This is a genomic window from Achromobacter veterisilvae (genome assembly GCF_037619525.1).
In the GTDB taxonomy this organism is placed as follows: domain Bacteria; phylum Pseudomonadota; class Gammaproteobacteria; order Burkholderiales; family Burkholderiaceae_B; genus Achromobacter; species Achromobacter veterisilvae.
The window spans coordinates 737,944-792,549 of sequence record NZ_CP148753.1; the positions used below are offsets into that span (position 1 = coordinate 737,944).

Sequence of the window (54,606 nt, forward strand, 5' to 3'; positions counted from 1 at the left end):
TCCTCGATCGAACGGGCGATCGCGTCTTCGTCGGCCAGTTCGCTCAGCGTATAGACGGTGTCGCGCATGATCAGCGGCGGCTCGGCCGGGTTCAGCACAATGATGGCCTTGCCCTTGGTGGCGCCGCCCACCGCTTCGATCGCCCGGGACGTGGTCTCGGTGAACTCGTCGATGTTGGCGCGCGTGCCGGGGCCCGCGCTCTTGCTGGAGATCGACGCCACGATTTCGCCATAGTGCACTTTGGCGACGCGCGACACGGCCGCCACCATCGGAATCGTCGCCTGGCCGCCGCACGTCACCATGTTCACGTTCAGCGCGTCCAGGTGCGCCTCGCCATTGACCACGGGAATGCAATACGGGCCGATCGCGGCAGGTGTGAGATCCACCATGCGGATTCCGGGCTTGAGGACGCGCAGGAATGCATCGTTCTTCACATGCGCGCCGGCGCTGGTGGCATCGAACACAAAGTCAATGTCTTGGAAGACCGGCAGCCGCGCCAGGCCTTCGACGCCCTCGTGCGTGGTGGCCACGCCCAGGCGCGCCGCGCGGGCCAGGCCGTCCGATTGCGGGTCGATGCCGACCATCGCCCCCATTTCGATGTGTTGCCCATGGCGCAGGATCTTGATCATCAGATCCGTGCCGATGTTGCCGCTGCCAATGATGGCGGCCTTGAGTTTGCGTTGAGCGTTTGACACGTGGCTCCTTCCTCTTTCCTGACATCGTTCTGTGCTTCGACGTGGGAGCGAGTGTAGGGAGGTTTTTTCAAATTATCAATATATAAGTATCAATCTCATATAGTGAGTAGAAAGGTCGGCGCCAGCGGGCGCTGGGCTGTGCGCGCGCGTCGCCGGAACCCGGCGCGCATCCGCGGCCCGGCTAAAATTCCCCGATTCTTCAAATAGCCGCTCCATGCAACGCCCCTCTCCCGCCAATCTCCCGCCTCTGGACCCCGCCGCCCAGGAACACAGCGCCGCCATGGCCGCCCACCTGCGCGATGCCATCGCGGCCAACGGCGGCTGGCTGCCGTTCGACCGCTGGATGGCCCTGGCCCTGTATGCGCCCGGCCTGGGCTACTACGCGGCGGGCAACATCAAGCTGGCGCGGGCCGATGACGGCGGCAAGAACCCCGAGGGCGACTTCGTCACGGCCCCCCAACTGACGCCGCTGTTCGCGCGCACGCTGGCCCGCCAGGCCGCCCAGGTGCTGCGCCAGACGCGGACGGACACCGTGCTGGAGTTCGGCGCCGGCACCGGCGCCCTGGCCGAGGGCGTGCTGGGCGAACTGGATGCGCTGGGGCTGGAGCAGACCCGCTACCTGATCCTGGAAGTGTCCGCCGACCTGTGCGCGCGCCAGGCGGAAAGGCTCGCCGCGTTCGGCAGCCGCGTGCAATGGCTGGACGCGCTGCCCGATGCCTTCTCGGGCTGCGTACTGGCCAACGAGGTCCTGGACGCGATGCCGGTGTCGATCTTCCGCTGGAGCGAGGACGGCACGGTGCTGGAACGCGGCGTGGCGCTGGACGCCGCCCGGGACTTCATCTGGGAAGACCGGCCGGCGGCGCCGGCGCTGGCGGCCGCCGTGGCCGGCCGCATGCCGGCGCTGCCCGGCTACGTTTCCGAAATCAATCCGCAGGCCGAAGCCTGGGTCGCCGCAATGGGCCGCTGGCTCGAACGCGGCGCGGCGCTGTTGGTGGACTATGGCTTTCCCCGCGGCGAGTACTACCATCCGCAGCGCGCGGGCGGCACGCTCATGTGCCATCTGCGCCATCGCGCGCACGGCGATCCGTTCACCGCGCCGGGCCTGCAGGACATCACCGCGCACGTCGATTTCACGGCAATGGCGGACGCCGCGCAGGACGCCGGCCTGCAGGTCCTGGGCTATACCTCGCAGGCCCGCTTCCTGATGAACGCCGGGCTGATGGACCTGCTGGCGCAACTGGATCCATCGGACGCGCAAGACTATGCGAAGACGGTCGCGCCCGTGCAGAAGCTGCTGTCCGAAGCGGAAATGGGAGAACTGTTCAAGGTGCTGGCGGTAGGGCGCGGCATGACGGAGCCGCTGACGGGCTTCGCGCGCGGCGACCGGCTGGGCAAGCTATAGCCTAGGCACCCGCCCGCAGGCGTTCCAGCCGGGCTTCGCGCACGCGCTCTTTGATGCGCACCGGATCCCCGGCGCAGGCTTTCGCGATCGCCCCCGCGTCCACCCCGCGCACCGCGGCCACGCGCAAGCGCCACGCCGCCCGGTCCACCGGCCGCAGCACCGACGCCGCCTCCAGCAGATCGAAAAAGCGTTCGGGCTTGCGCAAGGCGTCGGCGCGCTCCATCAGCGCCAGTTGCGCCTCGACGGCGTCCGCGTTGCGCTGCGAGGCGTCCAGGCCGGCCAGCACGTCGGGCAGCAGACGTGCGTAGTCGTTGCATTCGGTGGGCACGCGCAGCCGGCGGCCCAGCGCGTCGCGCTCGGGCGTCGAGCGGCACAGCAAGGCGTAGCGGCCCGGCAGGGACAGGCCCTGGGCGGCCGCGCGATCCACGTCCGCGCCCACCTCGTCCACGCCTTGCAGTTCCGGCATCACGCGCGCCAGCGCCCCGCAGGCCTGCATGACGCCCAGCATGCGCGAAGGCGCGGCCGCCATCAGGCCGCGCGACAGTTCCTTCCAGACCCGCTCGGCCACCAGCGCGTCGGCCTCGCCGGCCTCGACCATGCGCCGGCACAATTCCAGAGTTTCGGGCGCGACGGTGAAGTCGCCGAAGCGCGCCGCGAAGCGGCCCAGCCGCAGGATGCGCACGGGATCCTCTTCGAAGGCTTCGCCCACATGGCGCAAGACCCGGGCCTGCACGTCGGCCTCGCCGCCCAGGGGATCGACCAGGCCGCCCTCGGGCGTCTGAGCGATGGCGTTGACGGTCAGGTCGCGGCGGCGCAGGTCTTCTTCGAGCGTGACGTCGGCCCCGGTGTAGAACGTGAAACCCTTGTAGCCCCGCCCCGACTTGCGCTCGGTGCGCGCCAGCGCGTATTCCTCTTTGCTACGGGGATGCAGGAAGACGGGAAAATCGCCGCCCACCGGGATGAAGCCGCGGCGCGCCATGTCTTCCGGGGTGGCGCCCACGACGACCCAGTCGTGGTCGCCGGGCGGCAGGCCGAGCAGCGCGTCGCGCACCGCACCGCCCACGATGTAGACCCGCAGGCCCTCCGTGGCCGGATCCCGGCTCATGGGATCGAAGTGCTTTCGGCGCCCAGCGGCACGACGTTGCCCAGGCGCTCTTTCAGGGACTGGGGCTGGCCGCTGAACATGGCTGCGTAATACACCGAATTGGACATCACGTTCTTCACGTAGGTGCGCGTTTCGTTGAACGGGATGGTCTCGGCGAAGATGGCGCCTTCCACCGGATGCGAGAAGGTCGAGCGCCAGTTGTGCGGACGCCGCGGGCCGGCGTTGTAGCCCGCGCTGGCCAGCATCTGCGAACCGTTCAGGTCTCGCAGCACCATGTTCAGGTAGTTGGTGCCCAGCTCGGTGTTGGTGTCGAAGTCGTTGACGCTGTCGGGCGTGAAGTTGCTCATGCCGATCTTGCCCGCCACCCACTTGGCGGTGGCCGGCATCAACTGCATCAAGCCCGAGGCGCCCACGTGCGAACGCGCGTCCATGATGAAGCGGGATTCCTGGCGGATCAGGCCGTAGACCCAGGCCGGATCCAGCGCGATGGCGTTGGCCTTGGCGGTGACGCGGCCTTCGAAGGGCGCGATGAAGCGCTGGCTGAAGTCGAATTCCTTTTCGGTGCGGTCGGACGTGTTGACCACGCGGTCGTAGATGTTCTCGGCGCGGGCCAGTTCGGCGGCGGCCAGGAGCTGGCGGTCGCTCATGCCGCGCAGGCTGAAGTTCCATTCGGGCACGGCCTCGGCGCGCCAGCCCAGGCGGAAGAGCTGGACCGCGCGGCGCAAGCCGGGATTGGCGCGGGCTTCGGCGATTTCCTGGTCGCTGACGGGCGCGGGACGCGGCGGCACGTTGATGCGGCGGCCCAGTTCCTCGGCGGCCAATTGGCCGTAGAAGTCGAAGCGGTCGGCGATGCTGGCGTAGGCGGCCGCGGCCTGTTCCTTGTTGCCGCGGGCGGCTTGCCCGCGCGCCTTCCAGTACACCCAGGACGGTTCGGCCTGCTGCGCGGCGGGCATCTGCTCGATGGAATCGATGACCCACTTCCAGTCGATCCTGGGCTGACGCAAGGCGGCGCGCACCTTCCAGCCGGCGTTGTATTCCGTCATGCGGATGTGCCCGGCTTCCCGGTACCAGTCGTCCGCGCGGCTGTCCAGGTTCAGCGCGGCCACCAGCGCGTACTGCCCGCGCACCCAGGCCAGGTTCGACTTGGCCATGGACTTGGACCATTCCGCGGACTTGGCCCATTCGCGGCGCAGGTAGGAATCGGCCACGCTGACGTCGGAACGCGCCAGGCGGGCAAGCGCGATGGTCACCAGTTCTTTCTCGTTGCGGCCCACGGGCAGACGGTCCTGGCGCGTCAGCCACTTCATGGGATCCTTCATGAGAAGGTCATAGGTTTTCAGGTCGCGGGGCTCGAACATGTACTGCGCGAACTTGCGCGCATCGGCCGTCTTGTTGGCTTCGATGGCGTCGCGCAGTTGGGGCTCCAACTGTTCCCACCCCAGTACGCCGTCGGCGACGAGCTGGTCGTACAGCGCCCAGCAGGCGCCCCCCGGCGCGAACGCCGCCGTGGCCTGCGCGGCCGTGGCGCGCTGCCCGGTCATGTGCCTGGCGTCCAGGATGGCGCATTCGATCTGGGCGTTGCTGTTCTTCACCGGCGCCAGCTTGCGCACGGTTTCGAAGTCTCCGCTGCGGGCGGCCGCCAGCAGCCAGTCGCCGCGCAGGCGGTCGGCCAGGTAGGCGTCGGCGTTGCTGCCGATGAACTGTTGCAGCGCCGCGGTGGGCCGGCCGGTGGCGGGCGGGGTCCACAACTGGTAGCGCAGCAGCCAGTATTCGGGGTACATGCCCAGCGTGTCCGGCTTGGCCTGCGGCACCAGCGCGCCCAGGATGGACCATTGCTTACGGTTCATGGCCTCGCGCGCCGCGACCACGGCGGCCAGCGCGGGCGTTTCGGCGGTGGGCGGCAGACCCGCCAGCACCGCCGGCGGCACCGAGATGGCGGGCTGGGCGGCCTGGACGGCGGGCTGGGGCTGCGTGTTGAGCGCCGCGCTGCGCTGTTGCGCGTCCACCGGCGCACAGGCCGCGGTGAAGAGCGCCACCAGCGGCAGCCAGCGGCGCAGGCCGGACCCGGCCTGGGCGGCGGCACGCGCGGTTTTCTGATACCGTCCGGATTGCAGAGTCTGTGTCATGCCCCGTCCCTTATACACGGGCCCAGCAGCAAGCCCGCTTGCCGACCATCCGCATATCCGCCATCTTCGTCCACCCCCATCACAGCCACCGCATGACTACGCAAAATACTCCAGAGGATACCGCAGTCCAGCTACGCATGCGATTGCGGAAAATGCGCGCCGAACTGCCGGAAGACCAGCGCAGCCGCGGCGGCCTGCTGATGCGCGCGCGGCTGTTCACCTGGCTGAACGTGGCGCGCGACGAAGCCGTCCGCGCCGGCCGTCCGGCGCCCGCCACCGTGGCCGCCTTCTGGCCCATGGCGGACGAGCCCGATCTGCGTCCCCTGCTGCAGCAATGGACCGACGGCGGCGTGGCGGTGGCGCTGCCCGTGATGCGCGAACGCAACGCGCCGCTGGCCTTCCTGCCCTGGACGCCGGACGCCGAGCTGCGCGCGGGCCCCTACGGCATCCAGGAACCGGTCCATGGCCCGGAATTGCTTCCCGACGTGGTGCTGGTGCCCACGCTGGGCTATACCGAGCAGGGCGACCGCCTGGGCTACGGCGGCGGCTATTACGACCGCAGCCTGGCCGCCCTGCGCGACCGCGGCCATTCGTTCATCGCGATCGGCATCGCCTGGAGCTGCGGCGAACTGGACGCGGACTATGCCCCCGCCGCGCACGATTTCCGGCTGGACGCGGTGCTGACCCAGGACGGCTGGGTCCCCCAGGCGCCGCTGGAACAAGGCGGCGCAAGCGGCACGACGCTGCATAGCTACCGGATGAACTGACGCACCAGTATCGCCCCGACAGCTTGCACCAAAACGGTGCAAGCTGTAACATACAGGGCTTCGCCTCGGATCGAGGCGCCCCGCAGCACCCCCACCCCGCAACGCCCCGCCCGCGGCCTTCCCTTGGCAACGCCCGGCGGGATCCGCACCATTTCCGCACTTCGCCGCGCCCTTTCGCGGCCCCCCAGCAGCGCAGGCATGTCCGCGCCGCGCCCGGCCCCTGCGCCATCCACCCGCGCGTCGACCGCCATGGGGATGGCGTTCCAACGCCCTTGGGAGGATATTGTTCCCAAGGGGCCCGCCCGCCCCGGCAAAGCTGGCACGCGGGTTGCTTAATTCATCAGGGCCGCGCGCAAAGCCGGCCGCAAGCACCAGTACCGGAGGAGCCATGAAGGACAGAACATCCCGTCCCGCCGCCTATGACGAAATGCGCGACAGCGCCGGCGGCATACGCTCCCACTACCAGGCCTTCGAGCGCTGGCACGGCGAGCAATCGGCGGAAGCCATGGCCGTGCGCCGGCTGGAGGCGGACCTGAGCTTCCGCCGCGTCGGCATCACTTTCTCGGTCGCGGGCGACGCCGCCGGCACCGAGCGCCTGATTCCCTTCGACCTGATCCCGCGGATCATTCCCGCCGACGAATGGCGCCACCTGGAGGCGGGCCTGAAGCAGCGCGTGCGCGCGCTGAATATGTTCATCCACGACATCTACCACGGGCACGACATCGTGCGCGCCGGCGTGGTGCCCGCCGAACAGGTGTTCCTCAACGCCCAGTACCGCCCCGAGATGCAGGACGTGGACGTGGCCGAGGACATCTACTGCCACATCGCCGGCGTGGACATCGTGCGCGCCGGCGCGGGCGAATTCTATGTGCTGGAAGACAACCTGCGCGTGCCTTCCGGCGTGTCCTACATGCTGGAGAACCGCAAAATGTCGATGCGGCTGATGCCGGACGCCTTCGGCCGCATCAAGGTGGAGCCGGTGGCGCATTATCCCGACCTGCTGCTGGACAACCTGCGCGAGGTCGCCCCGCATGGCGGAGACGATCCCACCGTGGTGGTGCTGACCCCGGGCATGTACAACTCGGCCTACTTCGAACACGCCTTCCTGGCCCAGCAGATGGGCGTGGAGCTGGTCGAGGGCCAGGACCTGTTCGTCGAGCAGAACACCGTCTACATGCGCACCACGCAAGGGCCGCGGAAGGTGGACGTGATCTACCGCCGGCTGGACGACGACTTCCTGGACCCGCTGTCGTTCCGCGCCGATTCCGCGCTGGGCGTGCCCGGCCTGCTGTCGGTGTACCGCGCCGGCCGCGTCACGCTGGCCAACGCCATCGGCACCGGCATCGCGGACGACAAGTCCACCTACCTGCACGTGCCGGACATGATCCGCTTCTATCTCGGCGAGGAACCGGTGCTGTCCAACGTGCCGACCTGGCGCTGCGGCCGGCCGGACGAGCTGTCGCACGTGCTGGCCCACATGCACGAACTGGTGGTGAAGGAGGTCCACGGCTCGGGCGGCTACGGCATGCTCGTGGGCCCGTCCGCCTCCCGCGCGGAAGTCGACGCGTTCCGCGAGCGCGTGCGCGCCAACCCCGCCAACTACATCGCGCAGCCCACGCTGGCGCTGTCCACCGTGCCGACCTACGTCGAGTCCGGCGTGGCCCCCCGCCACGTGGACCTGCGCCCCTATGTGCTGTGCGGCAAGGATATCCGGACCGTGCCGGGCGGCCTGTGCCGCGTGGCGCTGACCGAGGGTTCGCTGGTGGTCAACAGCAGCCAGGGCGGCGGCACCAAGGACACGTGGGTGCTGGAGGAGAACTGAACATGCTGAGCCGAACCGCCGACAACCTGTTCTGGATGTGCCGCTACACCGAGCGCGCCGAGAACACCGCCCGCATGCTGGACGTGAACCTGCAGATGTCGCTGCTGCCGCAGGACGCGCAGACGCGCGAAGGCTCGTGGCTGGGCGTGCTGCGCATTTCCGAACTGCAGGGCCTGTACCAGCAGAAGTACGCGTCCATCTCGCCGCACGACGTGCTTCAGTACATGGTGCGGGATCCCGAGAATCCGTCGTCCATCTTTTCCTGCATGCGCGCCGCCCGCGAGAACGCGCGCGCCGTGCGCGGCAGCCTCACCACCGAGGTCTGGGAAACCTACAACACCACCTGGCTCGAATTGCTGAAGCACCTGCACACCGGCCTGCTGGAGCGCAACCCGGGCGAGTTCTTCGAATGGGTGAAGTTCCGCTCGCACCTGGCGCGCGGCGTCACCACCGGCACCATGCTGCAGGACGAGGCCCTGTACTTCCTGCGCATCGGCATGCACCTGGAACGCGCCGACAACACCGCGCGCATGCTGGACGTGAAGTTTCACGAACGCGAGGGCAACGGACAGGAGGGCCGCAGCGAGCCCGCCGGCGCCGCGGCACTGCAAAGCGAGTTCTACCGCTGGTCGGCGCTGCTCAGCTCGGTATCGGGACTGGAGATCTACCGCAAGGTGTACCGCGACGTCATCACCCCGGACCGCGTGGCCGAGCTGCTGATCCTGCACGGCGACATGCCGCGCTCGCTGCTGGCCACGATGCGGGCGGTGGCCGACGATCTGGCGCGCGTCTCCAACCAGCGCTCGACCGAGACCGAACGGCGCGCGGGCATGCTATGTGCGGAACTGCAATACGGCCGAGTCGAAGACATCCTGGCCAGCGGACTGCACCAGTACCTGGACCATTTCCTCGACCGCATCAACGACCTGGGCAACCGGATCAGCCAGGACTTCCTGGTGCCGCTGTCCTGACACGGAGACAGGAATGAAACAGATCATCACGCATCTCACGCACTACCGCTACACGGCGCCTGTCACCTACAGCATCCAGACCCTGCGCCTGACGCCGCGCGACGACGAACACCAGCGCGTCCTGCGCTGGCACATCGAGGCGCCCGGCGCGCTGGAAAAGCAGGTGGACGCCTATGGCAACATCACCCATACGCTGACGCTGAACCACCCGCACACCGACATCGAACTGCGCGTGACCGGACAGGTGGTGGTGGCGCCGCTGGCGCGCGGCCTGCTGGGCGGCGAAGACAGCCGGCTGCCGGTGCACGCCTATTGCGTGCAGACGCCGCTGACCCAGGCCGACGACACCGTCATGGCGTTCGCGCGCGCGGCGCTGCCCGGCGGCCTGAATACGCCGGACGACATCCTGGCCCTGGCCACCGCCATCAGCGACCGCGTCGCCTACGAACCCGGCACCACCGACGTCACCACGGCCGCGGCGCAGGTGCTGACCCTGGGCCACGGCGTCTGCCAGGACCACGCCCACCTGTTCCTGGCCTGCGTGCGCGGCCTGGGCGTGCCCGCCCGCTATGTCAGCGGCTATCTCTACACCACGGCCGAGCACGCGGCCAGCCACGCCTGGGCCGACGTCTGGCTGGACGGCGTCGGCTGGACCAGCGTGGACATCACCAACCGCCAGTTCGCCTCGGACTGCCATTGCCGGCTGGCGGTGGCGCGGGACTACGACTCGGCCTCGCCGGTGCGCGGCGTGCGCAGCGGCGGCGGCAAGGAATCCATGGAAGTCAGCGTGCAGGTCCAGACGAGCCCCCAGCAGTAACATTCGCGCGGCCGGGCCGCAATACAATGCGGCGTGGTTTTTCCAATTTCCGATCATGACCTACTGCGTAGCAGCCCGCCTTGATTCCGGCCTGGTCTTCCTGGCCGATTCCCGCACCAATGCCGGAGTCGACCAGATCAGCGTCTTCCGCAAAATGACCGTCTTCGAGCGCCCCGGCGAGCGCGTGATGGCGCTGATGACTTCCGGCAACCTGGCGGTCAGCCAGGCCGTGCTGAACGCGCTGACGCGCCAGCGCGGTGAAAGCGGCGACACGCTCTGGAACGCGCCCGACATGTTCGAGGCCGCGCACCGCGTCGGCGCGGCGGTGCGCGACGTCTTTCACCGCGAAGCCCCGGTCCTGCACGAACAGGGCGTGGACTTCAACGTCAACCTGATCTTCGGCGGCCAGATCGGCACCGAGCGCTGCCGGCTGTTCCAGGTGTACTCGGCCGGCAATTTCATCGAGGCGGGGCAGGAATGCCCGTACTTCCAGATCGGCGAAGCCAAGTACGGCAAGCCCATCCTGGACCGCGTGCTGCGCCCCGACACCTCGCTGGACGAAGCCGCGAAGTGCGCGCTGATCTCCATGGACTCCACGCTGCGCTCGAACATCTCGGTGGGCCTGCCGCTGGACCTGCTGGTCTACGACGCGGATGCGCTGCGCGTCACGCATTTCGCCAGCATCGACGAACACAACGAATACTTCCGCATGATCCGCGGCACCTGGGGCGAACGCCTGCGGCAGGTGTTCGCCGAAATCCCGGACCCGCTGTGGACCAGCCCGGAGGATCCCGTCTCGCTCGTGCCCTCCAGCCGCGTGCACCAGCCGCTGCGCGCCGAGCCCGTGGACGAGCCCAGGGCGAGCTACCCCTCGCCGCAGGTGCTGGCCGAAGATCCGGGCAAGGACCAGGCCAATTAGGGACGGATTTTGAGACCAGGATTCCCGCCGTTCTGAGCAGGGATTCCGTCTGATACGGAGTCTCGGTGCCGCCTAGCCCCTTACATCGAGGCTCGCTTCGCGTTAAAGTTTCTTCAACGCATATGCATGCCATATGCCCACCTTCCGAGGCCCGCCGCAATCCATCGCGGCGGGCCTTCGTGTTTTTTCCCGGCGGGATTCACTGCGTGGCGCGCGGCGTGACGTTTCCATGCACTCAGGGAAAATTCACCTTCCCCCGCCCCCTACACTGCATCGGATCGCATGCAAGCCACGTGTAGGGAAGGATTCCGCCATGCATTACGTCATGTATCTGGACGAGTTCGGCCACATCGGCCCTTTTGTCTCCCGTGATCATGGAAAGCACAAAACAAGTCCAGTCTTCGGATTTGGCGGGCTTGTCTTGCCGGTAGAAGCAGTACGCGAATTCGCAATCTACTTCTACAAGCTGAAATGCCGCCTCTTGAAGTTCGAACTGGAACGACAAGCTGAACCTGCGTACCGGTGGGAAAAGAAAGGCGCCCAACTCTATACCGTCGGAAATGTGGAGAAATACCGACAGCTACGGACCGCCACGGGCCGATTGCTCAATCAGATCAAACAGATCGGCGGGCATGTGATCTATAGCGGCGAATGGAAATCAGCGGACACGGCATCGCATCGGCCAGCGGAGGTTTTCAAGCATCATCTGCTGCGTATTGTTCGGCTCACGGATCGGTTTTTCTCGGCACGGCAGGCGACTTTCATGCTCTTGATCGACGAACAACAGGCGGGCAGCGGTTGGCGCGAGATGAACGTGGAGGCCTGCACGCTGGCGATGTTCGAAGATGCTGCCCACAGATGCAGAACGCTGATAGAGCCGCTGATTCAGGGCGAGAGCTATCTGTTTCAGACGCTTCAGTGCGCTGATTGGATCTGCGGCTTGGTCGGCCGACTGTGCGCCTACCAGGTAGCGTCCAGCCAATACCAGGATTGGGAGATATTTCACCGCTATTTTTACGACCGCCTGCAGGCGGCAGCGCTCCCATGCAGTGGACTGGAGCGGCGGAAACATTCCACGGATCCTTCTGCCACCCCGCCTTCCGTATAAACCCTCCTTTCCGTCAACCGAAACCCGGCTTGCAGAACGACGAATTCTCATTCCTGTCCCGACGGCCGACACTAAGGCCCTGGCCCGCGATGTCTCGTCGCGCGGGCCGCAATACAACCACAGGAGTGAGACATGCCCCTTATTTTCGCGCGCGCGGCGACGCGCGCCGCCTGGCCCGTGCTGGCCCTGTCGTGCCTTGCTTCGGGCAACGCGGCCGCGCAAGGCGCCTATCCCAACCATCCCATTTCGCTGGTCGTGCCCTTTGCGGCGGGCGGTCCCACCGACGTCGTGGCGCGCAGCCTGGGCGCTTCCATGTCGAAGACGCTGGGCCAGAGCATCGTCGTCGAGAACCGCACCGGCGCGGGCGGCACCCTGGCCTCCACGCACGTGGCGCGCGCCGCGCCCGACGGCTACACCTTCCTGATCCACCACAACGGGATGGCCACCGCGCCAGCGCTCTACCGCAAGCTGCCGTTCAATCCGCTTACCGATTTCGCCTACGTCGGCCAGGTGGCGGACGTGCCCATGACGCTGCTGGGCCGCAAGGACCTGCCGCCCGCGGACATGCCGGCCTTCATCAAGTACGCCCGCGAGAACGGCGACAAGGTCAACCTGGCCAACGCGGGCCTGGGCGCGGTGTCGCAGCTTTGCGGCATGCTGCTGCAGGAATCGCTGGGCACGCAGTTCACGACGGTGCCCTACGCGGGCACGGCGCCCGCGCTGACCGCGCTGCTGGGCGGACAGGTGGACGTGCTGTGCGACCAGACCACGCAGACCATTCCCCACATCAAGGCCGACCGCGTGAAGCTCTACGGCGTGACCACGCTGGACCGCATCAAGGCGCTGCCCGACGCGCCCACCCTGCAGGAAAACGGCCTGAAGGGCTTCGAGGTGAAGGTGTGGCACGGCGTCTACGCCCCCAAGGGCACGCCGCCCGAGGCCGTCGCCAAGTTCAACGCGGCCCTGCGCGCCGCGCTCAAGGACCCCGCCTTCACCCAGAAAATGGCGGAACTGGGCGCCGAGATCGTGCCGGAATCGAAGCAGACGCCCGAGGGCCTGCAAACCTGGCTGCAGACCGAAATCGACAAGTGGGGCGGCATTATCCGCAAGGCGGGGGTGTACGCGGACTGACGCACGGAGGGCGGCGGCGGTTGCCGCTGCCTGTTCATGAATATATATTCCCGTGCATGAGTACGAACGACGTAAAAAGCGCCAGGCGCGTGCTGGACATCCTGCAGTTCTTCGCGAATACGCGGGCTCCCGCCACCCTGTCGCAGATCTCGGCCGGGCTGGGCATCCCCAAGTCCAGTTGCCTGGCCTTGCTGGACACCCTGGAAGGCGACGGCTATGCCCACCAGACCGCCGGGCGGTATTACCTGACGCGGCGCTGGCTGAACGAAGCCCGCACCGTCGCCGAACATGACCAACTGACCACGCGCATCCGGCCCACGCTGGAGGCGCTGCGCGACGAGCTGGGCGAAACGCTGATCCTCGCGCAGCGGTCCGGCGACCACGTGGTCTACCTCGACGTGGCCGAACCCGACCGCATCGTGCGCTTCACGGCCCGCGTGGGCCAGACCAAGCCGCTGCACGCGTCCGCCTCCGGACGCGCGCTGCTGGGCGCCATGGCGCCCGCCGACCGGGAGGCGCTGGCCTCCCGCCTCAGCCTGGACCGCTACACCGGCCAGACCGTCAAGACCCACAAGCAACTGCTGCGGCTGATCGAGGCCGAGGCCAGCCGGGGCTGGCACGTGAACCTCGCCGAGCACCAGGCCGATACCCTGTCGGTCGCCGCGCCGCTGGTGCTGTACGGCACCGTGCTGGCGCTCGTCGTGGGCGCCCCGCTGGACCGTTCGGCCGCCAAGGCCGACGCCATCGGCCAGACCCTGCTGGCCGCCAGCCGCCAGTTGGCCCAACGCATCGACGGCCCCGCGGCCGCCACGCCCGCGAAGTAACCCCCCCCTCCCGGCCAGCGCGCCCAGGTCCGCTGGCCAGTTCCCCCCTTCCTTCCCCGCTCCGCCCGCCGGCGAGGCGGCGCCCCCGCGCGCGCCGTCCGTCCGGCCGCGGGCGCTTGCGGGTTTACGCCAAAGCAAAAATCATTGCCGAGTTTCGTTCATGAATATAAACTTTTGTTCAAGAGTGAGAACGCAATAGCAGTATTGGCCATCGCGGCCGCTCCCGGTCCGGGCTCCGCCCCGGGCGCTCTCCCCTGAAGGAAGGAACATGGCTGGCCTCTATTACGAACAGTTTTCCGCCGGGCAGGCTTTCGATCACGCCTGGACCCGCACCCTGACCGAGATGGACAACGTGCTGTTCAGCTCGCTGACGATGAACGTGCAGCCCCTGCACCTGGACGCGCATTTCGCCGCGCAGACCGAATTCGGCAAGCCCCTGGTCAACAGCCTGTTCACGCTGGGCCTGCTGATCGGCATGACGGTGAACGACACCACGCTGGGCACCACGGTAGCCAACCTGGGCATGACCGACGTGGCCTTCCCCAAGCCGGTGTTCGCCGGCGACACCCTGCACGTGCGCACGCGCGTGCTGTCGATGCGCGAAAGCAAGTCCCGGCCCGACGCGGGCATCGTCGAGTTCGAGCACACGGCGCTGAACCACCGCGACGAAGTGGTCGCCGTCTGCAAGCGCTCGGCCCTGATGCGCAAGCGGCCCGCCTAGGATTCCCGCCATGACCCGATCCCTGCTGTTCGTGCCCGGCGATTCCGGGCGCAAGTTCGACCACGCCGCCGCCAGCGACGCCGATGCGCTGATCCTGGACCTGGAGGATTCCGTCGCGCCCGACCAGAAACCCGCGGCCCGGGCACAGGTCCGCGCCATGCTGGAACGCGGCGCGCCCGGCAAGCAATTGTGGGTGCGCATCAATGCGCTGGACGGCGGCGACGCCCTGGCCGACCTGGCCGCCGCGATGCCGGCCGCCCCCTATGGCATCGTGCTGCCCAAGTGCGCTGGCCGCGAAGACATGCGGCAACTGGCGCACTACCTCGATGCCTTCGAAGCCGCGGCGGGCGCCGTCCCGGGCTCCACCCGCATCCTGGCCATCGTCACCGAAACGGCGCAGTCGCTGTTCGGGCTGCATGACTACCGCGATGCCACGCCCCGCCTGTGGGGCCTGTCCTGGGGCGGGGAGGACCTGGCCGCGGACGTCGGCGCGCTGCGCAACCGAGACGCGGGCCGCTATACCGAACCCTTCCGCCTGGCGCGCTCGCTGTGCCTGATGGCGGCGGCCGCCGCCGGCGTCCGCGCCATCGACACGGTCTGCGTCGACCTGGACGCCCCCGAGGCGCTGGCCGACGAGGCCCGCGAAGCGTATCGCGACGGATTCGTCGGCAAGATGGCGATCCACCCCCGCCACATCGGCGCCATCAACGCGGCGTTGAGCCCCGACGAGGGCCAGTTGCAATGGGCGCGGGCCGTCATCGCCGCGTTCGCCGCGCACCCCGGCGCGGGCACGCTGCGGCTGGACGGCAAGATGATCGACCGGCCGCACCTGCGCCTGGCGCGCCGGCTGCTGGGGGAGGACTGACCATGCCCGGACCGCTGCACGGCATACGCGTCATCGACATGACCAGCGTCGGCATGGGGCCCATGGCCACCCAGATGCTGGGCGACATGGGCGCGGACGTGATCAAGATCGAATCCGCGGAAGGCGACGTGTTCCGCCACGTCACCCCCCAGCGCCATGCCGCCATGAGCCACACCCACCTGAACCTGAACCGCAACAAGCGCAGCGCGGTGATCGACGCGAAGACCGCCGAGGGCCGGGCTCAGCTCGACGCGCTGATCGGCGGGGCCGACGTGTTCATCTCGAACATGCGCGCCCCGGCGATGCGCCGCCTGGGCCTGGACTACGCCACGCTGGCGGCGCGCTTTCCCGACCTGGTCTATTGCGCCTGCTACGGCTATTCGGAAGCCGGCCCCTACGCGGGCCGGGCGGCCATCGACGACACCATCCAGGCCGCCTCCGGCATGGCCTGGCTGCAAGGCGGCGCGGGCGCCGGCGCTCCCTGCTACGTCAATTCGGTGGTCGCCGACAAAGTGGTGGCCCTGTACGTGGCCAACGCCGTCACCAGCGCGCTGCTGGCGCGCGAACGCGGCGCCGGCGGCCAGGCGGTCGAAGTGCCGATGTTCGAATGCATGGTGGCCTTCCTGGCGCCGGAACACCTGGCCGGCCTGACCTTCGTGCCGCCGGAAGGCCCGGCGGGCTATGCGCGCCTGCTCAACGAATACCGCCGCCCGTTCCGCACGCGCGACGGCTACATGAGCGTGGTGCCCTACACCACGCCGCAATGGCAGCGGTTCTTCGCCCTGGCCGGCCATCCCGGCATGGCGCAGGATCCGCGCTACCAGACGCTCAACAGCCGCAGCCGGCATTTCCCGGAGCTGTACCGCTACGTGGAAACGGTGCTGGCCGAGCGCACCACCGCGCAATGGACCGAACTGCTGGCGACCGCCGACATTCCCTTCGCCCCGGTCAACGGCTTCGAGGAACTGCTGGCCGACCCCCACCTGCGGGCCACCGGCTTCTGGCACGAATCGGAACACCCCACGGAAGGACGCCTGGTCCAGGCCGGCCTGCCCGTCAGGTTCAGCCGCACGCCGGGCGACATCCGGCGGCATCCGCCGGGGCTGGGCGAACACACCGCCGAGATCCTGGCGGAAGCCGGCGCCGCAAAGACGGACTGACGCCACGAAACAAGCACGAGGAGACAACCCATGAACACAACGACCCGATCCGCCCTGATCGCCGCCGCGCTCTGCCTGCCCGCGCTGGCCTGCGCCGCCGGCTCCGGCTATCCGCAAGCGGACAAGCCCATCCACTTCGTCGTCGGCTTTCCCGCCGGCAGCACCATCGACAACGTCTCGCGCGTGGTGGTGGACGATATCCGCGCCCGCACCGGCGCGCAGATCATCGTCGAGAACAAGCCGGGCGCCCTCGGCGTGCTGGGCGTGGACACCGTGGCGCGGGCCGCGCCCGACGGCTACACCATGATGCCGAGTTCCAGCGCCACCAGTTCGTCCGGCCCCTACCTGTCCAAGGCGTTCCAGCGCTACGACGCCATCAAGGACTTCACCCAGGTGGGCCGCGTGGTCCGGTTCGACGTCGTGATCGTCACGCGCGCCGCCGGCAGGCACGGCGACGCCCGCCAACTGGTGGCGGCGGCGAAGGAAAAGCCGAACGCCGTGACGAGCGGCTACGGCTCGGGCACGGGGCAGGTCGTCGCGGCCGCTTTCAGCCGCGCCGCCGGCGCCGAAGTGCTGGGCGTGCCGTACAAGGGCCAGCCGGCCGCCGTGACGGACCTGCTGGGCGGCCGCATCGATTTCGTGGCGGCCGACCTGGGCGCGGTGCTGCCGCAGATCCGCGCGCAGAACCTGAACGCCGTGGCCCTGGTGTCCAGCAAGCGCTCGACCATCCTGCCGGCGGTGCCCACCGCCCAGGAGCTGGGCATGGGCAGCCTGGACCTGACCGGCTGGATCGGCGTGGCCGGCCCCGCGGGCCTGGCGCCCGAGGCCGCGAAGTGGTGGTCCGACCAACTGACGGCGACGATGCGCGATTCCGCCGTGCAAGACCGGCTGCGCGCCATGGGCATGGAGCCCGACCTGGCCGTCGGCGACCCCCTGCAGCAGTTCGTCAGGGCGCAATACGACGCCTGGGGCCAGCAGATCCGCCAGGCCGGCATCCAGCCGGAGTAGGCCGCCCGCCGGCGGACAGCAAAAAGCCCACCCGCGAGGGTGGGCTTCGGGCCGCGCGACAGGCCGGCGCTTGAGACCTAGTCCAGCAGCGACAGATCCTTCCACACCGCCAGCGGCGCTTCCGCATGGTTCAAGGTGTAGAAATGCAGGCCCGGCGCGCCGTTGTCCAGCAGCGTCTGGCACAGCTCGGTCACCACGTCCACGCCGAAGGCGCGGATGGAGGCCTTGTCGTCGCCGAACTCGGCCAGGCGCAAGCGGATCCAGCGCGGCACTTCCGCGCCGCACATTTCCGAGAAGCGCAGGAGCTGCGTGTGGTTCGTGATGGGCATGATGCCCGGCACGATGGGCACATCGACGCCCTTGGCCTGGGCCCGGTCGACGAAGTCGAAGTAGGCGTCGGCATTGAAGAAGTACTGCGTGATGGCCGCATCGGCGCCGGCCTTCACCTTGGCCACGAAATGATCCAGGTCGGCCGAGGGATTGGCCGCCTGGGGATGCATTTCGGGATAGGCGGCCACTTCGATGTGGAACCAGTCGCCCGTTTCCTCGCGGATGAACGACACCAGCTCGTTGGCGTAGCGCAGTTCGCCCGCGTCGCCGCCCATGCCCGAGGGCAGGTCGCCGCGCAGGGCGACCACGCGCCGCACGCCTTCGTTCTTGTAGGCCTGAAGAATTTCCCGCAAGTCCTGGCGGGTGGCGCCGACGCACGACAGGTGCGGCGCCGCATCGCAGCCCAGGTTGCGCAGCGTGCGCACGGCGTCGGCCGTGCCGGCGCGCGTGGAACCGCCCGCGCCGAACGTCACGCTGACGTATTTGGGCTGAATGGCCAGCATCTGCTTGGCCGCGCGCACCAGCCGTTCTTGACCGGCCAGGTCGCGCGGGGGAAAAAATTCCAGACTGAATGCGGGAGAAATCGAATCGGACATTAGGGGATCAGCTTGGTAAGCAGGCCGGAGATAATGCTGTACAGGATCGCACCGCCCACGGCCCACCAGAACCCGTTGACCTGGAAGCCCTTCAGCACGGAGCCGACGAACCAGAACAACAAGGCGTTGATGACGATGAGGAAGAGACCGAGAGTGACGATCGTGATGGGCAGCGTCAGCAGCACCAGCACCGGCTTGACCAGCATGTTCACCAGGCCCAGCACCAGCGCGGCGATGAGCGCCGATCCGAAACTGGCCACCGTGATGCCCGGCAGCAGGTAGGCAACGGCCAGCAAGGCCACCGCGTTCAGGATCCAGACGAGTATCAATGCCATGTTCGACCTCCTGTTTTGGGTCCGGCGGCCCCGCGGCCGCAAGGCGATCGCGAGGAAGCTCCGCGGACCGGAAAGCCCGCGCCGACATGGCGCGGCACTTTCCTATTTTGCTATCAACCGATCAATAGCGGTAGTGATTCGGCTTGTAGGGGCCCTCGACCGGCACGCTGATGTAGTCGGCCTGGTCCTTGCGAAGCGTGGTCAGCTTCACGCCCAGCTTCTTCAGGTGCAGGCGCGCGACCTTCTCGTCCAGGTGCTTGGGCAGCACGTAGACTTCGCCGGACTTGTAGGCTTCGTTGCGCGTGAACAGTTCGATCTGGGCGATCGTCTGGTTGGCGAACGAGGACGACATCACGAACGACGGGTGGCCGGTGGCGCAGCCCAGGTTCACCAGGCGGCCCTGGGCCAGCAGGATGATGCGCTTGCCGTCCGGGAAGATGACGTGGTCGACCTGCGGCTTGATCTCTTCCCACTGGCAGTCGGCCAGGCCGGCGACGTCGATTTCGTTGTCGAAGTGGCCGATGTTGCACACGATGGCCTGGTCCTTCATGGCGTTCATGTGCTCGCGCGTGATGACGTGGTAGTTGCCGGTGGCGGTGACGAAGATGTCGCCGTGGGCGGCGGCTTCTTCCATGGTCACGACCTTGAAGCCTTCCATGGCGGCCTGCAAGGCGCAGATCGGGTCGATTTCGGTGACCCAGACTTGCGCGCGCAGGGCGACCAGCGCCTGGGCGCAGCCCTTGCCCACGTCGCCGTAGCCGGCCACGACGGCGATCTTGCCGGCGACCATGACGTCGGTGGCGCGCTTGATGCCGTCGACCAGCGATTCGCGGCAGCCGTACAGGTTGTCGAACTTCGACTTGGTGACCGAGTCGTTGACGTTGATGGCGGCGAAGGCCAGTTCACCCTTCTGCGACATCTGGTACAGACGGTGCACGCCGGTGGTGGTTTCTTCCGTCACGCCCTTGATCAGGGCCAGGCGGGTCGAATACCACTTGGGATCGCGCTTGAGCGTTTCCTTGATGGCGGCGAACAGGATGCGCTCTTCGTCGCTGCCCGGGTTGGCCAGCACCGAGATGTCCTTCTCGGCCTTGGTGCCCAGGTGCAGCATCAAGGTGGCGTCGCCGCCGTCGTCGAGGATCATGTTGGCGTTTTCGCCATTGGGCCATTCGAAGATCTTGTGCGTGTACTGCCAGTATTCTTCCAGCGTCTCGCCCTTGACGGCGAAGACCGGCGTGCCGGACGCGGCGATCGCGGCGGCGGCGTGGTCCTGCGTGGAGAAGATGTTGCACGAGGCCCAGCGCACTTCGGCGCCCAGGGCCACCAGCGTCTCGATCAGGACGCCGGTCTGGATGGTCATGTGCAGGCTGCCGGCGATGCGCGCGCCCTTGAGCGGCTGCTTGGCGGCGAATTCCTCGCGGATGGCCATCAGGCCGGGCATTTCGGTTTCGGCGATGGCGAGCTCGCGGCGGCCCCAGCCGGCCAGCGACATGTCGGCGACGAGGTAGTCGGAAAAGGATTTGTCAGTCACAGCGTTCATGGTGTGTAGGCTCCACGTGAAATACGAACGGCGCGCAGAATGGCCGGACAACGCGAAAACACCACGACAGTCGAGTGCTCGCCTTTTCCGCCATATGCGATAAAGGTGAGCGCCGTTGCTGTAGCGCCGCGCAAGGCGCGCCGCTTGAACAAGGATTCCTGAGCCTGGCGAGCCGGGTTCCGCTTGTCGTCAACGCAGACGGGAACCGCAGGGTCGTCGCAACGCTCCTCAGGATTGCCGGGCATTGTACCCGGGAACCCGCCGGCGGGCAGCCCCCCCCGGGCGCCCTGGCGGCCATTACCGCGCCGCGCGGCCCGCCCCCTCCGGCACGCAGGACGCCTCGGCGTCGGGCGCGCCCAGGGCGCTCCCGTCCAGCGGCACCAGCGCCGCCAGCAAGTCGGATGCCACCGCGTCCCAGCCGCGGGTCAGCGCGTGCTCGCGCACCGCGTGGCGGTCCAGCGACAGCGCGGCGCGGCAGGCGTGGGCCAGGTCGTCGTCCAGGAAGCCGGTCACGCCCTGGGCCACCACCGCCAGCGGCGCCTCGCTGCGGAACGCGGCCACCGGCGTGCCGCAGGCCATGGCCTCCAGCATGACCAGGCCGAACGTGTCCGTCAGGCTGGGAAACACGAATACGTCGGCGCCGCCGTACAGCCCCGGCAGCGCGCCATCCTGCTGCATGCCGGTGAAGACCGCGCCGGGGAAGCGCTTCTTCAGGCGCGCCTCGTCCGGCCCCGCGCCGACGACCACCTTGCTGCCCGGCAGGTCCAGCGACAGGAAGGCGTCCAGGTTCTTTTCCCGCGCCACGCGTCCGACGCTCAGGAAGATGGGGCGGGGCAGGCCCTCGAAGGCCGCGCCAGGGCCGGGCTGGAACTTTCGCGGGTCCACGCCACGCGACCAGATCCGCAGGTTCGCCAACCCGCGCCGCGCCAGGATGTCGCGCACCGTGGGCGTGGGCACCAGCACGCGCTGCGAGGGCCGGTGGAACCAGCGGAGGTAGCGCCAGGGCAAGGCCGCCGGAATGCCCATGCGCGCCTGCAGGTAGTCGGGGAACAGCGTGTGGAACGAGGTGGTGAACCGCCAGCCGCGCGCCAGCGCCATGCGGCGCGCGGCCAGGCCCAGCGGGCCTTCGGTGGCGATGTGCAGCGCGTCGGGCACGGTATCGCCCAGGATGCGGCGCAGTTGCCGGCCCGGCCGCAGGCAGAGGCGCAGATCCGGTTCGGACGGCGCCGGCACCGTCCGGCTGCCCTGGGGGTTCACCACGATCAGTTCGTGGCCCCATTCGCCGAGGATCTGCTGCATGGTCGTCCAGGTTCGGACGACGCCGTTGACTTGCGGATGCCAGGCATCCGTGACCAGAACGATGCGCATGATGGAGCCGGAGGTGGGCGACAAGCGCGATTTAGCCCGCGCCATGTGACACGCCCAAGACGGCCCGTCTAGTTGTTGCGGCGGGGATACCCTTGCGACTTGATGCGCACCCAGACTTCGCGCTTTTCCTCTTCCGTCATGAAGACCCAGTTGGCCACTTCCATGGCCGTCCGGCCGCAGCCGCGGCAGATGTCGTCGAACAACGTGGAGCAGACCGCGACGCAGGGGGAGTCCGTGGCTTTGGAGACGCTTTGCGCGTCTTCGGCAGCGGGCAACTCGGACAGGTCGGCGAAATAGCGGTTCATGGGGCGAAGGTTAACACCAGGGGTGCGTCCCTTTTTGGATGGCCCTACTGCGCGTCCAGGCTTGATGGGCGTCCACCAAGCATAGATTCTCTCTCCTCAACAAAGAAAATCATGATCCATGGCAAGTGGAGTAACGAACTGCTTTCCGCTGGCAAGGCGGCTTAACAAATGATGAGTGGGATCTCCCACGTTTCATTTCTTTGTCTGCCGGGTAGGCAGTAGCAGCCAGCAGAACGTATTGACAAAGTAAATACAACTACTACTATGGATACCCAGGACGTTCAATACGTCATGAACGGCAATTTGTTCGTTTGGAACCGGGACAAGGCCGAGCGAAACAAACGTAAGCATGGCGTGTGCTTTGAAGATGCAGCTTATGTGTTCGGTGACCCGTATTTCGTCCTTACGGACGCATCCCGCAATGACGAAGCGCGGAGTGCGGTCGTCGGCTTCGATCTCAAAGCACGAATGCTGTTCGTCGTACATATCGAGATCGAAACATCGTGCATACGCATCATTTCTGCGCGGCGCGCGGAACCCCGCGAGGAGGCTCTCTATGTTGACTGATCGCCTGAAAACCCGTTTGACCAAGAACCGCCCCATGACCTCGATCACGCTGCGCATTCCAGTAGATGTCGTCGATTCGATGAAAGCCATCGCGCCGCAACGAGGATTCTCCGGATACCAGACGTTACTCAAGTCGTACCTTAGCGAAGGCCTGCGCCGTGATGAGCAGCAGTTTGCGGAAGTTACGCATACACGCCTGATTGAAGCGCTCAAACGCCACGGCGTCTCATCGGAAGTGATTGAGCAAGCGGAACGCGAAGTGGCCTCGCAATAAGCCGCGGAGCCGGCTGCATCGCGGAACACGTGGTATATCGCTTCATCGCTTGACGGCCCATTCCACACTCGTGTGAATGAATAACGGGGTAGAACACTAGTAGCCCGTATCCCCATCCCAGCCGAAGAACGCCCGGACCTCCGCGAGCAGCGCATCCGGGCACTCCTCCGCCAGGTAATGCGCGCCCGGCAAGGGGCTGCCCGATACCTCGTCCGCCACCGCCCGCCACAGGGCCAGCACGTCGAAATTCCTGCCCACGGCGCCCCGTTCGCCCCACAGCGCCCGCAGGGGCTGGCGCACGCGCTCGCCCGCGGCGCGACCGGCCCGGTCGTGCTCCAGGTCCAGCGTGGCGGACGCGCGATAGTCCTCGCAGATGCCCGTGGCCCAGCCCGGCTGCCGGGCCGCGCGCTCGTATTCGGCCATGGCTGCGTCGGAAAAATGCGCCAGCCCGCCGGGCCGCCCGCCCATCACCGAACGCAGGTAGAACACGGGGTCGCGCTCGATCATGGTTTCCGGCAGGGGCGCGGGCTGGATCAGCCAGAACCAGTGGTAATAGGCCTGAGCGAAGGCGCGCGTCGTGCCTTCGTACATGTCCAGGGTCGGCGCGATGTCCAACAGCATCAGGCGGGTGACGGCGCCGGCGTGGTCCAGCGCCAGCCGGTGCGCCACGCGCGCGCCGCGGTCGTGCGCCAGCACCTCGAAACTCGCATGACCCAGGGCCCGCATCAGATCGACCATGTCGGCCGCCATCTCGCGCTTGGAGTGCGCCGAGTGGTCCGCGCTCGCCGCCGGCTTGTCGCTGTCGCCGTAGCCGCGCAGGTCCGCCGCCACGCAGGTCCGGTGCCGCGTCAGTTCCGGCCACACGCGATGCCAAATGGCGTGGGTCTGCGGATGTCCGTGAAGCAGCAGCAGCGGCGGGCCGGAGCCGCCGACGCGCGCGGCGATGCGGATGCCGTTGGCCTCGATGCGGCGCACGGGAAGGTCGAAGAAATCGGTCATGAAGCCTCTCGGTCTGCGTTGCCGGCGTCCAGGCGGTCGCGCACCTGGCGCGCCACGTCCTTCATCCACGGATGGCGCGCCCAATGGCGGGCCTCGAAGCATTCCACCTCGTCCAGCCGCTGCAACGACGCGCCCACCATGTCCAGCCCTTGGGCATACATGCGGCGATGGCGCTCGGGCAGGGTGAAGTCCGCGGCCCAGCCGTCCGCCGCGCTGACGCGTCCGGCCGCCACGTCGATGCCCACGCGGTTCGTGGCCGTATTGGACACCCGGGCGAGCAGGGCGTCGACCTCGGCCGGCGCCAGGCTGACCAGCAGCAGTCCGTTGTTCACCGCGTTGAAGTAGAAAATCTCGCCGAAACTGGGCGCGATCACGGCGCGGATGCCGAATTGCTGCAAGCCCCACACGGCGTGCTCGCGGCTGGAACCGCAGCCGAAATTCGGTCCCGCCACCAGGATGGACGCGCCGGCATAGGCCGGCCGGTTCAGCACGAAATCGGGCCGCGGCGCGCCGCCGGCATCGAAGCGCAGATCATGCAGCAGGCCCCGGTCCAGCCCCGACTTGTCGATGATGCGCAGGAACTGCTTGGGCATGATCTGGTCGGTGTCCAGATTGGAAAAGGGCAAGGGCGCGGCCACGCCTTCCATCATCGGATTCATGCGCGCTGCTCCCATTCGCGGACGTCGACGATGCGGCCGGCCAGCGCGGCGGCGGCGGCCATCGCCGGGCTCATCAGGTGGGTGCGTCCCGCCCGCCCCTGCCTGCCCTCGAAGTTCCGGTTGGTGGTGGACGCGCAGCGCTCGCCCGGGCTCAACACGTCGTCGTTCATGGCCAGGCACATCGAACAGCCCGGCTGGCGCCATTCGAAGCCCGCCGCTATCAATTGCGCGGCGACGCCCTCGGCCTCGGCCTGGGCGCGCACCGCGCCCGATCCGGGCACCACCATGGCCCGCACACCGGCCGCGACCTTGCGGCCGCGCGCGATGCTCGCCGCGGCGCGCAGGTCCTCGATGCGCCCGTTGGTGCAGGACCCGATGAACACGCGGTCTATCGGCAGGCCCGCGATCGGCGTGCCCGGCGCCAGGCCGATGTAGTCCATCGCCTTCTCCAGCGCCAGGCGGGCCAGCGTGTCGGGCTCGGCCCGCGGGTCCGGCACGACGCCGTCTATCGGCATGGCCTGGTCGGGGCTGGTGCCCCAGGTGACGAAGGGCGCGATCGACGCGGCGTCCAGCACGTGCTCCGCGTCGAAGACGGCGTCGCCGTCCGAGCGCAGCGCGGCCCAGCAGGCGCGCGCCTGCGCCAGGGCCTCGCCCCGCAATTGCGGCGCGCGCGCGGTGACGTAGGCGTCGGTCGTGGCGTCCGGCGCGATCAGCGCGGCGCGCGCGCCGGCCTCTACCGTCATGTTGCACAGGGTCATGCGGGCCTCGGCGGACAGCGCGGCTATCGCCTGGCCGCAGAATTCCACCGCATGCCCGCGCGCGCCCTGCGCGCCGATGCGGTGCACGACGCAGATCACCAGGTCTTTCGCCGTGACGCCGCGCGGCAGCACGCCATCGACGCGGATGCGCATGTTGCGCGCCACTCGATAGGTCAGCGTCTGCGTGGCCAGGATGTGCTCGACTTCCGAGGTGCCGATGCCGAAGCCCAGCGCGCCCAGCGCGCCGTAGGTCGTGGTGTGGCTGTCGCCGCACAGGACCACCATGCCCGGCAGCACCATGCCGTGCTCCGGCGCGATCACGTGCTCGATGCCTTGCAACGGATCGGTCGTGTCGAACAGCGCAATGCGCTGCGCTTCGCAATTGCGCTTGAGGTTGACCGCCTGCCGGGACGAAGCCTCGTCGGCGATCACGCGCAGCGCCGCCGGAACCGGATGGGTGGGGATGATGTGGTCCACCACCGCCATCTGCTGCCCGGGGCGCAGCACCTCGCGCCCGCGCGCGGCCAGGCCGCTGAAGGCCTGCGGGCTGGTGTATTCGTTCATGATGTGCAGGTCGACGTAGAGCAGGATGTGCTCGTCGTCGATCCGGGCCACCTCATGGCTGGCCACCAGTTTGTCGTACAGCGTCATGCCGGGCATGTCTTGCATCCTAAAGGTTGCGCCCGCGAAGGGCGCTTATCGAGGGCCGTTCAGTTGGCCTGGATTCCGGCGTCCTTGACGATGCCGGCCCAGCGCGCCATCTCCTCGGCCACCATGGCGTCCGTCTTGCCGGGGGTGGAGATCAGGGGATCGAAGCCTTCCTTGCCCATGCGCTGCGCGAGTTCCGGAGAACGCAGGGCCTGCTCCAGCCTGGCGTTCAGGGTGTCGATCACCGGCTGCGGCGTGCCCGCCGGCGCGCTGATGACGAACCAGGTATTGAACTCGTAGCCCGGCAAGCCGGATTCCGCGATGGTGGGCACGTCCGGCAGCAGCGGCGACCGCGTCGAGCCGGTCACGCCCAGCGCGCGCAATTTCTGGCCGTCCACTTGCGGCTTGGCCGCGGACAGCACGGGGAAACTCATCTGCACCTGGCCGCTGATGGTGTCCAGCATGGCGGGGCCGCCGCCCTTGTACGGCACGTGCAGGATCTGCGTGCGCGATACGGACTTGAACAATTCCGCGGCCATGTGGAACGTGCTGCCGGTGCCCGCCGAGCCGAAGCTCAGATCGTTGGCCGGCCGGGCGCGCACGTAGGCCAGGAGTTCGCCGACGTTGGCCACCGGCAGGCTGTTGGTCACCGTCAGCACGTGCTGGGACGTCCCGACCGTGCCCACGGAACGCAGGTCCTTCTTCGTGTCGAACGGCATGTTCTGGAAGAGCGCGGGGTTGATGGCCAGCGACATGGTGTTGATGGCGAGCGTGTAGCCGTTGGGTTCGGCGCGCGCCACCGCGGCCATGCCGATGTTGCCGGAGGCGCCGGCGCGGTTTTCCACGATCACGCTTTGCCCCAGCGCGCGGCCCCAGGCGTCGGAAATCAGCCGCGCGGCGATGTCCACGCTGCCGCCGGGCGCGAACGGCACGACGAGCGTCACGGCGCGTTCCGGAAAGGCGCCGGCGGCCGCGGCCGGCTGGGTCCAACAGGATGCGACAAGGGCCGCGCACAGGGCGCCGGCCGCGGTATTGATCTTCATTCCTGGTCTCCTCGTGTGGCCGCGCTTGGCGGCTCTATGTGGTGAGTCCAGTGTATAAGCCCATTGAATTCTTATAATTAGCAATCCATCTAAAGCTTTATTAAATTTGATTTATAAATAAACCCATGGACGCCCTATCGGACCTCGCCTTCTTCTCGCTGGTGGTCAAGCACGGCAATCTGTCCGCCGCCGCGCGCGAGCTGGGCCTGACGCCGCCCGCGGTCAGCACGCGGCTGGCCAAGCTGGAGCAGCGCCTGGGCGTGCGGCTGCTGAACCGCACCACGCGCCGGGTCAGCGTCACGCAGGAAGGCGAGCTGTACCTGGCCGAAGGCGGACGCATCCTGGCGGACCTGGAAGCCCTGGAACGCTCGGTGTCCAGCGCCCGGGCGCAGCCCCAGGGCCTGCTGCGGCTGAACGCCACGTTCGGCTTCGGGCGGGCCCACATCGTGCCCGCCGTGTCGGACTTCGCCCGCCAGTACCCCGAGGTGGAAGTGCAGATGCGGCTGACCGACAGGCCGCTGAACCTGATCGAGGAAGGCTTCGACGTGGCGGTGCGCTTCGGCGACCTGCCGGACGCGCGCCTGACCGCCCGCAAGATCGCCTCGAACCGGCGGCTGCTCTGCGCGTCGCCGCGCTACCTGGAAACTTACGGCGAACCGCGGGCGCCGGGCGACCTGCAACGCCACCGCTGCATCGTGGTGCGCGAGAACGACGTGGCCTACGGCACCTGGCGGCTGGAATCGGGCCTGCGCGCCGAAACCGTCAAGGTGCGCGGCCCGGTCAGCTCCAACGATGGCCAGAGCGCCCTGGAATGGGCGCTGGACGGGCATGGCATCGTGATGCGGTCGGAATGGGAGACGGCCGCCCACCTGCGCGCCGGCCGCTTGCGCGAAGTGCTGCCGGACTGGCGCACGCCGCCCGCCGACATCCACGCGCTGTATCCGGAACGCCTGAACCTGCCGGCCAAGACGCTGGCCTTCGTGGAATTCCTGTCGCAGCGCTTCGCCCGCCACTTGCGGGCGCCGGGGTCGGACGGCGCGGTCTGGTAACGCCCCGCCCCGGCCTGGGGGCTGTGACGGCGTTGCCCAAATAAAAAACGCCCCGCGGGGCGTTTTTTATCGAAGCAAGGCGCGCTTACACGGCCTTCTTCAGTTCCAGCACCTTGTCCGTGGCTTCCCACGAGAATTCCGGTTCCGAACGGCCGAAGTGGCCATAGGCGGCGGTCTTCGTGTAGATCGGGCGCAGCAGGTCCAGCATGTTCACGATGCCCTTCGGACGCAGGTCGAAGTGCTCGCGCACCAGCTTGGCGATCTGGTCGTCGGGGATGACGCCGGTGCCTTCGGTGTAGACGGTGATGTTGATGGGCTCGGCCACGCCGATGGCGTAGCTGACCTGCACCTGGCACTGGCGCGCCAGGCCGGCGGCCACGATGTTCTTGGCCACGTAGCGGGCGGCATAGGCGGCCGAACGGTCCACCTTGGACGGATCCTTGCCCGAGAACGCGCCGCCGCCGTGCGGGCAAGCGCCGCCGTACGTGTCGACGATGATCTTGCGGCCGGTCAGGCCGCAATCGCCTTGCGGGCCGCCGATGACGAAACGGCCGGTCGGGTTGACCAGGAACTTCGTCTTGGGCGTGATCAGGCCTTCGGGGAAGCTGGGCTTGATGATGTCTTCGATCACCGCTTCGCGGATGGTCTCTTGCGAGACCTCGGGCGAATGCTGGGTCGACAGCACCACCGTGTCGACTTCGGCCGGGCGGCCGTCGATGTAGCGGAACGTCACCTGCGACTTGGCGTCGGGGCGCAGCCACGGCAGGCGGCCGTCCTTGCGCAGTTCGCTCTGGCGCTGCACCAGGCGGTGCGCGTACCAGATCGGGGCCGGCATCAGATCGGGCGTTTCATCGCACGCGTAGCCGAACATCAGGCCCTGGTCGCCGGCGCCCTGGTTCAGATAGTCTTCCGAGCTGCGGTCCACGCCTTGGGCGATGTCGGGCGATTGCTTGTCGTAGGCGACCAGCACCCCGCAACCCTTGTAGTCGATGCCGTATTCGGTGTTGTCGTAGCCGATGCGGCGGATCGTGTCGCGCGCGACCTGGATGTAGTCGACGTTGGCGGTCGTGGTGATTTCGCCGGCCAGCACGACCAGGCCCGTGTTGCACAGCGTCTCGGCTGCGACGCGCGCGTTGGGATCCTGCGTGAAGATGGCGTCCAGAATGGCGTCGGAAACCTGGTCGGCAACCTTGTCGGGGTGCCCCTCGGAGACGGATTCGGAAGTGAAGAGAAAGTCGTTGTTGGCCACAGATGCGTCCTTACGTGTCCGGCTCGGCCGGCGCATAGGTTCACGAGGCGCGTAGCACCTCGGACCGCATGCCTTGCGACATACACTGATCTGGGCGCGACGCTTTAGCGGATTTGGCAAAGGACGCGCAACGCGCTACACCCTTGCCGTCGCCCCGCAAGTTGTCGGTTAACTCGGCGACTGCGCTATTTTAAGCGAAAATGCCGTTCTGCTGCTCATGCCGGGGCGCCTGCCCGTTCCCCGGCCCGGACGCGACCCTGCCAGCCTCACCCCTTCGCCGCATGCTGCTCTTCCTGTTCAGACTATTCGCCGCCCTCCCGCTCCCCGTCGCGCACGCCCTGGGCCGCCTCGCCGGGCGCGCGATCTACGCCTGGCCCGGCAAGTACCGGCGGCGGCTCCAGGCCAACGCCGCCCAGGCCGGCTATCCCTCCCCCGCCTTCGCGCGCCGCGCGGCGGGCGAGATCGGCGCCATGATCCTCGAAAGCCCGCGGGTCTGGTTCCGCAATGAAGACAGCCTGGCCCGGGTGGTGTCGGACGACAACGACGTGGTCAGCGCGGCCCGCGCCGAGAACCGGGGCATTCTCTTCCTGACGCCCCACCTGGGCTGCTTCGAGATCACCGCGCGGTACCTGGCCCGCCAGATGCCCATGACGGTCATGTTCCGGCCGCCGCGCAAGGACATCCTGGCCCCGCTGCTGGAAACCGCGCGCAACAGCTCGGCCGTCAACGCCGTGCCGGCCAATATGCAGGGCGTGCGCGAATTCGTGCGCGCGCTGCGCCGGGGCGAATCCGTGGGCATGCTGCCCGACCAGGCGCCCGGGGTGGGCGACGGCGTGTGGGCCCCGTTCTTCGGACGCATGGCCTACACCATGACGCTGCCGGGCAAGCTGGCCACGCAGACCGGCGTTCCCATCATCCTGACCGCCGGCGAACGGCTGCCCAAGGGGCGGGGCTGGCGCATCCACTACGTGCGGGTGCCCGAGCCGCTGCCCGCCGACGCCGAATCGCAGGCCGCGCTGCTAAACGCCGCCATGGAAACGCTGATCCGCCGCTGCCCCGACCAATACCTCTGGAGCTACAACCGCTACAAGACGCCGCGCGGGGCGCCCCCGGCGCCGGCCGCCTCCACGGCCTCCACGGCGGGCTGAACCCTGCCGCGCCCCGCCCGTACCCCTGCTGACACTATGACTGATTTCAAAACGCGCGCGCTGGTCTCCCTGTTGAAATGGTTCGGCCGCGTCAAGCCGTCGACCCGGCTGCGCATCGGCGCCTGCCTGGGCTGGCTGGCCCCGCGCCTGGCCAGGTCGCGCGCGCACATCGTGCGGCGCAACCTGGAACTGTGCTTTCCCGACCAGCCCGAGTCCGTGCGCGAACGCTGGCTGGCCGAGCACTTCCGCGCCCTGGCGCAATCCATCGTGGACCGCGGCGTGCTCTGGTACGGCCCGCTGGAAGCCGTCGAGGAAATAGTGACGCAGACCGGCGGCGAACGGATCAACGAACTGATCGCCCAGGGCCGCCCCGTCATCCTGCTGGCGCCGCATTTCATCGGGCTGGACGCGGCCGCCACCCGGCTGACGCTGGAGATACCCAGCGCCGCCACCATGTACACCCCGCAAAGCGACCCCCAAGTCGATGCCATCGTGGCGGCCGGGCGGGCCCGTTTCAACGAGGTTTTCCTGGTCAGCCGCAAGGACGGCGTGCGCGAACTGCTGCGCCACCTGCGCGCGCCCCGTCCCGTCTACTACCTGCCCGACATGGACTTCGGCCGCCAGGGCGCCGTTTTCGTGCCGTTCTTCGGCGTGCCGGCCGCGACCCTGGTCGCCACCGCGCAGTTGGCCAGGAAGTGGAATGCCGCCGTCATGCCCATCCTGGGTTTCTGGAACCCGGAAACCGGCCGCTACCACGTGGACATCCTGCCGCCGCTGGCGGACTTCCCGGGCGAGGACTCGCTGGAAGACGCCACCGCCCGCCTGAACCGCGAACTGGAATCCTGGGTGCGCCGCTGCCCCAGCCAGTACTACTGGGTCCATCGCCGTTTCAAGACGCGGCCGCCGGGCGAGCCCAAACTGTACTGAGCCCCGCCCGCGCCCCGATAATGGGCGATAATCCAGCAATGAACTGGAACTTCACCAAAATGCATGGCGCGGGCAACGATTTCGTCGTGCTCGACGGGGTTCGCCAAACCATCGAAATGACGCCCGAGCGCGCGCGCGCCCTGGGCGACCGGCATTTCGGCATCGGCGCCGACCAGATCCTCCTGGTCGAACGGTCCACCCGACCGGACGCCGACTTCCGCTACCGCATTTTCAATTCCGACGGCAGCGAAGTCGAACATTGCGGCAACGGCGCCCGCTGCTTCGTGCGTTTCGTGCACGAACAGGGCCTGTCCGACCGCAACCCGCTGCGCGCCGAGATCGCCACCGGCATCCTCGTCCTGGACGAAGGCGACGACGAACAGGTCACCGTCGACATGGGCAGCACCCGCTTCGATCCCGCCGCCCTGCCGTTCGACACCGCCGGCCTGGCTTCCCGGGCCCAGGGCGACGATACCCTGTGGGAATTGCAGCTCGACGCGCCCCCCGGCCAGCCGAGCGCCGTCTGGGTCTCGGCGGTGGCGATCTCCAACCCGCACGCCGTGCAGGTCGTGGAAGACGTCGACACCGCCCCCGTCCCGGTCCTCGGCCCGCTGATCGAGACCCACCCGCGCTTCCCGCGCCGCGTCAACGCCGGCTTCATGCAAGTCGTGGACCGGAACAACATCCGCCTGCGCGTCTTCGAACGGGGCGTGGGCGAAACCCTGGCCTGCGGCACCGGCGCCTGCGCCGCCGTCGCGGCGGGCATCCGCCGCGGCCTGCTCGACTCCCCGGTGCGCGTGCAGGCGCGCGGCGGCGTGCTGACGGTCGCCTGGAACGGCGAACAGCTACGCATGACCGGCCCGGCGGAATCCGTGTTCACGGGGCAGGTCGACATCGACAAGCTCGTCTTCTCCATGGGGCTGAACCGATAACCTATGACTGATACCGCATTTACCGCCCACGACGTCGCGGGCTTCCTGCAAGAGAACCCCGGTTTCTTCGACGAACACGCCGACGTCTTCGCCACGCTGCAAGTGCCCCACCCGCATGGCTCGCGCGCCATTTCGCTGGGCGAACGCCAGATCATGACGCTGCGCGAACGCAACCGCGAACTGGAGTGGCGCCTGAACGAACTGGTGCGCAACGCCAACGCCAACGAATCCATCGGCACGCACGTGGCCAAGTGGTGCAGCCGCCTGCTGTCCGAATGCGACCCGCAGCGGGTGCCCGGCGAGATCGCCCTGGGGCTGGCCGAACAGTTCGACCTGAACCACGTGGCCCTGCGCCTGTGGAACCTGTCCGAACTGCCCGCCACCGGCTACGGCGAACCCGTCACGCAGGACGTGCGCACGTTCACCGACAGCCTGAAGGCCCCGTACTGCGGCACCGACACCGGCTTCGAAGCCGCGGGCTGGCTGGACGCCAAGCCCAAGTCGCTGGCGCTGGTGCCCCTGCGCCTGGAAGCGGACGGCCCGGCCGTCGGCCTGCTGGTGCTGGGCTCGGACGACGCCGAACGCTTCACCCCCGAAATGGGCACCACGTTCCTGGAATCCATCGCCCAACTGGCTTCGGCGGCGCTGCATCGCCTGAACCCGGCAACCCCCAAGGCCTGACGGCGGGCGCGGGCGGACACGGAGCACGCCATGCAGAATCCTTCGCACGACGCGGATCCGCCCGAAGCCCCCCTGCCCGACGCGATGGACGCCTGGCTGCGCCATCTGGAAACGAACCGCCGCTATTCGCCCCATACGCTGGACGGCTACCGCCGCGAACTGCGCTTCCTGCGCGCGCTGGCCGACAAGGCCGGCTTGCCGCTGGACAAGGTCGGCAACGGCCACATCCGCCATTTCGTGGCGCGCCTGCATGCCGAGGGCCGAGGCCCGCGCAGCCTGGCGCGCACGCTGGCGGCCTGGCGCGGCTTCTATCAATGGTGGGCGCCGGCGATCGAACTGGCCGGCAATCCCGTGACGGGCGTGCGCGCCCCCAAGGCGCCCCGCGGCCTGCCCAAGGCCCTGTCGGTGGAACAGACCCAGGCATTGCTGGACCGCGCCCCGGCGCAGGTGGCGACCGAACCCGCGGCGCTGCGCGACCAGGCCATGTTCGAACTGCTGTATTCCAGCGGCCTGCGGCTGTCGGAACTGGTCGGGCTGGACCTGCGCTATGAGCGCGCCAAGGACTACGAATCGCGCGGCTGGCTGAACCTGGACGAAGCCGAGGTCGTGGTGCTGGGCAAGGGCGGCAAGCGCCGGTCCGTGCCCGTCGGCCACGCGGCCGTGGAGGCCTTGCGCAAATGGATCGCGGCGCGCCCGCAGTTGGCGCCCTTCGCCGCGCGGCCCGAAGACGCCGCCGCCCTGTTCCTCGGCGCGCGCGGGCGCCGGATCTCGCCGCGCGTGGTGCAGTTGCAGTTGGCGCGCGTCGCGCAGGCGGCCGGCGTGCCCACCCACGTGCATCCGCACGTGCTGCGCCACAGCTTCGCCAGCCACGTCCTGCAATCCGCGCAGGACCTGCGCGCCGTGCAGGAAATGCTGGGGCACGCCAACATCTCCACCACCCAGGTCTATACCCGGCTGGACTTCCAGCATCTGGCCCGCGCCTACGACCAGGCGCACCCGCGCGCCGGCCGCAAGTCCTGACCGCCGGCGGCCCTAGCCGCCCCCGGCCGCCACGCCGCCCAGCAGCGTCGCGCCCAGCAACAGCACCGCGAACGCCGCCAGCGCTTCCACGCCATAGCGCAGTCGCGCCGCGCCCGCGCCCGACAGCCGGCGGCCCAGGCGGCTGGCCGCGCCGCCGGCGGCCACGGCCAGGCAAGCCAGGGCCGCGACGGTCAGCCCGGTGCCCAGGCCCATCGCCAAGGCCGACGCCACGCCGGCCAGGAAGAAGCCTTGGGACAAGGCGAACACCAGCACGATCAAGGCGCCGCTGCACGGGCGCAGGCCCACGGCCAGGATGGCCGACCCCGCGCGCCGCCAGTTCAGCGGGCCGGCCACCTGTTCGGGCGCGGGCGCATGCGCGTGTCCGCAACCGCAATCGTCATCGTGCGCCGCGTGGCCGTGAGCATGGGCATGGACCGGCGCGGCCACCGCGATCGCCCGCAGGGCCGCGGCCCCCTTCAAGGCGGGAGCCCGCGCCGGACGGCGCAGCAAGGGCCGGATCGCCTTGATCCAGACCAGCCACGCGCCCAGCAGCGTCACCAGCGCGTAGGACGCCAGCTCCAGCCAGCGCGTGGCGCTGTTCATCGTGGCCGCGGTGGCGTTGAACGCCACCGCCAGCACCGCCACCATCGCGATCGCCACCAGCGCCTGGATCAGCGCGGACAGCAGCGCCAGCAACGCGCCGTTGCGGGCGGTCTGGCGGTTGGCCAGCACATACGAAGAAATCACCGCCTTGCCGTGGCCCGGGCCCAGCGCGTGGAAAACGCCATAGGCGAACGACAGGCCGATCAGGGCCCAGGCCGCGCCGCCTTCGGCCTGCCAGGCGCGCACCGCCCCCGTCAACTGCCGGTAAAAATGGGATTGCCAGACGGAGACCTGGCCGAAGAACCCGGCCAGCCAGCCCGGTCCGCCCGCGCCGCCGCTTTCCGGCACGCCGAAAGGATGCGCGCCCTGGGCCGCCGCCGCCGTCGCCCAGGCCGCGGCGGCCAGCGTCAGCAGCAGGGCAAGCATCGCCGCGGCGGGCCGCGGCCGCCGCGCTACGGGCACTGCACCTCGATGCGATGCGTCAGCCCCTTGGTGATGGCGAAGAGTTCGTCGGGCAATGCGTCCGGATCGGCCGGAATCGCGGCCAATTGCTGCATGGTTTTCCAATCCAGTTCCTTGGGCTTGCGGTACGCGGACGTGCACGCCGCGCCTTGCGGACCGCCAAGCGAGACCGCGCCTTTCGCGTCGAACGCATAGGCGACGAAATAAGTCGGGTCGTAGATATCCACCTGCGCGCCGCCCGCGCCCGGCGCGGCCGGCTCGGCCAGGGGCAGCGTGAAGGACAGCGTCAGGCGCGCGGTCTTCGGGTTCCAGTCGACGCGGGCATCGCGCGGCGCCGCGAAGGCGGCGGTCTTGCCGCCCACGGTGACGCGGGTGAAGTAGTGCGAAATGGGTTCGCCCAAGGCCTTCATCCAGTCCTGCGCCATGCCCTGCAACACCTCCGCGGGCAAGGAGCCGTCCTTGGCCTTCTTCAAGCCTTGCGTGGCATAGGCGCCGAACATCTCGTCAAACAGCCAGACCTGCCGGACAGCCGCGATGCGCCGCTGCCCATCGATATCGATGGCCGCGCGGGCATCGATCCACATGTGCGGGTGCGCGCTGGCGGCCCCCGCCGCCAGCAGCGCCGCCGCGGCGCTCAGGGCCGCAAGGCCGCGGCAAGCTGACGTACGTTCCATTCAAACATTTCCAGATAGGTGGCGCCGGGCTGTCCGGGCTTGGACAGCGCATCGGAATAAAGCGTACCACCCACCTTGGCGCCGGTTTCGCGCGCGATCTGCTGGACCAGCCTGGGGCTGCTGATGTTCTCCACGAACACCGCCGGCACGCGCTCGCGCTTGACCTGCTCGATGATGCGCGCCACCTCGCCCGCCGACGGCTCGGCATCCGTCGACACTCCCATCGCCGGGATGAACGCCACGCCGTAGGCGTCGCCGAAATAGCCGAAGGCATCGTGCGAAGTCACCACCTTGCGGCGATCGGCGGGAATGGCGGAGAAAGTCGCGCGGGCGGTGGCGTCCAGCGCCTGCAGGCGCGCGATGTAGGCCTGGGCGCGCTGGCGGTAGGCCTGGGCGCGCGCCGGATCGGCGGCGGCCAGCCCCTCCGCCACATTGCGGGCGTAGATGACGCCGTTGGCCAGGTTCTGCCACGCGTGCGGATCGGCGTCGCCATGATGGTGGCCGTGATCGTGCTCATGGTCATGGTCGTCGCCGTGGTCGTGATCGTGGTCGCCGTCATCGTGGCCGTGCCCGCCGGCATGTGCCGCGAACTTGCGCGGCGTCACGCCCTTGGAGGCCACGACGGTCAGGCCGGAGAACCCAGACGATTTCGCCAGGCGCGGCATCCAGGTTTCGAAATCCAGCCCGTTCACGAACAGCACGCTGGCGGCGGACAGTTTTTTCGCATCGCCCGGCGTGGGCTCGTATTCGTGCGCATCGCCGTCGGGCCCGACCAGCGTGGCCAGGCTGATGTCGCTGCCGCCCACTTCGCGGACGATGTCGCCCAGGATGGAAAAGCTGGCCACGGCCTTCAGCGGTTCGGCCGCATGCGCGGCGCCAAGAACGGCCGACAGGCACAGGCCGGCCGTGGCCAGCAGCACGCGGCGACGTGCCGGGGGAATGGAACGCATAGCGAATCTCCTTTGAAGTCAGGCCCGGCGCTGGCGGCGCGCCGTCCGCAGCAGCCCGCCCTGCGGGCCGCCCACGATGGAAAACAGGTAGCAGGCGCCGGCCGCCAGGATGATGGCGGGCGAGGCCGGCACATTGAAGTGGTACGACACGAGCAGGCCGGCCACCGAGGCCGCCACGCCCAGGCCCGCGGCCAGCGGAATCTGGCTGGCCGCCGAACGGACCCAGAACCGGGCCGCGGCGGCGGGCAGCATCATGATGCCGACCACCATGAGGGTGCCCAGCACCTGGAACCCCGCCACCAGGTTCACCACCACCAGCACCAGGAAACCCATGTGCACCCAGCCTCCCGCGCCGCCGCTGGCGCGCAGGAAGCCCGGGTCCAGGCATTCGGCCACCAGCAGCCGGTAGATCGCGGCCAGGGCAAGCAGGGTCGCGCTGGCGACCGCGGTCACCAGCAGGAGCGCCGAATCGTCCAGCCCCAGCACCGTGCCGAACAGCACGTGCAGCAGGTCCATGTTGGAGCCCCGCAGCGACACCAGCAGCACGCCCAGCCCCAGCGAAATCAGATAGAACGCGGCAAAGCTGGCGTCCTCGCGCAGCGGCGTCAGCCGCGCCACCAGACCCGCCAGCAGGGCCACGGCCAAACCCGTGGCGATGCCGCCCAGCATCATCGCGCCCAGCGACAGCCCCGCCAGCAGGAAGCCCGCGGCCACGCCTGGCAGGATCGCGTGCGACATGGCGTCTCCCATCAGGCTCATGCGCCGCAGCACCAAGAACACCCCGAGCGGTGCCGCGCCCAGCGACAGGGCGCTGGCGCCCGCGAGCGCCCGCCGCATGAATCCGTAGTCCAGGAAGGGCGACACCGCCCATTGCGCCAGAGTCATGCCCGAGCCCTCGCGTGCCATTGCCGCGCCGCCTTCAGGTGCGCGTCGTCCAGGGTGCTGGCGGTATCGCCCCAGGCCACCACCGAGCCCGACAGGAGCAGGCATTCGGGAAAATGGTCGCGCACCAGGTCCAGGTCGTGCAGTACGGCGATCACGGTCCGGCCCTGGCCGTGCAGGCCGCAAAGCAGGGCCATCAGTTCGTCCGCGGTGTGGCTGTCCACGGCGGCGAAGGGCTCGTCCAGGAGCAATACCGGCGCGTCCTGCACCAGCATCCGCGCAAACAGCGCACGCTGCATCTGCCCGCCCGACAGCGTGCCCACGCCGCGCCCGGCCGCGTCGGCCAGGCCCACGGTTTCCAATGCGTGCATGCAGCGCGCCAATTCGTCGTCGCCGACCTTGCGCCATCCGCCCACGCGGCGCCAGGCGCCCATGGCCACCAGCTCCAGCACCGACACCGGAAACGACCGGTCCAGTTCGGCGGCCTGGGGCAGCCACGCCAGCCCGGCGCGGCCCGCCCCGGTCACGCGCACGCTGCCGGCCATGGGGCGCAGCACGCCCATGATGCCCTTGATCAGCGTGGACTTGCCCGCGCCGTTCGGCCCCACCACGGCGGTCATGCCGCCCGCGGCGAAGCGTCCCGATACCGACCGGAGCGCCGGATGGCCATGCCAGCCGAAGGACGCATCCGACAGTTCGATGGTGATGGGCTCGCTCATCGGGGCCACCAGTCCATCGCCCAGCCGGTCAAGGCCCACAGCATGGCGGCCGCGGCCAGCGCGGCCGCCATGCGGCGCCAGGCGGAAACGAGGAAAGCGGTGCGCGGCGGCGGGCTTTGCCTTGGCGCGGCGCCGGGCCGCGGAGGCAAAAGCGTGAAATGCGACATGGGGAACGGGCGAAAGGGGAACGCGGAAGTGAATGTGGATTTTATTATGTTATATCATAACCAAAAAGCTTGATTGCGCGGGTTTCGCCCGCATCTGGGTGTTTTCTGCTACCTTCCTGGCATCTCGCGCGCAGCGCGCGCGTTACCTATACACATGAAGCCAGCCATGCCCGCAACGCCCCGCTCCCCTCGCAGCGACACCGTGGACGCCCAGCTCGGCGTCGCCGAGACGCTGTGCGAGCAGCGCGGACGCCGCCTCACGCCCATCCGCCGCAAGGTGCTGGAACTGCTGCTGCGCCACGGCCGCAGCCTGAAGGCCTATGAATTGCTGGACGCCATGCGCGCCGTGCACCCGGGCGCCGCGCCCCCCACGGTGTACCGCGCGCTGGATTTCCTGATGGACGAAGGCCTGATCCACCGCCTGGACGCGGTCAACGCCTGGAGCGCCTGCCATGACGCCGGCGGCGCCCCCCACGACCTGCTGGTGGTCTGTACGGGCTGCGGCGCGGTCGCGGAAGTGTCCGATCCCGCCATGAGCCGGCAATTGGCCGAGCGCGTCGCCCAGACCGGCTATGCCCTGGCCACGCACGAAACCGAAATCCGCGCGCTGTGCCCCCAGTGCCAAAAGAAGCAGCCCGCGGACGACGCCGGACACCATCACCACCATCACTGAACGGCGGCGCGGCGGGCGGGCCTCGTGCGTCCGGCCTCCTCCCGCCGGCGGGGCATCGCGGCGGCCCTCATCCGCTCGGACTCGTCCGCTCTTGAAATGCGGGAAACCGCCCCAAAATAGTGGTATCGCCCGATACTTGACGGCGTACGGCAGCGATCCCGGCGGGCCAAAGGCCCAGGGTTGACCCTGGGTTTGCCCCCTGCCCCCGACTGTGCTGTAATCCTGCGTCCGGCCGCTGTCGGCGGCCTTCGCAGCCTGTGGCAAACATCCTCCGGCAAAGATAGGGAACCCCCGTTTCAGCATGTAAGGCGGGGTTGCAGATCCCCATGCCAGGAGTTCCTGTTTAACGCCTTGACTTCACGCTAGCAGCTTCGCCATGAACACCCCGCGCAGTTTGGACAAAATGGTTCCCGTCACCATCCTCACCGGCTTTCTCGGTGCGGGCAAGACCACCCTGCTCAAACGCATCCTGACCGAATTCCACGGCCGCCGCGTCGCGGTCATCGAAAACGAATTCGGGCCGGAAAGCATCGACAACGACCTGCTGGTGCAGGACAGCGACGAAGAAATCATCGAACTGTCCAACGGCTGCGTCTGCTGCACGGTGCGCGGCGACCTGATGCGCACGCTGTCCGAGCTGCGCGCCAAGCGCGAAGCGGGCGAACTGAATTTCGAACGCGTCATCCTCGAAACGACCGGCATGGCCAACCCCGGCCCCGTCTGCCAGACGTTCTTCATGGATGACGACATCGCCGAGTACTACCGCCTGGACGCGGTGGTCACTGTGGTCGACGCCAAGCACGGCATGTCGACGCTGGACGAACAGCCCGAAGCCCAGAAGCAGGTCGGTTTCGCCGACCGCATCCTGATCTCGAAGAAAGACCTGGTCAACGAAGTCGACTACGAAGCGCTGCGCCACCGCCTGGTTCACATGAACCCGCGCGCGCCGATCACCGCCGTCAACTTCGGCGAAGTCGACCTGAAGTCCATCATCGACATCAGCGGCTTCAACCTGAATTCCATTCTGGACATCGACCCGGAATTCCTGGCCGATGAGCACCCCGACGCCGCCCACGCCCATGGGCACGATCACGGCCACGGACATGACCATGGCCACGATCACGATCATGACCACGAAGGCGACTGCGGGGCGCACTGCAATCATGCCCATCATCACCACCACCAGCACGACGACGAAATCGGCGCGTTCGTGTTCCGTTCCAACAAGCCGTTCGATCCCGCGCGGCTCGAGGAATTCCTGGGTGGCGTCGTGCAGGTCTATGGTCCCGACCTGATGCGCTACAAGGGCATCCTGTACATGAAGGGCATCAACCGCCGCATGTTGTTCCAGGGTGTGCACATGATGATGGGCGCCGAACCCGGCAAGCCGTGGACCGCGGCCGAGAAACCGTCCACCAAGATGGTATTCATCGGACGTAAGCTGCCCCAGGAGATTTTTACCCGGGGCTTGGAGCAGTGCCTGGCGGGGTAATCCCCCTTCCTGACGTGACGCGATGCGACGAAGGCAGTACTGTGAGGTACGGATAGCGTAGGCAACAAGTAACACGGACCGGGAATGGACGCCCGCGCCAGGATCGATTCATAGTGGAGTGTTTTCATGGCTACCAAGGCAGCAACCAAGAAACCAAGCAAGTCGACGAGCGATACGGCGATTGATCTGCCCAGCGAAAAAGAATTGCTGGCCATGCCCGAGTCCGACTACATGAACGAACGCCAACTGGCCTTCTTCAAGGAACGGCTCAAACAACTCGAACAGGACATCCTGGCCAACGCCGGCGAAACCACCGAGCACCTGCGCGAAACGCAGTTCGTGCCCGATCCCGCCGACCGCGCCACGATCGAGGAAGAGCACGCCCTGGAGCTGCGCACCCGCGACCGCGAACGCAAGCTGCTGAAGAAGGTGCAACAGTCCATCGCCCGCATCGACAGCGGCGAATACGGCTGGTGCGAAGAAACCGGCGAACCCATCGGCATTCCGCGCCTGCTGGCCCGCCCCACGGCCACCCTGTCGCTGGAAGCCCAGGAACGCCGCGAAATGCGCCAGAAGCTCTACGGCGACTGATCCGTCCCGTATTGGCGTCCGGCCCTGAAAGGCTATGCTGGTTACCGGCATGGCCTTTTTTATTGGATGAGCCCCAGTGTCTGACACCCGTATGGGCTGTCCGTCAGGCTGAAACCGGCCTTCCCGGGTGTCTGACACCAAAGTGAGCCTTGGGTCGGTGTCTGACACCCGGGAGGCATCCGGGCAGGCCCTAGGGCATCCCATACGGGTGTCAGACACTGAGCCCCTCCCCGCATTCCCTTGATTTCCCCCGAACCGCCCCCAGCTATTCCCTTCAAAGGAAGGAACGCATGGAACAATTTCACGCCACCACCATCGTGTGCGTGCGCCGCGGGAACCGCGTCGCACTGGGCGGCGATGGCCAGGTCACCCTGGGCAACATCGTCATCAAGGGCACGGCTCGCAAGATCCGCCGCCTGTACCACGACAAGATCCTGGCCGGGTTCGCCGGCGCCACCGCCGACGCGTTCACCCTGCAGGAACGCTTCGAAGCCAAGCTGGAAAAGCACCAGGGCAACCTGATGCGCGCCGCGGTCGAGCTGACCCGCGACTGGCGCACCGACCGCGTCCTGCGCCGCCTGGAAGCCATGCTGATCGTGGCCGACGCCGAGCACACGCTGGTCCTGACCGGCAACGGCGACGTGCTGGAACCGGAACACGGCCTGGCCGCCATCGGCTCCGGCGGCGCCTACGCCCAGGCGGCGGCGCTGGGCCTGCTGCGCAATACCGAACTGGCGCCCGAGACCATCGTCAAGCAGTCGCTGGAAATCGCTGGCGACCTCTGCATCTACACCAACCAGAACCACGTCATCGAAACGCTGGGCGAGTGACGCCCGCCACGCGGCGCCCCCGGCGCCGCGCCGCCACCCCAGCCTGTCCCAGCTTCAAGGATCCGCCCTCATGTCCGCATCCAACATGACGCCCGGAGAGATCGTCTCCGAACTCGACAAATACATCATCGGCCAGAACCGCGCCAAGCGCGCCGTGGCCGTGGCGCTGCGCAACCGCTGGCGCCGCCAGCAGGTCGCCGACCCGCTGCGCCACGAAATCCATCCCAAGAACATCCTGATGATCGGCCCCACCGGCGTGGGCAAGACCGAAATCGCGCGCCGCCTGGCCAAGCTGGCCAACGCGCCCTTCATCAAGATCGAGGCCACCAAGTTCACGGAAGTGGGCTACGTGGGCCGCGACGTCGACACCATCATCCGCGACCTGACCGAATACTCGATCAAGCAGACGCGCGAACTCGAAATGCGCCGCGTGCGCACGCAGGCGGAAGACGCCGCCGAGGACCGCATCCTGGACGCCCTGGTGCCGCCGGCGCGCGGCGCCTCGGGCGAACCCGAGCGCGGCGAGGACAACAGCGCCCGCCAGACCTTCCGCAAGCGCCTGCGCGAAGGCAAGATCGACGATCTGGAAATCGAGATCGAAGTGGCCCAGGCCGTCCCGCAGATGGACGTCATGACGCCTCCGGGCATGGAAGAAATGGCCGAGCAGTTGCGCGGCATGTTCGCCGGCCTGGCCCGCGACAAGAAAAAACCCAAGAAAATGAAGGTGCGCGAAGCCTTCAAGCTGATCGTCGAAGAAGAAGCCGCCAAGCGCGTCAACGAAGAAGACCTGCGCACCGTGGCGATCAACAACGTCGAACAGAACGGCATCGTCTTCCTGGACGAAATCGACAAGATCGCGGCCCGCCAGGAAACCGGCGGCGCGGACGTGTCGCGCCAGGGCGTGCAGCGCGACCTGCTGCCGCTGGTCGAAGGCACCACCGTCAACACGCGCTACGGCATGGTCCGCACCGACCACATCCTGTTCATCGCGTCCGGCGCGTTCCACCTGTCGCGCCCGTCCGACCTGATCCCCGAGCTGCAAGGCCGCTTCCCGATCCGCGTCGAACTGGAATCGCTGACCGCCGAGGACTTCGTGCGCATCCTGTCCGATACGGACGCGTCGCTGACCAAGCAGTACACGGCCCTCATGGCCACCGAAGACCTCGAACTCGAATTCACCGAAGAAGGCGTGCGCCGCCTGGCGGAACTGGCTTTCGAGGTCAACGAGACCACCGAGAACATCGGCGCCCGCCGCCTGTACACGGTGATGGAAAAGCTGTTGGAGGAATTGTCGTTCGACGCCACGTCCAGCCAGGACAAGCATGTGAAGATCGACGCCGCCTACGTCAATTCGCAACTGGCGGAAGCCGCCAGCAGCCAGGACCTGGCGCGCTACGTGCTGTAAGCGGACCGGGCGGCGCGCCGCCCGGCCACGCGCCGTTTGCCGTGCTGCCGCGGCGAACGGCGTTTTTCGTTCCGGAACCCTAGTTCGCGATCGCCGTCACGACGTACTTGCCGTCCTTGCGCGTGGCGGTGAAGCGCACCTTGTCGCCCGCCTTGATGTTGGCCAGCAATGCCGGATCGGCCTCATAGACCAGCGTCATGGCGGGAAGGTCCAGTTGCTTGATGGCGTCGTGCTTGATGGTGACCTTGCCCGCCGCCGGGTCCACCCGCCGCACTTCGCCGCTGGCCTCGGCCTGCTGCGCGAACGCCAGCGGCGCGGCCACCGCCGCGACGGCCACGGCGGCGACGGCCATGGGGATTGCGTATTTGCGGTCAAAAACCATGCAGATATCCTCCGATTGCAGCGAAAGCGCGGGGCGGAAAACGGAGCCGCCCCGACGTTCCATAGTGCTAGGATACCGCCCTTGTGCAACAGTCGGCCCACGGGAACGCAACAATCCTGACCATTGGTTGCGCCCGCGCGCGGCGAACGCCCGCCGCCTCCCGGGGGCTGGACACAATACCCACACCATTCGTCACTCTTTCAGGAATTCCCATGGCCAACCGCTTATCTGTCATTGCCACGCGCACGGGGGACGACGGCACCACCGGCCTTGGGGACGGATCCCGCGCGCCCAAGGACGCGCCCCGCATCGCCGCGCTCGGCGACGTGGACGAACTGAACAGCGCCATCGGCCTCCTGCTGACCGAAGCCCTGCCCGCCGAGGTGTCCGCCGACCTGTCCGCCATCCAGCACGACCTGTTCGACATGGGCGCGGAACTCTGCATCCCCGGCCACGTGGCCCTGACGGACGAACAGGTCGCGCGCCTGGACGCGCGCCTGGCCCACTACAACGCCACGCTGCCCCCCCTGCGCGAATTCATCCTTCCGGGCGGGTCGCGCGGCGCGGCGCAGGCGCACGTGGCGCGCACCGTCTGCCGCCGCGCGGAACGGGCGGTCGTGTCGCTGGCCAGGGTCGATCCGGTGAACCCGCCCGTCAGGCAGTACCTGAACCGGCTGTCCGACCTGATGTTCGTGCTGGCGCGTTGTATAAACCAGCATGCGGGACAGAAAGACACGTTCTGGGCGGGCGCCCAGGCGCGCCGATAGTCCCGCGCCAAGGACGCGCCTGGCGCCTCGCGGCCCACAGGGTTTGACCAACATGAGCATCGTCGTCACCGGCGGAGCCGGCTTCATCGGCTCCAATTTCGTACTGGATTGGCTTGCCCAGCGCGACGAGCCCGTCGTTACGCTGGACAAACTCACGTACGCCGGCAACCCCGGCAACCTCGCCTCTCTGCGCGGCGACGCAAGGCATACCTTGGTCCAGGGCGACATCGGCGATCCCGCAACGGTCTCGCGGCTGCTGGCCGCGCATGCGCCCCGCGCGGTGATCAACTTCGCCGCGGAAACCCACGTCGACCGCTCCATCGCCGACCCCGACGCCTTCGTCCAGGCCAACATCGTCGGGACCTCGCGCCTGCTGACGGCCGTGCGCGACTACTGGGCCGGGCTGGAGCCCGCCGCCCGCGCCGGCTTCCGGTTCCTGCACGTTTCCACCGACGAGGTGTACGGTTCGCTGGAAGCCGGGGCCCCGGCCTTCACCGAAACGGCGCGCTACGCGCCGAACAGCCCCTATTCCGCCAGCAAGGCGGCAAGCGACCATCTGGTCCGGGCCTTCCACACGACCTACGGCCTGCCGGTGCTGACGTCGAACTGCTCGAACAACTACGGCCCCTACCAGTTCCCGGAAAAGCTCATCCCCCTGGTCATCCACAACGCGCTCGCCGGCAAGCCGCTGCCGATCTACGGAGACGGCCTGCAGATCCGGGACTGGCTATACGTGGCCGACCATTGCGACGCGATCCGCAAGATACTGGAGGCGGGCGAGCCGGGCACGACTTTCAACGTGGGCGGCTGGAACGAAAAGACCAATCTTGAAGTCGTGCGGCAACTGTGCGCGCTGCTCGATGAACTCAGCCCCCGGCCCGACGGCCGGCCCTACGCGGCCCAGATCGCGCACGTCGCGGACCGCCCCGGACACGACCGCCGCTACGCGGTCGACGCCGGCCGCCTGCAACGCGCGCTGGGCTGGACGCCCGCGGAAACGTTCGAAACCGGTCTGCGAAAAACGGTACTCTGGTACCTGAGCCACCCGCGGTGGGTGGCGGACGTCACCAGTGGCGCCTATCGCGACTGGGCAAGAGAACAGTACGAGACTTAGCAAGGGCCGCGTGAAGATCCTACTGCTGGGCAAGAACGGCCAGGTGGGCCGGGAACTGCGCCGCGCACTGGCCCCGTTGGGGGAACTGGTGGCGCCGGGCCGCGATGCCGCCGACCTGCGCGACCAGGACGGCCTGCGCGCGGTCCTGTCGGCGTGCCGGCCCGATGCGATCGTGAACGCCGCGGCCTACACGGCCGTGGACCGGGCCGAAACCGACGGCGAGACGGCGTCCCAGGTCAATGCCCTGGCGGTCTCCACCCTCGCCCGCCATGCCCGGGCCACGAGCGCCTTGCTCGTCCATTATTCGACCGACTATGTCTTCGACGGCACGGCCGCGCAACCCTATGCGGAAACCGATATCCCCAACCCCCGGAACGTCTACGGCGCCACCAAGCTCGCGGGCGAACAGGCCATCCGGGACGCCGGCTGCGACGCCCTGGTGTTCCGGACCAGTTGGGTCTATTCGGCGCACGGCCGGAACTTCCTGAAGGCCATCCTGCGCCTGGCACAGGCCCGGCAAAGCCTGGATGTCGTGGCGGACCAGCACGGCGCGCCGACGTCGGCCGAACTGGTCGCCGACACGACGGCGCTGGCGGTGCGACGGCATATCGAAGGGCGGCTGGCCGCGGGAACCTACCACCTGGCCGCCGCCGGCTCGACCAACTGGCATGGTTACGCGCAATATATCGTGGCGGGCGCCGCGGCCCGCGGCGCGGCCCTGGCGCTCGCCCCGGAACACATCCGGGCGATCGCCGCCGGGGACTACCCGGCGGCGGCGCAACGGCCCCTCAATTCCAGGCTGGACACGGCCCTGCTGTCGCGCGCGCTGGACTTGCGGCTGCCCGATTGGACGACGCACGTCGATCGCGTCCTGGACCAGCTCATCGAACCCGGAGATTCCGCATGGCGCGCAAAGGCATAGTTCTGGCAGGCGGTTCGGGCGCCCGGCTGCACCCGGCGACGCTGGCCATCAGCAAACAGCTATTGCCGGTTTTCGACAAGCCGATGATCTACTACCCGCTCACCACGCTGATGCTGGCGGGCATCCGCGACATCCTGGTGATCTCCACGCCGCAGGACACGCCGCGGTTCCGGCAATTGCTGGGCGACGGTTCGCAGTGGGGCCTGAACATCGAATACGCCGTCCAGCCCTCGCCCGACGGCCTGGCGCAAGCGTTCCTCATCGGCGCGCCCTTCATCGGCCAGGGCGCCTCGGCGCTCGTGCTGGGCGACAACATCTTCTACGGCCATGAACTGCCCAGGCTGCTGCAACGCGCCAACGCGCGCGCGGACGGCGCAACCGTCTTCACCTATCACGTCCAGGACCCGGAACGCTACGGCGTGGCGGAATTCGACCGGCGCGGCAAGGTGCTGTCCATCGAGGAAAAGCCGGCGCGGCCGCGCTCCGGCTATGCGGTGACCGGGCTGTATTTCTACGACAACGACGTCATCGACATCGCCCGGAGCATCCGCCCGTCCGCGCGCGGCGAACTCGAGATCACCGACGTCAACCAGCACTATCTGGAACAGGACAGGCTGGCCGTGGAAATCATGGGCCGCGGCTACGCCTGGCTGGACACCGGCACGCATGAGTCGCTGCTCGAGGCCAGCCAGTTCATCGCCACGCTGGAACACCGCCAGGGCCTGAAGGTGGCCTGCCCCGAGGAAATCGCCTTCCGCCAGGGGTGGATCACCGCCGACGCGCTTGAACGGCTGGCGCAGCCTCTGTCCAAGAGCGGCTACGGCAAATACCTCATGCGTGTCCTGGTGGACAAGGTGTTCTGATGAAAGTCATCCCGCAAGCCATTCCCGACGTGCTGGTCCTGGAGCCCCGCGTCCTCGCCGATGAACGCGGCTTCTTTTTCGAGAGCTTCAACCAAGGGGTTTTCGAGGCCGCCACCGGCCTGCGGCGCAGCTTCGTGCAGGACAATCACTCGCGCTCGGCCCAGGGCGTCCTGCGCGGCCTGCACTATCAGGTCGCGCAGATGCAGGGCAAGCTCGTGCGCGTGTGCGCGGGCGAGATCTTCGACGTGGCGGTGGACCTGCGGCGCGCGTCGCCGACGTTCGGGAAATGGGTGGGCGCCGTGCTGAGCGCCGAGAACAAGCGCCAGTTGTGGATACCCGAAGGCTTCGCCCACGGCTTCCTGGCGCTGTCCGATTCCGCCGAGGTGCTGTACAAGGCCACGGACTATTACGCGCAGCAGCACGAGCGCTGCATCCGCTGGGACGACCCGGCGCTGGCCATCGCCTGGCCCTGCCGGCAGGCGCCGCTGCTCTCCGCGAGGGACCGCAACGGCGCCTCGCTGGAAGACGCCGAAACCTGCTGAATCAGTTCACGCCGGCCGCGTGCGCCTGCTCGTCCGCGTGGTACGAGGACCGCACCATGGCGCCCACCGCCGCATGCGAGAAGCCCATGGCGTAGGCTTCGCGCTCGAACATGGCGAAGGTGTCCGGATGCACGTAGCGCAGCACGGGCAGGTGGTGCTCCGACGGCTGCAGGTACTGCCCGATGGTCAGCATGTCCACGTTGTGCTCGCGCATGTCGCGCATCACTTGCAGGATTTCCTCGTCGGTCTCGCCCAGGCCCAGCATCAGGCCGGACTTGGTGGGGACCTCGGGGTGCAGCTTCTTGAATTCGGCCAGCAGCTTCAGCGAGTGCAGGTAGTCCGAACCCGGGCGGGCCTGCTTGTACAGGCGCGGCACGGTTTCCAGGTTGTGGTTCATCACGTCCGGCGGGCCGGCGTTCAGGATGGTCAGCGCGCGGTCCAGGCGGCCGCGGAAGTCGGGCACCAGCACCTCGATGCGGGTCGTGGGCGACAGTTCGCGGATGTGCGTGATGCAATCCACGAAGTGGCCGGCGCCGCCGTCGCGCAGGTCGTCGCGGTCCACCGAGGTGATCACGACGTAGGACAGCTTCATCGCGGCGATGGTGCGCGCAAGGTTTTCGGGCTCGTTGGTGTCCAGCGGATCCGGACGGCCGTGGCCCACGTCACAGAACGGGCAGCGGCGCGTGCACTTGTCGCCCATGATCATGAAAGTGGCCGTGCCCTTGCCGAAGCATTCGCCGATGTTCGGGCAGGAGGCCTCTTCGCACACCGTGTGCAGGTTGTGTTCCCGCAGGATGCGCTTGATGTCGTAGAAGCGCGAGCCCGGCGCGGCGGCCTTCACGCGGATCCATTCAGGCTTCTTCAGGCGCTCGGCCGGAATGATCTTGATGGGAATGCGCGCCGTCTTGGCCTGCGATTTCTGCTTTTGCGTCGGATCGTAGGCCGCGTCCGCGGGCGCGGGCGCAGCGGCGGATTCGTTCGAGGGAACAGGAGACTCGGCGAGCGTAGACATGGGGCACCTTCATGACCGGCGCGCGGACGGGCCGGGTCTGGAACAAAAACGGCATTTTACCCCCCGCCGTCCGGATCCGCCCCGAACGGGGCCGCCCGCGGCGCGGACCGCGGCCCGCCTGGGTTATCGTCACGCCTGACGAATCCGCTGGTTTTCCCCCATGGCTTCCCTGCCCCCGCCCCGCCCCATCGCCCTGATCGCGCCCCGACTGGACGCCGCCCCCGCCGCCCGCGCCATCCAGGCGTGCGCCGAACTGCTTGCGCCCGCCGGCTATTACCTGGCCGCCGCGCCCTGGCAGGACGCGCCCGGCCCGTCCCTGCTGGGCGAACTGCGCCCGGCGGCGGCGCTCGTCATCGGCCCGCTGGACGACCCCGGCCTTCGGTCCGCGGTCGCCTCGCTGGAAATCCCGCTGGTCGAAACCTGGAGCGCTTCCGCCCAGCCGCTGGACGGCGCCATCGTGATCGACAACATGGAAGCGGGACGCATGGCGGCGCGGCACCTCGCCGCCAAGGGCCATGCGCGGGTCGCCTGCGTCAGCGCCGACAATCCGTGGGAGCGCGGGCGGCGGGAGGGCTTCATCGCCAGCGCCGCCGCGCTGGGGCTGGAACAGGTGGCGGACATCGTGCAGCCCGAGATCCAGCACATGAACGACGGCCGCGTGGCTTTCCTGCGCCTGCTGGCCACCAACACGATCTTCGACGCGGTGTTCTGCAGTTCCGATCTGCTGGCCGCCGCCGCGGTCTCCGAGGCGCACAACCGCGACCTGCACGTGCCGCAAGACCTGGCGGTGCTGGGCTTCACGGACGACGGCAGCGCGGCGCAATGGGCGCAAGGGCTGACCACGCTGGGCGTGGACGCCGCCGCCCTGGGCCGGCGCGCCGGCCAGTTCCTGCTCGACCGCCTGCAAGGCGAACGCGGCGCCCGCGAGCGCGTAACCGTCGAGGTGGTGTTCGAGGAACGGCTGAGCACGTAGGATGGGTGGAGCGCGAGAGTTCTTAAGGAAGAACTCAGGTATCCAGCGCGCGCAACCCATGCTGCCGTGGGCAGACAGTGCCTGACATCGGTTGGAAAACAAGCGATTGCGGCCGCATGGGTTGCGCGCGTTCAGCGTCTGATTTCTAGCTTAAGAACTCTCGCGCTCCACCCATCCTACGCCCCATACAGCGCCGGGAATCCGCTGGCCTGGAGCATGGCGTTGGCTTCGCGGAGGAAGGCGGGCGTGGCCGTCTCGGGCACGCGGACCAGCCACTGCGCGGCGTCTTCCTTGCGGCCGCGCAACAGCAGCAGCCGGCCCAGGTGGAACATGCCGCGGAAATCGCCGCCTTCGGCGCAGCGCCGGTAGCAGTCGAAGGCGCGCTCCATGTCCTGCTCGACCGCGTCGCCCGCTTCGTAATAGCGGCCGACCACGCCGATGGATTTCACGTGCCCGGCCTGCGCCGCCTGCTGGTAGAGGGCCAGCGCCGCCGCGGGATCCTGCGCCACGCCGCCGCGACCGCCGCGCAGCATGTGGGCGTAGTTGTACATGCCCCAGTCCAGCCCGCGGTCCGCGGCCAGCCGGAACCAGTACGCCGCGACCGTGTCGTCGGGCGCCACGCCCCAGCCGTTCTCGTAGCAGCGGCCCACCATGTTGATGGCCATGAGATGGTCGGCGTTGGCCGCGCGCTTGAACCACGCCAGCCCTTCCGCCTGGTCGCGCTCGACGCCGGCGCCGTCCAGCAGCATCTGCCCGTAGATGGCCTGGGCTTCCGTCAGCCCCAGTTCGGCGGCCGCCCGGATCCAGGCGGCGTAGTCCTCGGCGGGCCCTTCTTCCCGCAGGCGGGCCAGTTGTTCGGGCGTGGTGGCGGCGACGTCCGCCGCGCTATAGGTCTTCATGTCTTGTTCCTCGCGCGGCGCCAGGCCTGCTCCAGGTTGCGTCCCAGCGCGTCGCCCGCCTCGGTGGGCGCGCGCCGCGCGCCGCAGCTCGCCATGTCGACGGTGCGCAGCCCCTGGTAGCCGCAGGGGTTGATGCCCAGGAAGGGCGTCAGGTCCATCGACACGTTCAGCGAAACGCCGTGATAGGCCCGGCCGTTGCGGATCTTGATGCCCAGCGCGGCGATCTTGGCCAGTTCGCCCCCGTCGGGATCGGGCACGTAGACGCCCGGCGCGCCGGGCTTGCGACAGGCGTTCGCCACGCCCATCTGGGTCAGCGTATCGATGACCGCGCCTTCCAGCAGATTCACGTATTCCTTCACGTACATGTCCGCGCGGCGCAGGTCGAACAGCGCGTACGCCATGACCTGCCCGGGGCCGTGGTAGGTCACCTGTCCGCCACGGTCGCAGCGGACGATGGGGATGTCGCCGGGGTTGAGCACGTGTTGCGGCAGCCCGGCCTGGCCCAGGGTGTAGACCGGCGCGTGTTCGCAAAGCCAGATCTCATCGGGCGTGTCGGCGCCGCGCAGGTTGGTGTAGGCCTGCATCTCCTGCCAGACCGACAGGTAATCCGCGGGCCGCGCGAGCCACTTGATCACAGCCGGCCCGCTCTAGAGAACGATGGACACCATCGGATGGCCGTGCAGCGCCCGGTAGAGCTCGTCCAGTTGTTCGCGCGACGTGGCGCGCACCGTGAAGGTCAGGCCCAGGTAGTTGCCGCCCTTGCTGGGCCGCATTTCCACCGTGGCGGCGTCGAAGCCGGGATCGAACTGCAGCACAACCTCGGTCAGCGTCTGCGCGAATTCGGGATGCTGCTTGCCCATGACCTTGATGGGGAAGTCGCTGGGGTACTCGATGAGAGAGTCTTCGGGCGGGATATGCATGACGGTTACCTGGGAAGATTGTTGCCCTGAATGTTCTTATATGGGGGCAAACGGTGCGCCGGCAAGTGCCCGCGGAACCCCCGGACGGCCCCGAGGGCCGCCCGGAACAACGGTCTACAGCGCGGCGATGCGGGCATCATAACCCGCACGCAATTGCTCAAAAACAGGGCCGGGCTTGCCCGAACCCACCGGCTTGCCGTCCAGGGAGACGATGGCCAGCACTTCCTTGGTGGCCGAGGACAGCATCAGTTCGTCCGCCTGCTCCACCTCCTGCTGGGAGATGCGGCGCGACTCGAACGGGATGCCCGCCTCGGCGGCCAGTTCGCCCATCAGGCCGTAGCGGATGCCTTCCAGGATCAGGTTGTTCTTGGGCGGCGCCAGCAGCTTGCCACCGGAAACCACCCAGATGTTGGTGGACGAACCTTCGGTCAGGTAGCCGTCGCGGAACTGGACGACCTCGTCGACCTGGGCGTCGACCGCCTGCTGCTTGGCCAGCACGTTGCCCAGCAGGGAAACCGACTTGATCTCGCAATGCAGCCAGCGTTCGTCGGGAATGCCGATGGCGGCCACGCCCTGGGCGCGCTGCGCGGCCGTCGGCGGCGACCAGGCCGAAACCATGCCGAAGACGGTGGGCGCGACCGGAACGGAAGGGAACTGGTGGTCCCGCTTGGCCACGCCGCGCGTCACTTGCAGGTAGACGATGCAGGTTTCCATGTCGGTGCGCGCCAGCAATTGCTGGATCAGGTCGATCCAGCCTTCGCGGCCGAAGGGCTGGGCGATCCGCAGGGCAGCCAGGCTGCGGTCCAGGCGGTTCAGGTGCTCGGCCATGCGGAACGCATTGCCGTGGTACACGGGGACGACTTCGTAGATGCCATCCCCGAAAATAAAGCCGCGGTCGAGGACGGAGACCTTGGCCTCGTCCACGCGCAGGAATTCACCGTTGAGATACACCTGGCTTTCGCCCGGCACGCCCGGAATCATGAGGCACTCCTGAAAAGGAAAAGATAGGGACGAACCGCCAGGTCCGTCCCGGGAATGAAATACGGGCGTTTCATCACGAAACGCCCGTCGCTAGCTTACACCTGCGGCGCGCCCGCGGCGCGGCGCCCGTGGCCCGAAACCCTTATTCGAACCAGCGCTTGACGGTATCGACCATGCGGCCGAAGAAGCCCGCGCGCTCCACGGCGTCCTGCACCACCAGCGGCTCGCTGCGCAGCACCTTGCCGTCCAGCGTGAATTGCAGGGTGCCGACCTGCTGGCCCTTGGCCAGGGGCGCGATCAGCGGATCGGTGCGCTGCGCCACCGGCTTGAGGTCGCCGGCCTTGCCGCGCGGCACCGCGATCGACACGGGGTTGGGCGGGCCCAGCTTGACGATTTCGGCCGTGCCTTCCCAGACGCGCACGTCGATGCCGGGCTGGCTCTTGTCGAACAGCTTCACGGTGTCGAAGTTCTGGAAGCTCCAGTTCAGCAGCTTCAGGCTCTCTTCGGCGCGCGTGGCCTCGCTGTCGGTGCCCACCACGACCACGAGGATGCGGCGGTCGCCGCGCACCGCGGTCGACACCAGGCAATAGCCCGCCGAATCGGTATGGCCGGTCTTCATGCCGTCCACCGAGGGATCGGCCCACAGCAGGCGGTTGCGGTTGGGCTGCGTGATCTTGTTGTAGGTGTAGCTCTTCTGCTTGTAGTAGTGGAAGAAATCCGGATGATCGGTGATCAGGTGCGACGACAGGATGGCCAGGTCCCGCGTGGACGTCATGTGCTGCGGATCGGGCAGGCCCGTGGCGTTCATGAAGTGCGTATTCTTCAGCCCCAGGCGCTCGGCTTCCTGGTTCATGAGCGAGGCGAACGCGCTTTCGCTGCCGCCGACCGCTTCGGCCAGCGCCACGGACGCGTCGTTGCCGGACTGCACGATCATGCCCTGGTTCAGTTCATCCACCGTGACCGGCTTGCGCGGTTCGATGAACATGCGCGAACCGCCCGTGCGCCAGGCGTGTTCGGACACGGGCACGGTCTGCTCCAGCGTCAGGCGCTTTTCATCGAGCGCGTTGAACACGACGTACGCCGTCATGATCTTGGTCAGCGAGGCCGGCTCCACCTTCATGTCCGGATTCGAGGCCGCCAGGGTCTGGCCGCTGTTCACGTCCATCACGATCCAGGCCTTGGCCGCGATCGTGGGCGCCGGCACGGCCGACACATCGCCCACCGGGACCACCGCCGAAGCCGACGGCGCCGGCGCGGCGGCCGGGGCGGCGGCGGGAGCCTGCTGTTGCTGCGCCCAGGCCGGCATCGAGGCCGCGAGCATCGCCGACAGCACCGCGCCGGAAAGCAGGCGGCGGGTAAAGACGACGGGGGAGTGAGCGGAGTAAGGCAAATTCTTCATCGGCAACGTGGGTCCAGGAATGACGCCCGCCGGCGCGGGTCAAGTGGCTGACAATTATAGGCAGTCGATAGGACCACCTTCGCCCGTGCAGGGTTCCCCTTGCGGCTAAAACATGCAACGTGATGCAACCTGGGAGGTTTGGTGGGTGTCTGACACCCGGGAAGGCCTCTATATCAATCAGGTGTCTGACACCCATACGAGACGCTCATTAGGCTGAAGCCGGCTTCCCCGGGTGTCAGACACCACCCCAGCGCCTCAATCCAACGCAACCTTCAACCGCGCCTGCACCAACTGGCGCAGCACCAGCAGCTTGCCGTGGAAGAAATGCGACGCGCCGGGCACCACGACCACCGGGATGGAACGCGGGCGCGCCCAGTCCATGGCCTCGGACAGCGGCACGACTTCGTCCTCTTCGCCGTGCACCAGCAGCGTGTCGCCGGGCACCTGCACCTCGTGCGACTGGAAGCGGTTCACCGCGGGGCCCATCAGCATCAGGGCGGACGGCAGCGCCGGAT

At 68.1% G+C, this 54,606-nt stretch carries 57 protein-coding genes, 1 pseudogene and 1 riboswitch (2 of these 59 cut by a window edge); of the genes and pseudogenes, 32 read left to right on the top strand and 26 right to left on the bottom strand.

Annotated elements, in window-relative coordinates:
- A protein-coding gene (locus WHX56_RS03390) for an acetaldehyde dehydrogenase (acetylating) (protein ID WP_338880439.1) crosses the window boundary here: on the bottom strand, positions 1-695 show its 5' portion. Its footprint begins 262 nt before the window's first position; 695 of the gene's 957 nt are visible here — the first part of the coding sequence; it begins with the start codon at positions 693-695; its stop codon lies off the left edge, out of view.
- 214 nt (positions 696-909) lie between these two features.
- Between WHX56_RS03390 and WHX56_RS03395 the strand changes: the two genes are divergently transcribed.
- On the top strand, positions 910-2,097 hold the full coding sequence (locus WHX56_RS03395; protein ID WP_338880442.1) for a class I SAM-dependent methyltransferase: 1,188 nt from the start codon (positions 910-912) through the stop codon (positions 2,095-2,097).
- A gap of 1 nt (position 2,098) precedes the next feature.
- Here WHX56_RS03395 and WHX56_RS03400 read toward each other — a convergent pair whose 3' ends face one another.
- Complete coding sequence (locus WHX56_RS03400; protein ID WP_338880444.1) at positions 2,099-3,202, bottom strand: CCA tRNA nucleotidyltransferase; 1,104 nt, start codon at positions 3,200-3,202, stop codon at positions 2,099-2,101.
- The gene (locus tag WHX56_RS03405; RefSeq protein WP_287756313.1) at positions 3,199-5,328 is read right to left on the bottom strand and encodes a lytic transglycosylase domain-containing protein; all 2,130 of its coding nucleotides are present in this window, start codon (positions 5,326-5,328) and stop codon (positions 3,199-3,201) included. The genes WHX56_RS03400 and WHX56_RS03405 overlap by 4 nt, the downstream gene beginning before the upstream one ends.
- Before the next feature lie 92 nt (positions 5,329-5,420).
- Here WHX56_RS03405 and WHX56_RS03410 point away from each other — a divergent pair, with 92 nt between their 5' ends.
- The 12 genes from WHX56_RS03410 (at position 5,421) to WHX56_RS03465 (ending at position 17,441) form a co-directional block, all read left to right on the top strand.
- Complete coding sequence (locus WHX56_RS03410; protein ID WP_338880447.1) at positions 5,421-6,095, top strand: 5-formyltetrahydrofolate cyclo-ligase; 675 nt, start codon at positions 5,421-5,423, stop codon at positions 6,093-6,095.
- A gap of 388 nt (positions 6,096-6,483) precedes the next feature.
- Positions 6,484-7,917 (top strand): circularly permuted type 2 ATP-grasp protein, encoded by a 1,434-nt coding sequence (locus tag WHX56_RS03415; protein ID WP_129240420.1) that lies wholly within the window; start codon positions 6,484-6,486, stop codon positions 7,915-7,917.
- Positions 7,918-7,919: 2 nt separating this feature from the next.
- The gene (locus WHX56_RS03420) at positions 7,920-8,888 is read left to right on the top strand and encodes an alpha-E domain-containing protein (protein WP_287755619.1); all 969 of its coding nucleotides are present in this window, start codon (positions 7,920-7,922) and stop codon (positions 8,886-8,888) included.
- A 13-nt stretch (positions 8,889-8,901) separates the two neighbouring features.
- Positions 8,902-9,705 (top strand): transglutaminase family protein, encoded by an 804-nt coding sequence (locus WHX56_RS03425; RefSeq protein WP_129240422.1) that lies wholly within the window; start codon positions 8,902-8,904, stop codon positions 9,703-9,705.
- Positions 9,706-9,760: 55 nt separating this feature from the next.
- Positions 9,761-10,624, top strand: a complete 864-nt coding sequence (locus WHX56_RS03430) for a proteasome-type protease (protein ID WP_287755618.1) — start codon at positions 9,761-9,763, stop codon at positions 10,622-10,624.
- Positions 10,625-10,937: 313 nt separating this feature from the next.
- Positions 10,938-11,732, top strand: coding sequence for a DUF3800 domain-containing protein (locus WHX56_RS03435; RefSeq protein ID WP_129240424.1), 795 nt, complete (start codon positions 10,938-10,940; stop codon positions 11,730-11,732).
- 132 nt (positions 11,733-11,864) lie between these two features.
- Entirely contained in the window at positions 11,865-12,863 is a 999-nt protein-coding gene (locus tag WHX56_RS03440; RefSeq protein ID WP_338880451.1) for a tripartite tricarboxylate transporter substrate-binding protein, read from the top strand.
- 56 nt (positions 12,864-12,919) lie between these two features.
- On the top strand, positions 12,920-13,687 hold the full coding sequence (locus WHX56_RS03445) for an IclR family transcriptional regulator (protein ID WP_338880453.1): 768 nt from the start codon (positions 12,920-12,922) through the stop codon (positions 13,685-13,687).
- A 268-nt stretch (positions 13,688-13,955) separates the two neighbouring features.
- Positions 13,956-14,408: a MaoC family dehydratase gene (locus WHX56_RS03450; protein WP_129240427.1), complete on the top strand. Its 453-nt coding sequence runs from the start codon at positions 13,956-13,958 to the stop codon at positions 14,406-14,408.
- A 10-nt stretch (positions 14,409-14,418) separates the two neighbouring features.
- Positions 14,419-15,273: a CoA ester lyase gene (locus WHX56_RS03455; RefSeq protein ID WP_338880455.1), complete on the top strand. Its 855-nt coding sequence runs from the start codon at positions 14,419-14,421 to the stop codon at positions 15,271-15,273.
- A 2-nt stretch (positions 15,274-15,275) separates the two neighbouring features.
- Positions 15,276-16,433 (top strand): CaiB/BaiF CoA transferase family protein, encoded by a 1,158-nt coding sequence (locus tag WHX56_RS03460; protein WP_129240429.1) that lies wholly within the window; start codon positions 15,276-15,278, stop codon positions 16,431-16,433.
- Between the two features lie 30 nt (positions 16,434-16,463).
- Complete coding sequence (locus tag WHX56_RS03465) at positions 16,464-17,441, top strand: tripartite tricarboxylate transporter substrate binding protein (protein WP_338880457.1); 978 nt, start codon at positions 16,464-16,466, stop codon at positions 17,439-17,441.
- Between the two features lie 77 nt (positions 17,442-17,518).
- Here the strand turns inward: WHX56_RS03465 and metF are convergent, their stop codons facing one another.
- From metF to WHX56_RS03490, 5 genes are all read right to left on the bottom strand, one after another.
- Positions 17,519-18,367, bottom strand: coding sequence for a methylenetetrahydrofolate reductase [NAD(P)H] (gene metF, locus WHX56_RS03470; RefSeq protein ID WP_338880459.1), 849 nt, complete (start codon positions 18,365-18,367; stop codon positions 17,519-17,521).
- A complete protein-coding gene (locus WHX56_RS03475; protein WP_006389784.1) occupies positions 18,367-18,702 on the bottom strand; it encodes a phage holin family protein in 336 nt (111 codons plus the stop codon). The genes metF and WHX56_RS03475 overlap by 1 nt, the downstream gene beginning before the upstream one ends.
- Positions 18,703-18,823: 121 nt before the next feature.
- A complete protein-coding gene (gene ahcY, locus WHX56_RS03480; protein ID WP_287755612.1) occupies positions 18,824-20,242 on the bottom strand; it encodes an adenosylhomocysteinase in 1,419 nt (472 codons plus the stop codon).
- A gap of 100 nt (positions 20,243-20,342) precedes the next feature.
- A riboswitch (S-adenosyl-L-homocysteine riboswitch) is annotated at positions 20,343-20,478 on the bottom strand.
- A gap of 61 nt (positions 20,479-20,539) precedes the next feature.
- Complete coding sequence (locus WHX56_RS03485; protein WP_338881735.1) at positions 20,540-21,610, bottom strand: glycosyltransferase family 1 protein; 1,071 nt, start codon at positions 21,608-21,610, stop codon at positions 20,540-20,542.
- Positions 21,611-21,678: 68 nt separating this feature from the next.
- Positions 21,679-21,915, bottom strand: a complete 237-nt coding sequence (locus WHX56_RS03490; protein ID WP_129240434.1) for a DUF1289 domain-containing protein — start codon at positions 21,913-21,915, stop codon at positions 21,679-21,681.
- Between the two features lie 264 nt (positions 21,916-22,179).
- On the opposite strand from WHX56_RS03490, the gene WHX56_RS03495 reads away from it, so the two are divergent.
- Both WHX56_RS03495 and WHX56_RS03500 read left to right on the top strand, forming a co-directional pair.
- Positions 22,180-22,482, top strand: a complete 303-nt coding sequence (locus tag WHX56_RS03495) for a BrnT family toxin (RefSeq protein WP_338880462.1) — start codon at positions 22,180-22,182, stop codon at positions 22,480-22,482.
- Positions 22,472-22,756 carry a hypothetical protein gene (locus WHX56_RS03500; protein ID WP_088446638.1) on the top strand — a complete coding sequence of 95 codons (285 nt, stop codon included), beginning with the start codon at positions 22,472-22,474 and terminating at the stop codon, positions 22,754-22,756. The genes WHX56_RS03495 and WHX56_RS03500 overlap by 11 nt, the downstream gene beginning before the upstream one ends.
- 96 nt (positions 22,757-22,852) lie before the next feature.
- Here the strand turns inward: WHX56_RS03500 and WHX56_RS03505 are convergent, their stop codons facing one another.
- Genes WHX56_RS03505 through WHX56_RS03520 form a run of 4 tightly spaced genes read right to left on the bottom strand, consistent with a single transcriptional unit; the run spans position 22,853 to position 26,863 of the window.
- Complete coding sequence (locus WHX56_RS03505) at positions 22,853-23,755, bottom strand: alpha/beta hydrolase (RefSeq protein WP_338880465.1); 903 nt, start codon at positions 23,753-23,755, stop codon at positions 22,853-22,855.
- Positions 23,752-24,414 (bottom strand): 3-isopropylmalate dehydratase small subunit, encoded by a 663-nt coding sequence (gene leuD / locus WHX56_RS03510; protein ID WP_338880467.1) that lies wholly within the window; start codon positions 24,412-24,414, stop codon positions 23,752-23,754. The genes WHX56_RS03505 and leuD overlap by 4 nt, the downstream gene beginning before the upstream one ends.
- Positions 24,411-25,832 carry a 3-isopropylmalate dehydratase large subunit gene (gene leuC, locus WHX56_RS03515; RefSeq protein ID WP_338881737.1) on the bottom strand — a complete coding sequence of 474 codons (1,422 nt, stop codon included), beginning with the start codon at positions 25,830-25,832 and terminating at the stop codon, positions 24,411-24,413. The genes leuD and leuC overlap by 4 nt, the downstream gene beginning before the upstream one ends.
- 50 nt (positions 25,833-25,882) lie before the next feature.
- Positions 25,883-26,863 (bottom strand): Bug family tripartite tricarboxylate transporter substrate binding protein, encoded by a 981-nt coding sequence (locus tag WHX56_RS03520; RefSeq protein ID WP_129240438.1) that lies wholly within the window; start codon positions 26,861-26,863, stop codon positions 25,883-25,885.
- A 125-nt stretch (positions 26,864-26,988) separates the two neighbouring features.
- Between WHX56_RS03520 and WHX56_RS03525 the strand changes: the two genes are divergently transcribed.
- Positions 26,989-27,912, top strand: coding sequence for a LysR family transcriptional regulator (locus WHX56_RS03525; protein ID WP_129240439.1), 924 nt, complete (start codon positions 26,989-26,991; stop codon positions 27,910-27,912).
- Positions 27,913-27,997: 85 nt separating this feature from the next.
- On the opposite strand, the gene metK is transcribed toward WHX56_RS03525, so the two are convergent.
- Positions 27,998-29,161 (bottom strand): methionine adenosyltransferase, encoded by a 1,164-nt coding sequence (metK, locus tag WHX56_RS03530; RefSeq protein WP_129240440.1) that lies wholly within the window; start codon positions 29,159-29,161, stop codon positions 27,998-28,000.
- A gap of 281 nt (positions 29,162-29,442) precedes the next feature.
- Between metK and WHX56_RS03535 the strand changes: the two genes are divergently transcribed.
- From WHX56_RS03535 to xerC, 5 genes are read left to right on the top strand one after another with little or no spacing between them, the layout of a single operon-like run.
- Positions 29,443-30,309, top strand: coding sequence for a lysophospholipid acyltransferase family protein (locus WHX56_RS03535; protein ID WP_287755607.1), 867 nt, complete (start codon positions 29,443-29,445; stop codon positions 30,307-30,309).
- A 36-nt stretch (positions 30,310-30,345) separates the two neighbouring features.
- Positions 30,346-31,236 carry a lysophospholipid acyltransferase family protein gene (locus tag WHX56_RS03540; RefSeq protein WP_129240442.1) on the top strand — a complete coding sequence of 297 codons (891 nt, stop codon included), beginning with the start codon at positions 30,346-30,348 and terminating at the stop codon, positions 31,234-31,236.
- Positions 31,237-31,256: 20 nt separating this feature from the next.
- Positions 31,257-32,168, top strand: a complete 912-nt coding sequence (gene dapF / locus WHX56_RS03545; RefSeq protein ID WP_129240443.1) for a diaminopimelate epimerase — start codon at positions 31,257-31,259, stop codon at positions 32,166-32,168.
- 3 nt (positions 32,169-32,171) lie between these two features.
- Positions 32,172-32,849: a DUF484 family protein gene (locus WHX56_RS03550; RefSeq protein WP_129240444.1), complete on the top strand. Its 678-nt coding sequence runs from the start codon at positions 32,172-32,174 to the stop codon at positions 32,847-32,849.
- Positions 32,850-32,879: 30 nt separating this feature from the next.
- Positions 32,880-33,869 carry a tyrosine recombinase XerC gene (gene xerC / locus WHX56_RS03555; protein ID WP_287755605.1) on the top strand — a complete coding sequence of 330 codons (990 nt, stop codon included), beginning with the start codon at positions 32,880-32,882 and terminating at the stop codon, positions 33,867-33,869.
- A 12-nt stretch (positions 33,870-33,881) separates the two neighbouring features.
- On the opposite strand, the gene WHX56_RS03560 is transcribed toward xerC, so the two are convergent.
- Genes WHX56_RS03560 through WHX56_RS03580 form a run of 5 tightly spaced genes read right to left on the bottom strand, consistent with a single transcriptional unit; the run spans position 33,882 to position 38,159 of the window.
- A complete protein-coding gene (locus tag WHX56_RS03560) occupies positions 33,882-34,898 on the bottom strand; it encodes a nickel/cobalt transporter (protein WP_338880475.1) in 1,017 nt (338 codons plus the stop codon).
- 26 nt (positions 34,899-34,924) lie between these two features.
- Positions 34,925-35,608, bottom strand: a complete 684-nt coding sequence (locus WHX56_RS03565) for a DUF1007 family protein (protein ID WP_338880477.1) — start codon at positions 35,606-35,608, stop codon at positions 34,925-34,927.
- Positions 35,569-36,558, bottom strand: a complete 990-nt coding sequence (locus tag WHX56_RS03570; protein WP_338880479.1) for a metal ABC transporter substrate-binding protein — start codon at positions 36,556-36,558, stop codon at positions 35,569-35,571. Before WHX56_RS03570 ends, WHX56_RS03565 begins: the two co-directional genes overlap by 40 nt.
- Positions 36,559-36,576: 18 nt before the next feature.
- Entirely contained in the window at positions 36,577-37,443 is an 867-nt protein-coding gene (locus WHX56_RS03575) for a metal ABC transporter permease (protein ID WP_338881738.1), read from the bottom strand.
- Positions 37,440-38,159 (bottom strand): metal ABC transporter ATP-binding protein, encoded by a 720-nt coding sequence (locus tag WHX56_RS03580; RefSeq protein WP_129240450.1) that lies wholly within the window; start codon positions 38,157-38,159, stop codon positions 37,440-37,442. The genes WHX56_RS03575 and WHX56_RS03580 overlap by 4 nt, the downstream gene beginning before the upstream one ends.
- A gap of 333 nt (positions 38,160-38,492) precedes the next feature.
- Here WHX56_RS03580 and WHX56_RS03585 point away from each other — a divergent pair, with 333 nt between their 5' ends.
- The 5 genes from WHX56_RS03585 (at position 38,493) to hslU (ending at position 43,317) form a co-directional block, all read left to right on the top strand.
- On the top strand, positions 38,493-38,999 hold the full coding sequence (locus WHX56_RS03585; protein ID WP_062683366.1) for a Fur family transcriptional regulator: 507 nt from the start codon (positions 38,493-38,495) through the stop codon (positions 38,997-38,999).
- 376 nt (positions 39,000-39,375) lie between these two features.
- Positions 39,376-40,491: a CobW family GTP-binding protein gene (locus WHX56_RS03590; RefSeq protein WP_129240451.1), complete on the top strand. Its 1,116-nt coding sequence runs from the start codon at positions 39,376-39,378 to the stop codon at positions 40,489-40,491.
- A gap of 126 nt (positions 40,492-40,617) precedes the next feature.
- Positions 40,618-41,082, top strand: coding sequence for an RNA polymerase-binding protein DksA (dksA, locus tag WHX56_RS03595; protein ID WP_043544572.1), 465 nt, complete (start codon positions 40,618-40,620; stop codon positions 41,080-41,082).
- Positions 41,083-41,372: 290 nt separating this feature from the next.
- Positions 41,373-41,912 (top strand): ATP-dependent protease subunit HslV, encoded by a 540-nt coding sequence (gene hslV / locus WHX56_RS03600; protein WP_129240452.1) that lies wholly within the window; start codon positions 41,373-41,375, stop codon positions 41,910-41,912.
- 70 nt (positions 41,913-41,982) lie between these two features.
- On the top strand, positions 41,983-43,317 hold the full coding sequence (gene hslU, locus WHX56_RS03605) for an ATP-dependent protease ATPase subunit HslU (RefSeq protein WP_129240453.1): 1,335 nt from the start codon (positions 41,983-41,985) through the stop codon (positions 43,315-43,317).
- Between the two features lie 79 nt (positions 43,318-43,396).
- Here hslU and WHX56_RS03610 read toward each other — a convergent pair whose 3' ends face one another.
- A complete protein-coding gene (locus tag WHX56_RS03610) occupies positions 43,397-43,699 on the bottom strand; it encodes a copper-binding protein (RefSeq protein WP_287753536.1) in 303 nt (100 codons plus the stop codon).
- A 212-nt stretch (positions 43,700-43,911) separates the two neighbouring features.
- On the opposite strand from WHX56_RS03610, the gene WHX56_RS03615 reads away from it, so the two are divergent.
- From WHX56_RS03615 to rfbC, 5 genes are read left to right on the top strand one after another with little or no spacing between them, the layout of a single operon-like run.
- A complete protein-coding gene (locus WHX56_RS03615) occupies positions 43,912-44,466 on the top strand; it encodes a cob(I)yrinic acid a,c-diamide adenosyltransferase (protein ID WP_129240456.1) in 555 nt (184 codons plus the stop codon).
- 52 nt (positions 44,467-44,518) lie between these two features.
- A complete protein-coding gene (gene rfbB, locus WHX56_RS03620) occupies positions 44,519-45,580 on the top strand; it encodes a dTDP-glucose 4,6-dehydratase (protein WP_338880483.1) in 1,062 nt (353 codons plus the stop codon).
- A gap of 10 nt (positions 45,581-45,590) precedes the next feature.
- The gene (rfbD, locus tag WHX56_RS03625) at positions 45,591-46,502 is read left to right on the top strand and encodes a dTDP-4-dehydrorhamnose reductase (RefSeq protein WP_338880484.1); all 912 of its coding nucleotides are present in this window, start codon (positions 45,591-45,593) and stop codon (positions 46,500-46,502) included.
- Positions 46,484-47,365, top strand: coding sequence for a glucose-1-phosphate thymidylyltransferase RfbA (rfbA, locus tag WHX56_RS03630; RefSeq protein WP_338880485.1), 882 nt, complete (start codon positions 46,484-46,486; stop codon positions 47,363-47,365). Before rfbD ends, rfbA begins: the two co-directional genes overlap by 19 nt.
- Positions 47,365-47,907, top strand: a complete 543-nt coding sequence (gene rfbC, locus WHX56_RS03635) for a dTDP-4-dehydrorhamnose 3,5-epimerase (RefSeq protein WP_129240460.1) — start codon at positions 47,365-47,367, stop codon at positions 47,905-47,907. Before rfbA ends, rfbC begins: the two co-directional genes overlap by 1 nt.
- A 1-nt stretch (position 47,908) precedes the next feature.
- On the opposite strand, the gene lipA is transcribed toward rfbC, so the two are convergent.
- The gene (lipA, locus tag WHX56_RS03640; RefSeq protein ID WP_287753541.1) at positions 47,909-48,919 is read right to left on the bottom strand and encodes a lipoyl synthase; all 1,011 of its coding nucleotides are present in this window, start codon (positions 48,917-48,919) and stop codon (positions 47,909-47,911) included.
- Between the two features lie 160 nt (positions 48,920-49,079).
- Between lipA and WHX56_RS03645 the strand changes: the two genes are divergently transcribed.
- Positions 49,080-49,892, top strand: a complete 813-nt coding sequence (locus tag WHX56_RS03645) for a substrate-binding domain-containing protein (protein ID WP_338880486.1) — start codon at positions 49,080-49,082, stop codon at positions 49,890-49,892.
- 176 nt (positions 49,893-50,068) lie between these two features.
- Here the strand turns inward: WHX56_RS03645 and WHX56_RS03650 are convergent, their stop codons facing one another.
- The 6 genes and pseudogenes from WHX56_RS03650 to WHX56_RS03675 all read right to left on the bottom strand — a co-directional run.
- Positions 50,069-50,791 carry a tetratricopeptide repeat protein gene (locus WHX56_RS03650; RefSeq protein ID WP_338880487.1) on the bottom strand — a complete coding sequence of 241 codons (723 nt, stop codon included), beginning with the start codon at positions 50,789-50,791 and terminating at the stop codon, positions 50,069-50,071.
- Positions 50,788-51,426, bottom strand: a complete 639-nt coding sequence (gene lipB / locus WHX56_RS03655) for a lipoyl(octanoyl) transferase LipB (protein WP_338880488.1) — start codon at positions 51,424-51,426, stop codon at positions 50,788-50,790. Before lipB ends, WHX56_RS03650 begins: the two co-directional genes overlap by 4 nt.
- Before the next feature lie 12 nt (positions 51,427-51,438).
- Positions 51,439-51,723, bottom strand: a pseudogene (locus WHX56_RS03660) (YbeD family protein); the annotation flags it as partial.
- A gap of 102 nt (positions 51,724-51,825) precedes the next feature.
- Positions 51,826-52,692: a D-amino acid aminotransferase gene (locus WHX56_RS03665; RefSeq protein ID WP_129247014.1), complete on the bottom strand. Its 867-nt coding sequence runs from the start codon at positions 52,690-52,692 to the stop codon at positions 51,826-51,828.
- Between the two features lie 142 nt (positions 52,693-52,834).
- Complete coding sequence (locus WHX56_RS03670) at positions 52,835-54,091, bottom strand: D-alanyl-D-alanine carboxypeptidase family protein (RefSeq protein WP_338880489.1); 1,257 nt, start codon at positions 54,089-54,091, stop codon at positions 52,835-52,837.
- A 255-nt stretch (positions 54,092-54,346) separates the two neighbouring features.
- Positions 54,347-54,606: the final stretch of an alpha/beta hydrolase gene (locus WHX56_RS03675; protein ID WP_338880490.1), read on the bottom strand. 394 nt of this gene lie beyond the right edge of the window; 260 of the gene's 654 nt are visible here — the last part of the coding sequence; the start codon falls outside the window, past its right edge — the gene reads right to left on this strand; the stop codon is at positions 54,347-54,349.

Excerpts from the sequence above, each read along its gene's own strand:
- WHX56_RS03395 (WP_338880442.1), top strand. The coding sequence starts at position 910 with ATGCAACGCCCCTCTCCCGCCAATCTCCCGCCTCTGGACCCCGCCGCC.
- WHX56_RS03400 (WP_338880444.1), bottom strand. The coding sequence starts at position 3,202 with ATGAGCCGGGATCCGGCCACGGAGGGCCTGCGGGTCTACATCGTGGGC.
- WHX56_RS03405 (WP_287756313.1), bottom strand. The coding sequence starts at position 5,328 with ATGACACAGACTCTGCAATCCGGACGGTATCAGAAAACCGCGCGTGCC.
- WHX56_RS03410 (WP_338880447.1), top strand. The coding sequence starts at position 5,421 with ATGACTACGCAAAATACTCCAGAGGATACCGCAGTCCAGCTACGCATG.
- WHX56_RS03415 (WP_129240420.1), top strand. The coding sequence starts at position 6,484 with ATGAAGGACAGAACATCCCGTCCCGCCGCCTATGACGAAATGCGCGAC.
- WHX56_RS03420 (WP_287755619.1), top strand. The coding sequence starts at position 7,920 with ATGCTGAGCCGAACCGCCGACAACCTGTTCTGGATGTGCCGCTACACC.
- WHX56_RS03425 (WP_129240422.1), top strand. The coding sequence starts at position 8,902 with ATGAAACAGATCATCACGCATCTCACGCACTACCGCTACACGGCGCCT.
- WHX56_RS03430 (WP_287755618.1), top strand. The coding sequence starts at position 9,761 with ATGACCTACTGCGTAGCAGCCCGCCTTGATTCCGGCCTGGTCTTCCTG.
- WHX56_RS03435 (WP_129240424.1), top strand. The coding sequence starts at position 10,938 with ATGCATTACGTCATGTATCTGGACGAGTTCGGCCACATCGGCCCTTTT.
- WHX56_RS03440 (WP_338880451.1), top strand. The coding sequence starts at position 11,865 with ATGCCCCTTATTTTCGCGCGCGCGGCGACGCGCGCCGCCTGGCCCGTG.
- WHX56_RS03445 (WP_338880453.1), top strand. The coding sequence starts at position 12,920 with ATGAGTACGAACGACGTAAAAAGCGCCAGGCGCGTGCTGGACATCCTG.
- WHX56_RS03450 (WP_129240427.1), top strand. The coding sequence starts at position 13,956 with ATGGCTGGCCTCTATTACGAACAGTTTTCCGCCGGGCAGGCTTTCGAT.
- WHX56_RS03455 (WP_338880455.1), top strand. The coding sequence starts at position 14,419 with ATGACCCGATCCCTGCTGTTCGTGCCCGGCGATTCCGGGCGCAAGTTC.
- WHX56_RS03460 (WP_129240429.1), top strand. The coding sequence starts at position 15,276 with ATGCCCGGACCGCTGCACGGCATACGCGTCATCGACATGACCAGCGTC.
- WHX56_RS03465 (WP_338880457.1), top strand. The coding sequence starts at position 16,464 with ATGAACACAACGACCCGATCCGCCCTGATCGCCGCCGCGCTCTGCCTG.
- metF (WP_338880459.1), bottom strand. The coding sequence starts at position 18,367 with ATGTCCGATTCGATTTCTCCCGCATTCAGTCTGGAATTTTTTCCCCCG.
- WHX56_RS03475 (WP_006389784.1), bottom strand. The coding sequence starts at position 18,702 with ATGGCATTGATACTCGTCTGGATCCTGAACGCGGTGGCCTTGCTGGCC.
- ahcY (WP_287755612.1), bottom strand. The coding sequence starts at position 20,242 with ATGAACGCTGTGACTGACAAATCCTTTTCCGACTACCTCGTCGCCGAC.
- WHX56_RS03485 (WP_338881735.1), bottom strand. The coding sequence starts at position 21,610 with ATGCGCATCGTTCTGGTCACGGATGCCTGGCATCCGCAAGTCAACGGC.
- WHX56_RS03490 (WP_129240434.1), bottom strand. The coding sequence starts at position 21,915 with ATGAACCGCTATTTCGCCGACCTGTCCGAGTTGCCCGCTGCCGAAGAC.
- WHX56_RS03495 (WP_338880462.1), top strand. The coding sequence starts at position 22,180 with ATGGATACCCAGGACGTTCAATACGTCATGAACGGCAATTTGTTCGTT.
- WHX56_RS03500 (WP_088446638.1), top strand. The coding sequence starts at position 22,472 with ATGTTGACTGATCGCCTGAAAACCCGTTTGACCAAGAACCGCCCCATG.
- WHX56_RS03505 (WP_338880465.1), bottom strand. The coding sequence starts at position 23,755 with ATGACCGATTTCTTCGACCTTCCCGTGCGCCGCATCGAGGCCAACGGC.
- leuD (WP_338880467.1), bottom strand. The coding sequence starts at position 24,414 with ATGAATCCGATGATGGAAGGCGTGGCCGCGCCCTTGCCCTTTTCCAAT.
- leuC (WP_338881737.1), bottom strand. The coding sequence starts at position 25,832 with ATGCCCGGCATGACGCTGTACGACAAACTGGTGGCCAGCCATGAGGTG.
- WHX56_RS03520 (WP_129240438.1), bottom strand. The coding sequence starts at position 26,863 with ATGAAGATCAATACCGCGGCCGGCGCCCTGTGCGCGGCCCTTGTCGCA.
- WHX56_RS03525 (WP_129240439.1), top strand. The coding sequence starts at position 26,989 with ATGGACGCCCTATCGGACCTCGCCTTCTTCTCGCTGGTGGTCAAGCAC.
- WHX56_RS03535 (WP_287755607.1), top strand. The coding sequence starts at position 29,443 with ATGCTGCTCTTCCTGTTCAGACTATTCGCCGCCCTCCCGCTCCCCGTC.
- WHX56_RS03540 (WP_129240442.1), top strand. The coding sequence starts at position 30,346 with ATGACTGATTTCAAAACGCGCGCGCTGGTCTCCCTGTTGAAATGGTTC.
- dapF (WP_129240443.1), top strand. The coding sequence starts at position 31,257 with ATGGGCGATAATCCAGCAATGAACTGGAACTTCACCAAAATGCATGGC.
- WHX56_RS03550 (WP_129240444.1), top strand. The coding sequence starts at position 32,172 with ATGACTGATACCGCATTTACCGCCCACGACGTCGCGGGCTTCCTGCAA.
- xerC (WP_287755605.1), top strand. The coding sequence starts at position 32,880 with ATGCAGAATCCTTCGCACGACGCGGATCCGCCCGAAGCCCCCCTGCCC.
- WHX56_RS03560 (WP_338880475.1), bottom strand. The coding sequence starts at position 34,898 with ATGCTTGCCCTGCTGCTGACGCTGGCCGCCGCGGCCTGGGCGACGGCG.
- WHX56_RS03565 (WP_338880477.1), bottom strand. The coding sequence starts at position 35,608 with ATGGAACGTACGTCAGCTTGCCGCGGCCTTGCGGCCCTGAGCGCCGCG.
- WHX56_RS03570 (WP_338880479.1), bottom strand. The coding sequence starts at position 36,558 with ATGCGTTCCATTCCCCCGGCACGTCGCCGCGTGCTGCTGGCCACGGCC.
- WHX56_RS03575 (WP_338881738.1), bottom strand. The coding sequence starts at position 37,443 with ATGACTCTGGCGCAATGGGCGGTGTCGCCCTTCCTGGACTACGGATTC.
- WHX56_RS03580 (WP_129240450.1), bottom strand. The coding sequence starts at position 38,159 with ATGAGCGAGCCCATCACCATCGAACTGTCGGATGCGTCCTTCGGCTGG.
- WHX56_RS03585 (WP_062683366.1), top strand. The coding sequence starts at position 38,493 with ATGCCCGCAACGCCCCGCTCCCCTCGCAGCGACACCGTGGACGCCCAG.
- WHX56_RS03590 (WP_129240451.1), top strand. The coding sequence starts at position 39,376 with ATGAACACCCCGCGCAGTTTGGACAAAATGGTTCCCGTCACCATCCTC.
- dksA (WP_043544572.1), top strand. The coding sequence starts at position 40,618 with ATGGCTACCAAGGCAGCAACCAAGAAACCAAGCAAGTCGACGAGCGAT.
- hslV (WP_129240452.1), top strand. The coding sequence starts at position 41,373 with ATGGAACAATTTCACGCCACCACCATCGTGTGCGTGCGCCGCGGGAAC.
- hslU (WP_129240453.1), top strand. The coding sequence starts at position 41,983 with ATGTCCGCATCCAACATGACGCCCGGAGAGATCGTCTCCGAACTCGAC.
- WHX56_RS03610 (WP_287753536.1), bottom strand. The coding sequence starts at position 43,699 with ATGGTTTTTGACCGCAAATACGCAATCCCCATGGCCGTCGCCGCCGTG.
- WHX56_RS03615 (WP_129240456.1), top strand. The coding sequence starts at position 43,912 with ATGGCCAACCGCTTATCTGTCATTGCCACGCGCACGGGGGACGACGGC.
- rfbB (WP_338880483.1), top strand. The coding sequence starts at position 44,519 with ATGAGCATCGTCGTCACCGGCGGAGCCGGCTTCATCGGCTCCAATTTC.
- rfbA (WP_338880485.1), top strand. The coding sequence starts at position 46,484 with ATGGCGCGCAAAGGCATAGTTCTGGCAGGCGGTTCGGGCGCCCGGCTG.
- rfbC (WP_129240460.1), top strand. The coding sequence starts at position 47,365 with ATGAAAGTCATCCCGCAAGCCATTCCCGACGTGCTGGTCCTGGAGCCC.
- lipA (WP_287753541.1), bottom strand. The coding sequence starts at position 48,919 with ATGTCTACGCTCGCCGAGTCTCCTGTTCCCTCGAACGAATCCGCCGCT.
- WHX56_RS03645 (WP_338880486.1), top strand. The coding sequence starts at position 49,080 with ATGGCTTCCCTGCCCCCGCCCCGCCCCATCGCCCTGATCGCGCCCCGA.
- WHX56_RS03650 (WP_338880487.1), bottom strand. The coding sequence starts at position 50,791 with ATGAAGACCTATAGCGCGGCGGACGTCGCCGCCACCACGCCCGAACAA.
- WHX56_RS03665 (WP_129247014.1), bottom strand. The coding sequence starts at position 52,692 with ATGATTCCGGGCGTGCCGGGCGAAAGCCAGGTGTATCTCAACGGTGAA.
- WHX56_RS03670 (WP_338880489.1), bottom strand. The coding sequence starts at position 54,091 with ATGAAGAATTTGCCTTACTCCGCTCACTCCCCCGTCGTCTTTACCCGC.